The organism is Mycobacterium sp. 141, assembly GCF_000382405.1.
GTDB lineage: Bacteria > Actinomycetota > Actinomycetes > Mycobacteriales > Mycobacteriaceae > Mycobacterium.
Map to the genome: position 1 here is coordinate 55,543 of NZ_KB908255.1, position 55,311 is coordinate 110,853.

Consider the following 55,311-nt stretch of genomic DNA (forward strand, 5'->3'; position numbering starts at 1 on the left):
CTGTCCTTCAGATGCTCGGCCGCCAGCCGGATCGCGTGGCCCGCGTCGGAGAACCCTTCCAGTGCGTGGATCATCACCGGGCCACGTCCGTCGGACGCCGACAACTGCGGTGCCGGGAACTCCAGCTCGTACATCCCGCTCTGATCGGGCTGGTAGTGGTGCTCAGGGTGGTCGCTACTGTCGGCCATCTCTTCCGTCTCCTTGTCGCTGCAGACCCCGGTCCAGATCGGGTCCGGGGCCCCGTGCGGTGCCATATAGTGTCGCGCATTCCCATCGCGTAGGCGTGTCACGCCCCGCATGTGAAATTCGAACAGGCACCGCCAAGCCGGCATTCCGGCCTGAGCGATGGATATCGGGCAGGATCGGTGGTCATGGAGGCGGTCAGGGTTCGGATGCTGGCGGTCACGGCGGCCACGGTCGTCGTCGTCGCATCATGCGGCGTGCCGGCGGGGCGCGCCGGTTCCGTGGTAACACCTTCCGCGTCGACGCCGGCCGGCTCGGTTGCGGAGATCACTCCGGACGCCAATGTCGTCGGGGGCGCAGCTCCTGTCGCACCCGATCCACGCGTGGGTGCGGTGTTTCCGGGTGGTGGAGCCGCGGATTCGGTGCACACTTGCAGCGCCGCGGTACTCGACAGCAGTACCGGTGATCTGATCCTCACGGCCGCGCACTGCGTCGCCGACGGCATAGGCACGACGTTCATTCCGGGATTCCACGGTGGGACCGACGCCAGCTGGCGGATCACCGCGGTGTACCTGGATCCTCGGTGGGTCGCATCGCAAGACCCGCACGCCGATTTCGCCATCGCGCGGGTACGTCACGACGCCGCAGCCGATACCGGATCGGTGCAGTCCTCGGCCGGTGGCGGCCTGACCGTGGGGTCCACACCGCCCGTGGGTACGTCGGTCATGGTGACCGGTTATCCGATGGGGTCGGGCGGCAATCCACTCGGCTGCCGGGGAGTCACCGGGCTGTCGGACGCAGGTTATCCGTCGCTTCCGTGCATCGGCCTGACCGATGGTTTCAGCGGCGCACCATGGACGGTGGGGTCAACCGAGATCGGCTTGATCGGCGGCCCGGACGGTGGGGGCTGCGACGACAATCTATCTTTTTCGCCCCGGTTCGACGACTCGGTTTTGGAACTGCTGGCCCGCGCGGAGGCCGGCGGGGCAGGGGATTCTGCCCCATCGGCCTACGACAGCGGCTGTTAAGCGCGGAACTGGTTGAGCGCGCGCAGTTTGTTCATCACGTCGAGCGCGGCGACCTTGTAGGCCTCGGAGAACGTCGGGTAGTTGAACACCGCGTCAACGAGGTACTCCACGGTGCCACCGCAACCCATGACGGCTTGGCCGATGTGCACCATCTCAGTGGCGCTGGTGCCGAAGATGTGGACGCCCAGCAGACGTAGGTCCTCGGTGGACACCAGCAGTTTGAGCATGCCATAGGAGTCGCCGGCGATCTGTCCGCGGGCCAGCTCGCGGTAGCGGGAGACCCCGACCTCGTAGGGAATCGAGTCCCTGGTCAGGTCGATCTCGGTGGCACCGACGTAGGACACCTCGGGAATCGAGTAGATACCGATGGGTTGCAGCTGCATCATGCCCTTGGTGGGCTCGCCGAACGCGTGGTAGGCCGCGAGTCGGCCCTGCTCCATCGAAGTCGCGGCCAGGGCGGGGAAGCCGATGACATCCCCGACGGCATAGATGTGGTCGACTTTGGTACAGAAGTTGTCGTCGACGAAGATTCGGCCTCGGTTGTCGGACTCCAGACCGGCTTTGGACAGGTCGAGGTGATCGGTCTGGCCTTGGCGGCCCGCCGAGTACATCACCGTCTCGGCCGGGATCTGCTTGCCGCTGGCCAGGGTCGTGACGGTCCCGGCGGCCCCGACGTCGACAGCGGTCACCTCCTCACCAAACCGGAAGGTCACAGCCAGATCACGCAGGTGGAACTTGAGCGCTTCCACGATCTCCGGGTCGCAGAAATCCAGCATGGAGTCGCGTTTTTCGACCACGGTCACCTTGGTGCCCAGCGCGGCGAACATCGATGCGTACTCAATGCCGATGACACCGGCACCGACCACCACCATCGAGGTGGGCAGTGATTTGAGGTCGAGGATTCCGTCGGAATCCAGCACGCGCTGTTCGTCGAACTCGACGCCGGCCGGGCGGGCAGGCTTGGTGCCGGTGGCCAGGACGATGTAGCGGCCGCGGACCGACACCAGCTCGGCCCGGTTCGGATCCTCGACCAGGAGGGTGTGGTCGTCGGCGAAGCGGCCGTGCCCGGTGTAGAGCTCGATGCGGTTACGCATGAGCTGCGAACGCACCACGTCGATCTCCTTGCCGATGACGTGCTGAGTGCGCGCCAGCAGATCGGCTGGCGTGATCTTCTCCTTGACGCGGTAACTGGCGCCGTACAGCTCGCGCTGGCTCATCCCGGTCAGGTAGACGACCGCCTCCCGCAGCGTCTTGGACGGGATGGTGCCGGTGTTGACGCAGACCCCGCCGAGCATTCGTCCGCGCTCGATGACCGCAACGGTCTTACCGAGCTTTGCGGCGGCGATCGCGGCACGTTGACCGCCGGGACCTGAACCAATGACGACGAGGTCGTACTCCTGCATCGAACCCATGGGAAGTGTTTACGCCGATTGCCGTGATCTCGCACGTGGACCGCGCCAAATTGCGCATGAACAAATGCTCCGACCGTCATCCCCAAAGCGAGTTTCATCCACAGGGGGCGGTGATCGGGTACCGCGGCGGGCAAGTGCTGACGGTGGCTGCTGCGACGGTCTGACCATGACATTTTCATCGGATTCACCGGATACCGCGCAGTTCGGCCTCGACCGGCCCGGCACTCTGATCGCCGCGCTGCCCGCGGTCCTCGGCTTCGTGCCCGAGCAGTCGCTGGTTTTGGTCACCGTCGATGACGGTGTACTGGGATGCGTTTTGCGCGTCGATCTGTCGCCAGACATGACAGGCCGGATCGACCACCTGGTCTCGGTGGCTGCGGCAGCCGAGCCGCACTCGGCCATTGCGGTCTTCGTCGACGAGCACGCCGCGGACTGCCAGCAGTGCAACGACGAGTTTCGTGCGCTGGCCGGGATGCTGGCCGACCGGCTCGCGGCGTGCGGCATTGAACTACTCGCCGCACACGTGGTCGATCGAGTGGCCGCCGGCGGTCACTGGCACTGCGCCGACGGTTGCGGCAGCCACGGCACCGTCGAGGATCCGTCCGCGTCGCCGTTGGCTGTCGCTGCGGTGCTCGACGGACGCAGGCTCTACCGGCGGCGCGAGGAACTGCAGCAGATCATCGATGCCGACCCGGTCCGGGGCGGGCGGTTGGCTCGGGTGATCGATGATCTGCCGGAAACCTCGGCGCCGCGCAGCCGTGCCCGGATACGCGGCGATATTGAAGCGGCGATAGCTACGGCGACCCGGTTCGCCGACGGGAAGCCGCCCAGCGATGACGAGATCGCCCGAATCGCTGTGGCCTTGACCGACCCACGGGTACGCGACACGTTGTATGCGCTGGCGGTGGGGGACAGCGCCGGGGCAGCGGAGGCGCTGTGGGCCGAGCTAGCTCGCGCGTTGCCGCCGCCGTGGCGGGCCGAGGCGCTCGCGCTGCTCGCTTTCTCGGCCTACGTGAGGGGCGACGGCCCATTGACCGGAGTATCACTGGACGCCGCGTTGGATTGCCAACCGGATCATCGGATGGCGGGCATGCTCGACACCGCACTGCAGTCGGGTATGCGACCCGACCAGATCCGTGAGCTGGCCCTGAGCGGCTACCGGCAGGCCGATCGACTCGGCGTGCAATTGCCGTCGCGGCGGGCTTTCGGTGGACGCAATCGACGGGCCGGTGCGTGACCGGGCGGCCCGCTCGGGTGAGATCAGACCTTCTCCACCTTGACGGCGTGCGCCATGTGATGGGGCAGCTCGACCTGCTGGTGGCCGGGGATCAGGATCATGACTCCGCCGCGGTCGTTGGCCTCGACGGTGACCCGGGCGTTGGGCACGACGCCGGCGTCCTTGAGTCGGCCGATCAACTCGGTGTCACCCTGAACGTGCTCGGTCAGCTGGCGCACCACGACCGCCACCGGCAAGCCGACCGGAAGTTCAGTCAGACGGACCAGGCTTACGTCGCCAGAGTCGAATCCGGTGGCCCCGACCCCGAGCTCGGACAATCCCGGGATGGGGTTGCCGAACGGTGAGGTGGTGGGGTTGTTCAGTACCTGCATCAGCCGCCGCTCGACGTCTTCACTCATCACGTGTTCCCACCGGCACGCCTCGGCGTGCACGTCTTCCCAGGGGAGCCCGATGATGTCGACGAGAAGCCGCTCGGCCAGCCGGTGCTTACGCATCACCGCGACCGCGAGAGCACGGCCCTTGTCGGTGAGTTCCAGGTGCCGGTCACCGGCGACGTGCAACAGCCCGTCGCGCTCCATTCGTGACACCGTCTGGCTGACAGTGGGCCCACTCTGGTCAAGTCGCTCGGCAATGCGGGCCCGCAGAGGCACCACGCCTTCTTCTTCGAGGTCGTAGATGGTCCGCAGATACATCTCGGTGGTATCGATAAGATCGTTCATTCGCGCCTTCCCAGCCCAAACTTCATCGCTCAGTCTACCGTTCGGGTGGCTTGAAGAGGCGACCAACGTGGTCGTACTGCTTACCGTTGCGGCGGAGCCTTCCGGCGGACAAAGCGGGTGAAACGCGATGTGCCCGCCGGGCAATCCGACGGGCACATCCTGGGGGCACGCTTAGCTTGCATACGAGCGGAGCCGGTCGGCTCGCTCGCCGTTGCGGAGTTTGGACATGACCTCGCGTTCGATCTGGCGGACCCGCTCGCGGGACAGTCCGAACAGCTTGCCGATCTGGTCGAGCGTGCGCGGCTGGCCGTCGTCGAGGCCGAACCGCAGCCGGATCACCTGCTGCTCACGTTCGTCGAGCGTGGCCAGCACGTAGCGGATGTCGGTGTGCAGGAGTTCGGAGATCACCGCGTTCTCTGCCGACATGGCTTCGGAATCTTCGATGAAGTCGCCGAGCGGCGCTTCTTCGTCGGTGCCTACCGGCATATCCAGGCTTACCGGATCGCGACTGTGCTCCAGCAGATCGTTGATCTTCTCGACCGGGATGCCCGATTCTTCGGCCAGCTCCTCGTCGGTGGCCTCGCGTCCGAGGTTCTGATGCATTTCCCGCTTGATCCGGGCCAGCTTGTTGACCTGCTCGACCAAGTGGACGGGCAAGCGGATGGTGCGACTCTGGTCAGCCATACCGCGGGTGATGGCCTGCCGGATCCACCAGGTGGCGTAAGTGGAGAACTTGAAGCCCTTGGTGTAATCGAACTTCTCCATGGCCCGGATGAGCCCAAGGTTGCCCTCCTGGATCAGGTCCAGCAGCGGCATGCCGCGGCCCGTGTAACGCTTCGCCAACGACACAACCAGGCGCAGGTTGGCCTCCAGCAGATGTCGCCGGGCGGCCTCCCCGTCCCGGACGACGATTCCCAGCTCGCGTTTGCGGGTCTCGCCGAGGCGCTTCTTGGTGTCCAGCAGATGCTGGGCATACAACCCGGCCTCAATACGTTTTGCGAGCTCTACTTCATCGGCAGCATTGAGCAACGCCGTTTTGCCGATGCCGTTCAAGTACACGCGCACGAGGTCTGCAGCCGGGCTCTGGGCGTCCAGATCGGTGTCAACGCGGCTTGTGGTGGCATTTGCCATGACGGCCTCCTGATCGGCTCGAACTGTCACCACGTATAACGCGGCGAGCCCACCAAGAGTTCCCGTTGATTGCCGATTTCATGCCTGTTGACCTGCAGTTTTTCGGCGATGACCTGAGATTATCCTGAGAATAGCTAAAGAAGTGGCTCAGTCAGGAACGTTGCCCGGCGGCTGGTCCTCATCCGGTTGCGGTGAGACTGGTCCGTCGGGCTCCAGCGCAGGCCTTTGCGCGATCGGGAAGAGTGGCATGCGTTCCCCGCCATGTTTGTAGCGGCGGGGCTCCTCGGCGCGGCGAGGCGGACGGTCGTTGGCGATCAGCACAGCCATCCACGGCAGCGGTACTGAAACGAGGATGATCGCCAACGAGATCAGGCCGTTGCCCCACAGGTTGTAAGCGAGGGCGGCCAGGAGTAACGCGGGCACCCGAAACGCCATCAACGTCAGGTACTTGCGTACCCGGGCGCGGTGTTGTTCCTCATAGGCCGGTTCGGCGCGGGTGATGAGAACCGGGCGACCTTCACCGTCGAAATCGTCGTCGAAACTCAGCTCATGGCTTTGTTTCATACCTCTACTGTTCCACACCTTGGCGGCGCCGTCGCAGGCGGATTTCCTAGAGCGGCGGTGAAGGGCACAATAGGAGCCGCGGACGTGAGGAGCAGAACAGAAGCCGCGGACGTGAGGAGCAGAATAGAAGCCGACGACGTGAGGAGCACAATACAAAGATGCAGACCCAGACGATCGAGCGCACCGATGCAGATGAACGCGTCGACGACGGCACAGACAGCGACACCCCGAAGTATTTCCACTACGTCAAGAAGGACAAGATCGCCGAGAGTGCTGTGATGGGCACCCACGTCGTCGCGCTGTGCGGCGAGGTGTTTCCTGTGACCAAGGCCGCCAAGCCGGGTTCGCCCGTCTGTCCCGACTGCAAGCGTATCTACGAATCGCTCAAGAAGTAGTCGGCTCTTCGGGCTCGGCGGCTGACTCCCCGGCCGCCGAGCCGTTTCCGTTGAGCGCTTTGTCCCCCAGCCAGTCTCGCAGTCGCTGGGCGTGGGTGTCCGCCGCGGGCCATTCCTCCTGGATGGCGGCGTTGAGTTCGGCGCCCAGCATCACGGCGAAGCCCAGGAAGAACGCGAACAGCAGGAATGCGATCGGGGTGGCCAGTGCACCGTACGTGTAGCCGGTTTGGGTGATCCAGTTCAGGTAGAAGCGCAGCCCGACTGTCGCCACCATGAACACCACAGTGGCCAGCACCGAGCCGAGCACCAGTCGATGGGTCGGCAGCGGCTTGGGCAACGACACGCGGTACAGGAGCGTCACCCCGGCCACCACAGCCAGGAACAGTGCGGGGAAGTATCCATAGCGCAGCCCGTTGTCCCAGCTAGCGGGGATGTGCTCGCCTATTGTGCGCGGTCCCAGCGCGATGAACGGCGCCGTGGCGATCGCGCCGATCAACATCACCACGTAGAGGCCCAGGGCGTAGAACCGCTGGCGCACCGGGTGTCGCAGCGGCGTCTGGTCGTGGGCCTCCACGACCGAATCGACGAATGCCGAGACCGCTGAAGATCCCGCCCACAACGAGATCACGAACCCCAACGACACCACCTCGCCACGCGCGCTGGACGCGATGTCACGAATCGTCGGTTCGATGATCTCGTTGACGACGTTCTTCGAGAAGAAGCTGTTCGCTGTGTTGATCAGCTGATCCAGGATCGCAGGCAACGTATCGGGCCCGAACAGCGGCGCGATATAGGCCAGGCTGCCCAGCATCCCCAACAGCAACGGCGGCAATGACAACGCACACCAGAAAGCAGCCTGGGCCGATTCAGAGAAAATCGAGTCGTCCCAGCTCTTGGACAACGTGCGCCGTGCAATATGCCAGATGTGATGGCGTGACGGAGGTACTGGAAGCGGCTGGCCGGTCATGTCCAGACCAGCATTACGGACGAGGCGTGCTCCTGCCTAGGCGGGTGTGCTCAGCTGCGCTATGCCTCGACCGGGCTCACTTCGATGACGGCGGCCAGCTCTACCAGTTTGGCCTCATGCTCGTTGGCGTGATGCTGGCAGAAGAGAAGCTCGCTGCCCGACGGCAGGGTCGCGCGCACTCGTGCGGCAGCACCGCAACGGTCGCAACGATCGGCTCTGGTTAGCTCCGGGGTGGTCAGAGTTGCGTTCATGGCTCCTCCGTCTTCTGCTCTGCGCATCCCGGCAATGGCGCCGGGATGCGTATCTCTACTGTCTCAGACGTTTTCGGTTCCGGCGTTGTTCCCTAGGGGTTTACCGGTGTGTCGTGTCTCACTTGGCCGAGAATTGCTCGACCGGCAAGCTGGCAATATGCATCCGTTGCCGCCCGTGCTGGTCCACCTATGCAGTGCCCGGGAGTGGCAGAGCGCCCAAGCGTCCGGCGAGCATCGGCCGCCTTCTTTGGACGCCCAGGGCTTCGTCCATCTCTCAGCCCCTGAGCAGGTGCATCTGCCTGCCAACCGGCTCTACGCCGGCCGTACCGACCTGGTGCTGCTCTATATCGACTCCGCAGAGCTGACAGCGCCGGTGCGCTGGGAGCCTGGCGTTCCGTCCGACCCCGAAGCCATGCTGTTCCCACATCTGTATGGGCCACTGCCCGCTACGGCGGTGACGGCCACCACTGCCTACCTGCCGGCCTCCGACGGCAGGTTTTCGCCACTTTCGGCGACGTAGGCGTCGGTCTCGATCTCGACGAGTAGTTCCGGTGCGATTAGCGCCGAAACCTCGACCATCGTCGTGACGGGACGGATGTTTCCGAATACCTCGGCGTGGGCTGCCGCGACATCTCGCCATCGGCTGATGTCAGTGACGAACACCCGGGTGCGCACCACGTCGGCGAGGCTGGCTCCGGCGTCGCGCAGGGCCTGTTCGATGCGGGCCAGTGCGTCGCGGGTCTGGGCGGCGACGTCGTCCCCGGCGCCGGTGGTGCCGGAGACCGCGACGTGACCGCCGACCCGGACGGCGCGGGAGTATCCGACGACGTCCTCGAATTCGGATCCGGAGCTGATGTTGACACGCGGCTGCGACATGCCGTCAGCGTAGCCGGAACCCGCACCGGCAGATCACCCGCGGCGCCTGTGGGCCGGGCCGGCGCAGCCCGCTGGAGCACTTTGAAATCACTCGGTGCCGGGGAGGGCGGTGATATGTCGGGGTATCGCGACTCAGCCGCGCTACTCGAAAAGCATTGCGGCCGCTGCTATGTCGACGGTGATATTGGCGGATGTCATTGGCACATCACATATTTCACAGTCAGACCGATGGTTCAGCCGACGTCGGGGCGCGCACCGCAGCCCAGCAGATTTGACGCAACCTAGACGCTTCGGTGCCGAGCCGGTCGTCGGCGTTCATGGGACCCGGCCAGCCAGTCATCCCAGTACACCGACGGCATCGTGTCAATGAAAGGCTTTGGTGTGCACAGATTGTCGATTCCCGTCTCATCGGTCGGCCATCGGCGCTGAGGGCACCATCCGTGCGCGGGGCAGGAATTCAGATGAGCCCTTCGCGTACCGCATAGGCAACAGCATGCGATCGGTTGCGCAACTGCAGGTGAGTGGTGACGTCGTGCAGGACGTTCTTCACGGTGCGCTGGCTGTAGCACAACTGCCGGGCGATCTCGTTGGTGTCATGGCCGTCGGCGATCAACCGCAGCACCTGAACCTCCCGATCGGACAACCCGGTGAAGCTCAGCCCGCGCGGCGAAAGTACCTGGCGTTGTAGCTGGCCCACCTGCTCCAGCAGGTGGCCGAGCAGATCCGAGGGGATGACGCCGTCGCCGGCAGCCACCTTGTGGATGGTGCGGACCAGCAGGTCCGGTGTCGCCTCACCGCGCCGGAGCAGCCCGCTGACGCCGACCTCGGCGGCGCTCACGACGGTGCTGTCGTCGATGGCGCTCATCACCAGGACGGTGTGTACGACGCCGGCCTTCTTCAGCGAGCGCAGGATGCGGACGGTCTCGTCGTCTAGCGTGTCGGCCACCGCGATTCCGACGTCGACGCCGGCGAGATCACCGGATTCGACGACATCGATCTCCGGGCGCATCCGCAATTGACTGATCACGCCGGCCTGCAGGATCGGGTCGTCGGCGTATACGTAGGTGGACACTCGGCGCTGCATGGCTTTCCCCTTTGGGCGAGCGGACTGTTGCCAACGAGTATCCGGACGGGCATCAACGGCGGCTCAACAGTGCAGAAGCGTTGCTCAACAAACGCTAAACGCCCAGCTCAGAGCGCTGCCGGAAGGGCAGCGCGGTCAGCTCAACAGCGCCAGTCGCGGTACCACCTCGTCCCCGAGCCTGCTGACAAATCCGACCGGGTCGGGGTTGCCCGGGAACACCGGGATGTTCACCACCTTGACGCCCAACGCGGCGTAGGACTCCATGGCACGCATGAACTCGGCCGGGTCGGCGAACGGGTCGTTGTCCGGACCGAGGCCCAGGGTTTTGCGGATCTCGCGGTAATCGCGTCCGACGTCGTCACAATGTCGCTGCAACACTTCGGTTTTGTGCTTGAGCGATGCGCCGCTCGTGCTGTTCCAGATGTCGGCGTACTGCGCCACCAGGCGCAAGGTCTTCTTCTCACCGTCGCCGCCGATGAGTACCGGCGGGCGCCGGATCGGCTGCGGCTCACAGATCGTCTCGGCCAGGGTGTAGTGCTTCCCGCGGTACGGGCCGTCGTTGTCGCTCCACATCTGTGCGCAGATCTGCAGGGTCTCCTCGACCATCTCGAACCGCTCCCGCAGTGGCGGGTAGGGCACGCCAAGCGCGTGATGCTCCCGGTCGTACCAGGCGGCGCCGATCGACAGCGTTGTGCGGCCTTGGGAAAGTATGTCGAGAGTCGTGATGGTCTTCGCGAGAATGCCGGGATGCCGGTAGGTGACGCCCGTGACGAGCATGCTGAGCGTGATCGTCTTCGTATGCGCGGCAAGGAAACCCAGCGAGGTGTAGCCCTCCAGGAACGGGTCGTGGGCATCGCCCAGACGCTCCATCTGGAAGAAGTGGTCGGCCAGGGTGAACATGGTGGCGCCGGCCTGTTCGGCGGCGACGGCGGTCTGGGCCAGCGTCGGGCCCAACTTCTCGGGTGCGCCCGGCAGGAAGTCGATGTAGCGAATTCCCAACTCCATGTGGATCGTGTCCCTTCTGGTTTGGTGATCTACTGACGCCCGCGCAGCAGGCGTGGCCTCAGATGTGTTCGCCCAGTCGTTCGAGCAGCGGTATTGCTGCCGCGAGGGTCTGCAACTCGTCGGCGGAGAACTGCTCGGTGAGGATCTGGGCGAAATGGCGGACCCGGGCATCGCGCTTGTGCTGCAGGATTTCGGACCCCTGCGCGGTGAGCGACATGATCTGCCGACGGGCGTCGCGCGGATCGGGCGTGCGTCGCACGAAACCTCGGGACTGCAGCGCGCCGAGGGTGACGCCCATCGCCTGGGGGCTGATCTGCTCGATCCGGGCCAGATCGGCCGCCGACGTCGGACCGCCGCGATCCAGCCGCTCCAGCGCCGCCCGTTCGGGCAAGGTCAAATCACCGGGTGCTTGCAGTTGCCGGACCCGGCGGGTGATCAGCGCGATGCCACCGAACAGCGCGGCGGCGACGTGTTCAGGGGTCGGAGGCTCCACCATATGGCCAACCTAGGTTTATCAACCTGGATTGTCAATCTCGGTTGATGGTGATGCGAAGACCCCGGGCGGCAAGGTGATTGAGGAACCGGGCCGGAAACGACAACGGCGGACCGGATAGAGATCCGGTCCGCCGTGGGTGTCGACGCTCAGTCCAGGTAGTCGCGCACTAGGGATCGGTATGCGCTGTGCGCTTCATGGGTAAACGCTGGTCGCTCACGAGCGTCCTGCGGCCCAATATCTTGGACTGTCGGCTCAGCTCTCGATGTCGTATCTGTTGAGGAGAGTTGCCCCAAATATGACCACACACACCGCGTGCCGCCGGGCACGCCGCGGCGGTTGCTCGATGAACGCCACACTAGACAACACAGCGACCACCTGTCGCCCTGCCGACCAGGCCGCCTTCACCTCCATACTGGCCGGATGGCATGAGAAACCGCGGTGCGAGATCCGCACTCAGACCGGCGAACAATGCTCGCGACCGGCGAAGTACCACGCAACGTGTCACACCTGCGGCCGCGGCCTGATCTGCGTCGACCACCTCCAGAAATTCATGCAGCAACTCGGCATCACCGAGCAGGCACAGTGCAATCGGTGCGGTCGCACGTTCGCCAGCATCGACCAGGCGATCACGCTGGTGGAGCTGTGAAGACCACCAACACCGGACTGCCCAAACCGGTGCCCACGGCGTGGCAAGGACCGATCGGCGCCTACCTGGCGCAGCAGCGCGCAGCTGGCCGGCCCCGACAGACGATCGCCACACGCAAATACCACCTGGCCAGGTTCGCCCGCGCGATGCGGTGCGCACCCGCCGAGGTCTCCGGAGATCGCGTGGTGGCATGGTTCGAGCGCCAGCACCAGTGGGCGGCCGAAACCCGGCGCAGCTACCGCACCACGCTGCGTTCGTTCTTCGCATGGGCCCTCGAAGAGGGTGTGGTGGAGTTGAACCCGGCCGTAGCACTGCTACCGGTGCGTGCGGCGAAGAGGACGCCTCGCCCCACCCCGGATATGGCGTGGCGGGTGGCGTTGGCCGCCGCGGATCGTCGCACCACCCTGATGCTGCGGCTGGCCGGCGAAGCGGGGTTGCGTCGGGCAGAGATCGCGGTGGCACATACACGCGATCTCGCCGAGTCCGCGGACGGTCCAGAGCTGCTGGTGCACGGCAAGGGCAACAAGGAACGCATCGTGCCGCTCTCGGAGGAACTCGCCGCACTGGTGCGCGCGGGCGCAGCCGGACACACATGCGGATGCACGCAGCGAGGGTTCCTGTTCCCCGGCGAGGATAATGGCCACCTGTCGCCGCGGCGGGTGGGTGAACTGCTCCGGGATGCGCTACCCGACCATTGGACAGCGCACACGCTGCGCCACCGATTCGCTACCCGCGCCTACCGCGGCACCCGCAACATTCGTGCGGTGCAGCAGCTTCTCGGCCATCAGTCCGTCGCAACAACCGAGATATACACCGGCGTCGACGTTGGCGAAATGCGCGCAGCCGTGCTGGCGGCGTCAGAACCGTTGTCCGACTGAAACTTCTCACGTTGCCCATCGTCACCTGGCCAGGTTCGCCCGCGCGATGCGGTGCGCACCCGCCGAGGTCTCCGGAGATCGCGTGGTGGCATGGTTCGAGCGCCAAAATCGGTGGAGCGCCGAAACCCGGCGCAGCTACCGCACGATGACTGAAACCTTCGGAAGGACCAACTTTGAGAGCGCGATTAGGAAATATGACATTCCGCCATACGTATGACGGAACGTCATATTGCATTGTCTCACAACATAATTCGCCGGATATCTTTGCGCGCATGACGACAAACTCAGATCTCGACTCGATATTCACCGCAGCGATCGCGGGGTGGCATCGACGACTCACGTGTGAGTCCCGAACGTCGACCGGTGACCGTTGCCGCCGGCCCGCGGCGTGGCGGATCAACCTGCACGGATGCGAGGCGGCGAATCTATGTGGCCAGCACAAAGCCGCATGGCTTCGCCGCCACCAGTCCTTCACCGGCCAGCCGCGCTGCGTGCACTGCGGTGTCGTGTTCGCCACCCTGTCCGACGCCTGCACGGTGAGCGCGCTGTGAGCACGGAGAAATGCAGGAAGGGCCACGAGCTCACGGCCGACAACATTCGGCACCGCTCTGGGGACCGCGCGCACCACCGCGAGTGCCTCAAGTGCTACCGCGCCGCCGTCGCGCGACGCCTCAGCAACCCTGAACATCAGCTTGCGCGCAACGTCCGAAAACGGGCAGCACGGATCGGACTGGTCATGGCCAAGTGCGGCCCGGCTGTCACGTTGACCGATGCGGCCGGCGCTGAGGTATTCCGTGGCGATATCTCGGCAGTGGACGAGTGGGTATCCGCCCGAGCGGAGGCGGCACCGCCGGGCCCGGATCCACAGGAGGTCCCGCCATTGTGGTCACTATGGGTGCAGCTGTTCGTGACCGAACAGTTGGCAGCCAAGCGCGGCCGCGGCACGATCCAAACCCGAGTGAATCATCTGATGATGTTCGCGCGGCGTCGGCCGCATCTGGCGCCATTGACGGTCACCCGCGACGATCTGGTGCACTACCTCGGCGAGCACAATCACTGGTCGCCGAGAACCACGCACAGTTTCCGCTCGACATTCCGTGTGTTCTTCCGGCTGCTGTGCCAACTCGGCCACCGCGAAGATGACCCGGCGAGCACGTTGCCGGCTGTGATGATCCCGCGATCGCTTCCGCGGCCGTGCCCTGACTCGGCGGTCCGCCAGGCGTATGCCGAGGCCCTCGATGACCCTCGGCTACGTCTGGCGCTAAAGATCGCCGTGGAGACCGGCCTGCGCCCATTCGAGATCGCAAAGGTGCGCGGGAGCGACGTGGAGGGTTGGCAAGGTGCCTACACCCTGCGGGTAATCGGGAAGGGCGGGCACCAACGCAATGTCCCGATCACCGATGAGCTCGCTGCGCGGCTGGCCGTTGGGTCTGGTTATGTGTTCGCGAACGCCCGCAGTGGCGACCCGATCTCGCGCGACCGACTCGCCAAGCTGATTGCCGCCGCCCTGCCCGGTGAGTGGACGACGTACACACTCAGGCACAGGTTTGCCACGAAGGCCTACCAACAAGATCGCGATATCCGCGCTGTGCAAGAGATGCTCGGACATGCGAGTCCGACTACCACCGCGATCTATACCAAGGTCGCTGATGAGTCGATGCGCCGAGCCGCTTCAGCTGCTCTGATCGAGTGAGAAGATGCCGAGTTCAGCTGCGAGTGCCGCACGCTCTGCGCGGCACTTCTCGCGATGCGCGGCGGTGAATTCCCGCCACGCCTGCTCTTGCTCGGGCGTCCAATCGGCGTTGTCTACATCGACCTCAATGTCGGGATGCTGCGCAACGAACTGCGACATCAACTGACCAGCCTCGCGCGCATGCCGGCGACGTAGCGCTACCACGCGCTCGTCAACGGTCACTATGGCCTCGGCCACCACATCTCCCTTGCTCGCAGGGGGGCGCGCTCGCGTTCAATTCCATATGACAACGATCCCACAACGCCGCGCGGTGTACCGCAACGCTCGGCAAGCCGCAGCCGCCAGCAAGAGCGTCGGAGACATCCTCGGTGTGCCGAGCTAGGTGTTAGCTGGCGTTCGGTCGTTCGGTGAACTTCCAGATGTCGGCCTCGGTGAGGCCGGCGGCGCGCTCGACGGCCTGCAGCGGCAGGCGGTAGCCGTACTCCTGCAGGTAGGCGGCGCGGGATTTGGCGAGCTGGCCCAGGTCGGTGACGACTTCAGTGCCGAGCGTACCGCTGTCGAGTGCGCTCATCGTGTCCCACCTCCTGGTTGTATCAGCATCGTGGCGCGCCACATTCCTAGCTGACCATCGTACGTCGGATTTGACGACAATGTATTGCTGCCCACGGCCCAGCAGAAGGCGCCCGGCAGTGGGCAAAGTGATGCCGCAACGGGATCACAGGACGCTGCCGACGAGGCGAAACCCTCCTCGTCAGCGGTGCGCCCCGGTATTGCGTCGCCACGCCGAGTTCTGCCGGGCGTCGACCTTCTGCGTGAACTCTGTCGGCGACACCCCCAGCTGCGCGCCTCGGAAGTCGTAGGTTGGTCCGGCTGGCGCCGGCCCTGGCGGTGCACCGGACCCTTGGTGTACTGATCCGACTGTCGCGAGGTTGGGCGGCGTGGGCCGCAAGATGTCGGCCAGGTTGGGGAGGCCCAGCCCGCCGGCGAGACCTCCGCCGACACTGCCGTCGGACTGCTGGTCGTCATCTGGGTTGCTCCATGCCTTGAGTAGGCCGCCGCCCCAGTTGGCCAGCGCCAGAACAGATTTCAGGTTGGGCCAGTCCAGCGGGTTGGAGAATACCGACCCGTCGAGGCCCAGGCCTTGGAGCATGCCGGAGACGATGGACTGCCCGAGCGATGAGCCGTCGGTGCCGCGGCTCTGTTTGTCGGCCCGCTGGGCATCCTTGTCGATGGACTCGGACAGTCGGGTCTCGGCGGCGCTCTGGCGTTCCTGCGCAGCGGTCAGTTTCTGTTGGGCCACATCGCGTTTCTTCTCTGCAGCTGTGGTGTCCTTACCCTCGGCGGCCAGTTTGTTCACGTCAGCGTCGGCTTTGTCGAGCGCGTTCTGAGCCGCTTGGGTTGAAGCCTTCGCGCTCGTCACCCGTGCCTGTGCGGTCTTTGTCGCCACCGAGGGTGCCCCGCCGCTACTCGACTTGGTCGGGTCGTCGCCGTAGCCGGCCAGGGCGATCCAGGCGCGGTTGGGGAACTCTGATGCGCCGGCCGCGGAGCCGCCGTACTGGCCGTTGCCGCCGCGGCCGCCCATCTCCACGTTGACGTTGCCGCCGTCAGGGTCGATGATTGTGCCCGCGGTGTGCCCGCCCCCGGGGCCGCCGTTCTTCCAGCCGACCCAGTAGGCGGCGATACCGGCCGGGGGATCGCCCTGCTGGAAACCGCGCGCCAAAAGTGCTTGCGCTTCGTCAGCGGTGGAGAACCGGCCGGATGCGCCCGTGATCATGTTGGCAATCCATGATTGCGCGCCCGAGCAGTCCGAATCCGGGCTTGCCGGCCCACCACGGACGTACCCGCGGCCACTGATCCCCGACGCCGCAGCCTTCAACTCGTCGACCGTGATCGACCCGTCAGCATTCGAATTCAAGCCGAACAGTCGTGCGACTTCCATAAGGATCTGCAGGGAGCGTGGCCGTTTCGACGGGGCCAATGGAATGTAAGCCTCCCCGCCTGTCTCTTGCTCGGCGAAGATCGTGCCCGCGCCACGCCCCTGATAGATGTCCGCAGACTGTGGCTTGTCGATGAATCGGAAACCGCCGCCGGCCATCGGCACAACGGCACCGTCCGCGCGACTTTGACCCGAACCGATGAACGATGCACCTGACGGCGGGGGCGAGACAACGGGCGAGATATTGAGCGTTGAGAAATCTCCGAACAACTTATTCAGCGCGGTGCTGGCCTGCGAGGTGTCGGCCTTGACGAGGACCAGCTTGTTGTCCTGGATTTTCGCTTCGTAGCCAATGGTTTTGAGCAGCTGGAGGGTCTGTTCACCCAGGGGGGCATCGACGTTGATGGTCTTGTCGTTGTCCTTGTGGACTTTCTCGCCGAGGCCCTTGAGTAGGTCCAGGACCTCCTGACCGCCGTTGGTGGAGACGTTGATGGGGTGGTCGGTCGGAATTGACCCATCTTGGAACATCTTTGCGATGCCGGAGAGCTTGCCGCTGGCATCGGCAAGAGTTCCACCAAGGGTGTCGTAGGCGGCTTTGACCTTGGGCATGTCGGTCTGGTAGCGCCGGGCCAGATCGGTGAAGGCAGCGTCGTTCTGCTGCAGTGCGGCGGTCATGTCCCCGCCGGTCTGGCCGACGGCGGCGGTTTGGTCAGCGATGTTCTTCAAGGTGTCGCGCAGATCGGTGCCGTTGATCAGCGAGTTGTTGATCTCGCCGTTGGCCCTGAACAGTTCGTTGCCGATGCCGCCGGTGGTGGCGACCGGGGTTTCGGCCTGCTTGGCTGCCTCGACGGCACGGGTGTGCGCGGCCTCAGCGTCGCCGGCGGTACGCGCTGGATTCAGCGCGTCCATCGCGGCTTTGAGCGCGCTGGTCTTGTCCGCTGCGGTGGCGGTGTTGTCCGCCAACGTCCGCATCGCGGTGGCCAGTTCTAGGACACCAGGTGCGGTGTTCTGGGCTGCCTGCTGCTGCCGCATGAACTCGGTGCGCGCCTCCCGGAACTTGTCAGCGGCCTGGTGGTTACTCTCGCCGGCAGCATCCATCTTGGTGACCAACGCGTCGAAAGCGGCCTGTGATCCGTAAACAACGTCGGTGAGTTCTTGGTCGGACAGTTTCAGATCATCGATCGCCTTGAGCGCGCCTCGCGCCGCGTCGGCCTGGTCATCGATGACTGCCGCGTAGTTCTTGCCCGTGAATCCCTTGAAGCTGAACATTTCGTGGTCGGCGTTGCGGAGTCCGTCCCAGAACGTTGCCTGGCGGCCGGCCGCGGCCTCCAACTGGGCGCTGATCGCACTGATGCGCTCGACGGCAGAGCCCTTGACCGTGTCATCGAACGCACCTCGCGACTTCGCCAGGGCCGCATTGAGATTGACCTGGGACTTCTCGGTGCGCCGCACAGCCTCCTGATAGGTCTGTATCGACTGATGCGCCTTTTGGTTCTGCGACGAGATAATCGCGAACGCGGCGCCGCCGGCAATCAGTGCCGCCGAGAACGGCCCACCGAGTGCACCGATAAGTCCTGATGCCGCGTTGCGTACTCCGCTGATCGCCGGCTGCGCGCCGGCGCGTAACGCCCCAGTGAAGGCCCCTACGTTGGTGGACGCGCCCATGAAAGCGTCACCCACCCTGCGGATGGTGGGCGAATTGTTGGACACCGATGTCATGAACCGCGAGAACGTCGACAGGTGCTGACCGTTGTTCTGCGCGGCGACACCGATGTTGCGGAAGTCGCCGACGATCGCGGTAAGCCGGGATCGCATCGGCACCAGCGGGCCAGAGGCGCCGGTGATTGTGCGGCCGAGGGTGCCCACGGCGGTCGTCATCGGTCTCACCGCGCCGGTTACACGCCCGAGCAGCGCAGGGACGGTGCGGAACAGCAGCCACGCGCCGACTGCTGTGGTAACGACGGCCTGGTGGTTGCTCATGAATCCGGCGATGCCCCCAACGAGCGGCATGATCGAATTCAGCACGCCCACTCCGGCTTCCAACGTGGTGACGAGGACCTTCCAGGACGACACCCCGAGCGCCGCAGAGGCCTTCCCGAGTGACTGCCCGACCTGCAGCAGTGGGGGCCATAGTTCGCGGGCCGTCGCGCCGAGGGAGGACAGCAACGCCAGCGATTCACGGCCCGTCGCTTGGACTGTGGGGTTCGCGGCGATCTGCTGCCATGCGGCCGCGATCCGGGGTCCGGCCCCGACCGCGGCGTCTTCGGCGGTCCCGAGGGCGGCGGACATCTGGTCGAGGAACCGGCCGACCGGAGCTTCGGCGACATCGTATGCCTTGAGTTGCAGAGACTCGACGGCGTTCTTTACCCGTTCCCACGCGCCGGGGAGTCCCTGGGTTTTGGCTGCGGCAACGTCGGCCGCATTTCCGGTCCGAGTGACCGCGGCTTCCAACTGCTGAAACCCAGCGGCGCCCGTCTCGGCCGCCAGTCCCATGATGCGAGCGGCGTCTGAACCGAACGCCGTCGAAATGCTGTTGGCGAAGTCTTCCTGCGACATGGACTTCGCGGCCTGATGGATCTGGTCCAGCAGTTTGGGCAGACCTTCGAATTTTCCATCCACGAACGGAGTAACGGCCAACTCTTGCAACGCTTTTGCTGCCTGATCCGATGGCGAGGCCAGCGCCAACAGTGTCGATTTGAGCAGCGTGCCGGCATCGGAACCCTTGATGCCGTTGTTGGCAAATAGGGCCATCATGGTGGCTGTGTCTTCCATCGAGACACCGAACCCGTGTGCGACGGACCCTGTCGCCTGTAGTGCGTACGCCACGTCGGTGATCTCGGCCGAGGACGCGTTGGCTGCGCCCGCCAGAATGTCAGCTGTCTTGCCGGCCGCCTCTGCGCCCAGCCCGAACGATTGCAGAGCCGACGACTGGATGGTCGCAGCCTCAGTTGCCGAGATCCCGGCCGCGGCAGCGAGTTGTAGCGACCCCTTTGCCGCAGCCATGGCCTTTTCGACGGAGAATCCGCCCTTGGCCAGCTCGGTCATCGCCGCCGCTGCGTCGTTGGCCGACGTAGCGGGCAAGCTGATGTCGTTGCCGAGTGCGCGGGCGGCGTCGCCGGCCTTCTCCAGCTGGTCTGCTGTCGCACCTGACACCGCTTGCAGGGTGTTCATGTTGCTGGTCCAGTCCATGCCCACGGACATGACGTGCTTGAACTGGCTGACCAGCCCGGCGAACCCGGCAGCGACGCCACCGGCGGCGATCGCGGTTTTCGCTGCGGCACCGAACTTGCTGCCGAAGTCCCGCCCTGCGCTCGTGGCCTGCGACGCCATCCCCGAGGTGTTGAGGTGCGGGGTGATGCTGGCGTTGCGGGTGGCGTTGGTCATCACCCGGCGGATATCGCGCTCAAGTCCTTGAGCGCCGACAGCGAGGGTGACCCAGGCGGTGGCTAATTCGGACATGTCAGGCTCCTTTCAGCATGTTGCGCACCTGCGGCGGCATGATGTCGTCGATGGATGTCACGGTGTCCCAGCTCGGTCCGGGGTCGTCGTCGGCCGGCTCCACGCCGGGCAAGGTGATCAGTTCGGGGTAGTCCGGTTCACCCTCGAAGTGCGCGCGCCGCACGTACCAGGTGAGCTTTTCGACCTCGTAGATCAGGCGCGTTGTGAGGTGATCGGTGACCGTCACACCGGCGTTGAAGGCGTCCCGGAGCGCGGTCCCTGTTGGTGCGTAGTCGAGGTAGTCGGCCAGCCCGTGCCACCCGAGATCGTCGAAGCTGAGCCGATCGCGGATCAGATCCCGTCGCAGCGGACCGGCGTACCGATCGTCGGTGACGATGCGGGCCAGCCGCCTTATTCCCCCGCCGTGACACCTTCGTCGCCAGCCGTTTCACCGGCAATCCACGCGGAATAGAAGTCACGGATCGGATCACCCGCCGAGTCGTCCAGGCCGAGCAACACCGCTTTGGCCTCCGGGCAAGCCCCCCGGTCGATGGCCGAGAACTCGATATCGACATCGGTCGTCAACTCGCGGACCTTGTACAGCCAAGTCTTCGAGTAGATCGCCCCGAACGACTTCAGCGCCACCACCGTCCCGTCTGGGAACCGGTGCACATAGAGCGGCGTGTTGTCGGGGTAGTGCTGCGCCCAGTCGTAGTCGGCGTCGCCTGGCTTCGGCTTGGGCTTATCGTCGGAGGCATTGTCAGCAGCGGGAAACGGGACCAGTGCGCTGGTGTCCGGCAATTCAACGCCGGCCGCGCCACTGTCGTGGTGGTAGTTCGATTTCTTCGACATGAAAATCGTTCCTCTCGATAAGTGTCCAGATTCTGGGCGAAACAGATGTGAACTGGGCCCCAGTGGCCAGACCCACGAAAAGACAGCCCGCCTAGAAGTCGCTCAACGGCGGGACATGCTCACCAAAGTCAATGAAGCCATTCGATGCGATTCCCGTGTCCACACCCCGCACAAGGGCGTACGCCAGAGTTATCTGGAGTTTCCTGGTGCCGTCACTGTCGTATGCCTGGATGCCTGCGAGATCGTCGAGCTCTTCACGCCAAATGGGATGCCGCCGGGCATAGTCGTCGATGATCTCGCGATAGCCATATGCGACAGCCTTGGCGAGGATTGCCTTGGCAAGGCTGTCGTCGCTGGAGATCTGCGCGGAGTTGTAGACCCGAAGTGCGCCGGCTCTGTCTTGGACTCGGGCGGCTCTGTCCTGGGCATCGCGCCAGGCGATGATCTTGTTTGGGTCAGATCCGACGAGCCCGAACAGTGCTCGTTCGAGCGATTCTTTCTTGTCCCGAACGAGACCTTTTTCTTTCTCGCGGAGGACCACGATTTCTTTCTTTAGCTCGGCGAACTCTCTGTCGAGTTCGTCTCGCTTGCCTTCATCGGTCAGTTTGCTGTCGCCGCCGACTGCTTTAAGCCTGCGGGACCATTCTTCCTGAATACCGGCTGCCTGCTTGCGGAGCTTGGCGATTTGTGAGGCGATTTGGTCCAGTGACATGCTTCGCTGTTCCCTTTCTGTCAGTCGTTGGCACGCGGTATGCGTTCATGCCCCCGCATGCCGGCGTACTCAACGACGGCCTGCCGTCTGAAGACCCAACGCCCGCTGACGTTCATGCCGTCGAGATCGCTGCGGATCTCTCTGACCCAGCGGGTCGAGCGGTTCAGGATCTCTGCCGCTTCGGCGGTATCGATGAGGTCTTCATCCGTCGATTGTGCTTGGGCTGCGGCGTTTCCACTTCCGCGTACGGAAGTGTCGAGCTGTTCGCGGAAGCGATAGAACCCCGCCGGGATTGGTTGGCCACCGAGATGACGCCGAACGATCAGGTCACTGACGGCGTAGAGCGCCAGGCGGGTCTGCTCCTCGGTAAGGTTCACGACTCACCTCGCTCGATGGCCGCCTGGACGGCCGCCAGCGACATCTCGTAGCCCATGCGCGAGTCCGGGTTGTGTTCAAGGGCGATCGCGGCTGCCACGCCAGAGATGTTGATGGCGAACAGAGTTCGACATTTCTGGCATGTGTCGATCTCGCTGATCACTTCGGGCAGCTGGCCATTCATGCAGTCGACGATTGTGCGGATCACCCTCGATAGGGTGAGCAGCCCGCCGCGTGGATCGGCAGACGAGTCACAGCGGTGCTCGACGGTCGCGCTCATCTTGACAGCTCCCCCGATCGAGCTGCTGTTACCCCCGCCGCGGGTTGTGCGAGGTGACGCAGATGCTGATTTGATGTGGTCCGCAATAGCCTTCCGTTGGCGCTCTGCTGACCCGGCGACGTTCGGATGAGGTCGAAATCCGTGCTGCGCAGTTGTCTCGCTAGGACCGATGTGAGGCTGAGTTGCGTTGTGTCCCTTGGAAAGAAAAGCCTGGGGAGAGAAAGCCGCCTATGCCCCGAGGGGCGGCGACCGACCCCCTCGGGTCGACCCGCCCAGGGGGGAGGCGCGCTCATGGCTTCCCGTTCACGACAAGGCCAGCAGTGACGCCTAGTGGTCGCTGGTCGGCAGGCAGACTGTCGAACCAGTCGCGGCACAATCGCCACGCTGGACATTGCGCGCACAACCGCAGGGCAGCGTTGCGTGCGTACTCCCGATCGTGCTGGTGTCCGCGCTGGCCGTTGTCGATGGCAGCGTCGAACAGCTCGTGTCGGCCATGGCAGCGTGCGCCTGGCAGCGACGGGGTGGCCAGCTCGGCGACGAGGAGGTCCCAGTTCATTTGCACGTCCGGCCCGGAATCGCAGTGCGGGCAGTGAGGGCAGGGCCATTGCCCCGTTTCTGGGCTTTCACAGGACGGCTCGGCTTGGTTCGTTGATCCAGTCGACAACGTTGTCGCGGCGGCACCAGCGGTCGAGTGCTACTCCACAAGCGGTGTGGTTCCACGGTGCGACGTGTGGCCATCCGCAGATGTCGCAGAACCAGAACAGCGGCTCCTGGCCCGGGTGACGACGGTTGGTGCTCATGCCGCCCTCCGGTGATCGCATCGGATTGCCGGCTCGATCGGTACACCGGTCTCGTCGAGCAGCCAGCCGTCGCCCTTGCAGTCAAGGCAACGCTGTTGCCGGTCGGCCAACTCGGCTCGCTGCGCTTCGCGGCCTGCATCCTCGCTAGCCTGTGCGGCCTTCGCGTCATCGGCTGCCCATTGGCATGGTCGGCACTTCGGCGGCCGCGGATCAAACCTGTGCTCATGGCAGCGCGGCCCGAACGGTCCCACGACAAACGTCGACCCCCGCGGTTGGCCACCGTTAGCCAGTTCGCTATTCGCCTGATCATGGCCCGGGGGATCGTCGCCCAACGGATTCTGCGCTGGCAGTGCTGTACCCGACTTACGTAACCCCCTCCCCCCAGGGATAGGTCTAGGGATAGGTGGCGTCTGCCGCCCCAGACTTTTAACGCTGCCGCCCCAGACTTTTAACGCGCAGTAAGAGTCTGCGGCCCCAGACTTTTGGTCGTCCGGTTCTGCCGGGTAAGAGTCTGCGGCCCCAGACTTTTGGTCGTGCGGTTCTGCCGGGTGAATCATGCGCCAAACGGCGGAGCGGCCTTTCCCATGGTTTGCTGAGAGTGCAATCAGGCCGAGCTCTTTTGCATCCACAAGCGCATCAACGACCGTCTGCCTGCTCACGCCGCACACCTTCGTTAGGTTGTCGATCCCGGGGTGTGCTTTGGTGCCGTCGGTGTAGTCGGCATAGGTGCTAAGCGCGATGATGACGCGCTGGCGATCAGCGGTGAGTGTGGACTGCAGTACCGCTCTGTACCAATCACGTTGCCATGTGGTCATAGGCCGACACGCCGCAGGTGCGCGTGGCGACGGCAGGTCCCGCCAGGGTTCTTGACGCGTTGACGGCATGGCCGGCCCGTGCTGGTAGGTCGGCCACACCGCAGCTCGTCACCCCAGATCCGGTCCCGCACAACGGCTGGAAGTCGACCGATGAGTTCGTGCGCCGGCGGGGGTGGTCGGTGATTGTTGTCGGCCAGGCAGGCCGTGTCGACGATCCAGATCTGATCGATGCCGTCTGTAGCGACGCATGGCGCCAGCAGGTAGCCGGGCATGCCGACATCACAGAGGTGCACTGCGCGGGCGACGTCGACTATTGGGCGCGGGTCGTCGGCCGCGCTCATGAGTTGGCCGCCGAGCGCCGTCGTCGGGCCTGTACCGATTTGAGCGCTAGCCGCGCGAAATACGCCTTGCGCGCGTGCTCGGCACGACGCGCCCGCTCAGCTGCCGGTAGCTCGTTGTGGGGGTCTACCTGCTTTTCGAATCGATCGAGCGCGGCCTTGCGTGCTTTGGCCGTTCGCCCCGCGCGGTCGGTTGTCTTGGCCCACGATTCGTGAGCGGCTATTGATGCTGCGAGGCGTCTGACGCTATCAGGCATGGTGGACGAACCCCTCTCGGGCTCCGCCGGACTGCCATCTCCGGGTTCGTCATTCCATGCCTGGCACTTATCGGCGCCGCCACGGTGGGCGGCACACATCGTGCTCGACGCTAACGCACAGTGTTGTTCGACAGCTGGATTTCACTGGGCTGGCGTGTCGCTGCCGCGATATCGGCTGCGATCGAGTCGACATGAACTTTGGCCCGGCAGTGGTCACACTCCAGAGACAGCTGCCCAGCGGCCTCAGTCAACAGGAACGTCGCCGGCTTCCATCGACGATTGCCGTCGATGGTGTGTCCCGCACGCGCTGCCTCGACTGTCTCGCGCTGATTGACTGCATCGGACAGCTTGTAGGCGGGCTGGTGCACGAACGGACCGCCCTCGGCAACGAACACGTAAAGCATCGCGCACCGCCGAGTTGCGCACCGGTAGACAACAGTTGCTCGCTTGTCGAGAGTGCCCGTTTTCCTGAGGGCCGCAACGAGTTCCGCAGCCGAGTGATGGCCGCCGATCACAGGTCCCCCAGGTTCAGGGAGCGGGCCTCGGTGGCCGCCCGCTCGGCGGCGGTCGAACGGGTGTAGCGGTCGATCATGTCGCGGGTCGCCCAGCCGGCCACCGCCATCAGCCCACCCTCAGATCCGCCGGCAGCCAGCCAACGCGACGCCGCGGTGTGTCGCAGCAGGTGCGGGTGAAAGTTGTCCAGCTTCGCCAGCTCTGCACGGTACTTCAGTGCCGAGTGCAGCCCGTAGTACTCGATGCGCTTGCCGCGGTCGCCCAACCACAGCGCTGCGGTGTCGGCCAGCCGGTGAGTGCGGCGCATCCGTAGGTAGCGGTCGATCGCCCGGGCGGTCTGCGGACCGAACGGCGCAATGCGACCCTTGCCACCCTTGCCGCGCCGCACGGTCACCAGGCCGCGGTCCAGGTCGATATCGGCCACCGTGAGACCGGTGACCTCCCCGGCGCGCATCCCGGTCTCCGCCATGAGCCGCACGATCGCCTCATCGCGCCGGTCCCGGAACTCCTTGCCGCTGCACACCTTGATGAGCCGGCGAAGCTCGTCCTCGGTCAGCGAGTCGGTCACCTTGCTGTCGAGCTTGGGCGCCTTGAGCCCGAGCAGCGGGTCCGAATCGGTCTCGCCTTCTTCTTCGAGCCAGGCCGAGAAGCGGCGCATGCCGAGCTGGCGGGCCCGCGCGGTCGCTGGCTCGGCGCCGGCCTCGAGCAGATCGGCGACGAACCCCTTCATAAGGTCGCGGTCGAGCGTGGGGGAGTGACCCGTCTCGGCGCACCACCGCAGGAAGGCGCGAACGCCGTCGCCGTAGGACTTGATGGTCTGCGGCGACTTGCGCTCAGCACGTAGCGCCAGCTCCCACGAGGGCAGCAGTGAAGCCAGATCGAGGGCTGGAGTATCGCGACGCGCCACCCCGATATCTTGACTGGTAGCGCTGTGCGTGTCTACTATTCCTGCACTGACCTACAAATCTGCAGGTCAGTGCAGGAATAGAGGGTGTCGCTCAGTCCAGGTAGTCGCGCAGTACCTGGGAACGGCTGGGGTGGCGCAACTTGCTCATGGTCTTGGACTCGATCTGGCGGATGCGCTCGCGCGTCACGCCGTAGACCTGGCCGATCTCGTCGAGCGTGCGCGGCTGGCCGTCGGTGAGGCCGAACCGCAGCCGGACCACGCCGGCCTCACGCTCGGAGAGCGTCTCCAGTACGGACTGCAGCTGATCCTGCAGCAGGGTGAACGAGACGGCGTCGACGGCCACCACGGCCTCGGAGTCCTCGATGAAATCGCCGAGCTGCGAATCACCTTCGTCACCGATGGTCTGGTCCAGCGAGATCGGCTCACGCGCGTACTGCTGGATCTCCAGCACCTTCTCCGGCGTGATGTCCATTTCCTTGGCCAGCTCTTCGGGCGTGGGTTCGCGGCCCAGGTCCTGCAGCAGCTCGCGCTGGATCCGGCCGAGCTTGTTGATCACCTCGACCATGTGCACCGGGATACGGATGGTGCGGGCTTGGTCGGCCATGGCGCGGGTGATGGCCTGGCGGATCCACCACGTGGCGTAGGTGGAGAACTTGTAGCCCTTGGTGTAGTCGAACTTTTCGACCGCACGGATCAGGCCGAGGTTGCCCTCTTGGATCAGGTCGAGGAAAGCCATGCCGCGGCCGGTGTAGCGCTTGGCCAGCGATACCACCAGACGCAGGTTCGCCTCCAGCAGGTGGTTCTTGGCGCGGTCGCCGTCGCGACAGATCCACTGGTAGTCGCGCCGCACCTGGGTGGTGAGCTTCTCGCCCTTCTCGGCGAACTCGGCCATCTTCTGGGTGGCAAACAGGCCGGCTTCGATGCGCTTGGCCAGCTCGACTTCTTCTTCGGCATTGAGCAGTGCCACCTTGCCGATCTGCTTGAGGTAGGCACGCACCGAGTCGGCCGAGGCTGTCAGCTCGGCATCCTTACGGGCCTGCCGCAGTGCCTCGGACTCCTCCTCGTCCCAGACGAAGTCCCCGGATGCCTTGTCCTTCTCCGAGGGCTCTTCCACCTCGTCTTCGGTGGCGACGGTCTGAGCGGGCTTGGCTGCAGGCGCCGCGGCGGCGGCGCCCTCTCCCTCGTCGGCCTCGTCGGAGTCCTCGTCGTCTTCGTCCTCGACCGTATCCTCGTCAGTATCAAGGTCGTCGAGTTCTAGATCCGTGTCCTCGACGTCGAGGTCGTCGCCGGGCTCGGCTTCGAGATCCTCGGTGGTCTCGAGATCGTCGGTGATGTCCTCGGGCTTGGTCGCAGCACCCTTCGCTGCCTGCTTGGCCGGGGCCTTCTTGGCGGCGGCCTTGGACGCAGGAGCTTTTGCCGCCCGCTTGGCCGGGGCCTTCTTGGCCGGGGTCTTGGTAGCGGTGCGCTTCACCGGCTCGTCGGTTGCCGGGCTTGCCTTTGTCGCTGCCACGTACACCCTTTCGGTCATGCGTAATCCGGTGGGCATGGGCATACACCACCGAAAGCGTCGGCTGTCGAATGTTGGCGTTGGTATCGTCTGGGGATATTCGCCGCTATTCGGTAGGCGGCCGCCGACGACCATTGTAACGACAGTGTGTGGGTACACCGTGCCGAGCGGCAAATTTTGGCATGATGAACTGCCGGTAACCGACCGCGGATGTCACAGCTACCGATCGGTAGCTGTGACATCCGTGATTGCGGCCATCGCTGCGCCGACGATGCCGGCGCTGTTCTGCAGTGTCGCAGCAACCACCGGGGTGCGGTTTTTCAGCAGCGGTATCCACTTGTCGGCCTTGCGGCTGATGCCGCCGCCAGCGATGAACAAATCCGGCCAGATGGCGTTTTCGATGACGGTCAGCACCTTGGTGACCTCTTCGGTCCAGCGCTCGTAGCTCCAGTCCTTGCGCTCCTTGACCGATGAGGCGGCCCGGTGTTCGGCTTCCTTGCCACCGACTTCCAGGTGGCCAAACTCGGTGTTGGGCAACAGCACACCGTTGTGGATCACCGCAGAGCCGATACCGGTGCCGAAGGTCAGCAGCACGATCACGCCGGTCTTGTCCTTGCCCGCACCGAACTGTTCCTCGGCGAGGCCGGCCGCGTCGGCGTCATTGAGCACCGTGACGTGCTGGCCGCCCAGCTCGGCGCTGATGACCTCTGCGGCATTGACCCCGATCCAGCCCTTGTCGACGTTGGCCGCGGTGCGAACGACGCCGTTGGTGACCACGCCGGGGTAGGTGACCCCGAGGCTGCCGGTCCAGCCGAATTCCCGGACCACCGCGGCGACGGTCTTGGCGACCGCTTCCGGTGTCGAGGGCTGCGGGGTGTCGAGCTTGAACCGCTCGCCGATCAATTGGCCGGTGTCGAGATCTACGACGCCGCCCTTGACTCCGCTACCGCCCACGTCGACGCCGAAACCGCGGCGCTGCGGCGTGTCGATGGCCGGTTCGACAGTGGGGATATCGGATGCGGTCATGAGTGCTCCTCTGCGGGACATACGTTGCAGGCCGATGTGCAGCAGGACGGGCCGGCAAAAGGCGACGCGCCTCACCCTAGTTGTTCACCAGCGCTCACGCGGGCGGTCTGCCATCCCGCGAGCGACTTTTTCGCCGAAAGATGTTGCGATAGGTGTGTGACCGACAACAACATCGATCCGGCCGTCCTTCGGGGCGTAGCCGAACAGCTGGCGACCGAGGCCGCCGAATTCGTCCGACGCCGTCGTATCGAGGTGTTCGGAGAGGGCGGCCCGAACGGCTCCGGCCAAGCGGACGGCGATGTGCGCACCGTGCGCTCCAAGAGCTCGCCGACCGACCCCGTGACGATCGTCGACACCGAGACCGAACGGTGGTTGCGCGAGCGACTTGCCGTGCTTCGACCCGGGGACGAAGTGCTCGGTGAAGAAGAGGGCGGCCGCGGCGGCAGCGACGGGCTGCGCTGGGTGATCGACCCGATCGACGGCACGGTGAACTTCGTCTATGGCATCGCGGCTTACGCCGTGTCCGTCGCGGTCCAGCTGGACGGGCGATCGGTGGCGGGTGCTGTGGCCAACGTCGCTGCCGGAACGGTGTACTCGGCAGCGCTCGGCGGAGGTGCCACACTTCTGCAGGACGGGGTCAGCACGCCGCTTCGGTGCACTGCCGTCGACGATCTGGGCATGGCATTGGTGGGTACCGGCTTCGCCTACGTTCCGGAGCGGCGGCGCCGGCAGGCCGCGGTGCTGGCGCAGCTTCTGCCCGCGGTGCGGGACATACGTCGACTCGGCTCCTGCGCACTGGACCTGTGCATGGTGGCCGCCGGTCAGCTCGACGCCTACTACGAAGAAGGCGTGCACGTGTGGGATTGGGCGGCTGGGGCGTTGATCGCCGCGGAGGCCGGTGCCACGGTGTGGTTGCCGACCACTTCGGGTGCGGGTCGAGTGGGTGCCGCGGCGCCAGGTGTTGCCACGGCGCTGCGCGACGCCCTAGCAGGCGCCGGTATGGATTTTTGACAGCAATGTCGGATCGGCTGGCCCGGTGGCGTCGGGACGCAGGCTGGCCAGGACCGCGTTGATGTCGTCGCTGCTGGCCAGTTCGCCGAACTCGGTGCCCAACGCCAGATCGACTGTGGCATCCTGCCTTTCGTCCTGGAACAGCTCGGTGCACGGCGCCACCAGCCAGACCGCAGCAGCCGCCGTCCGGCCCGACTGGCCGAACCGGATCTGGCCCTGGCATTCCAGGCGGGTGTGGTTGTAGATCGGATCGTTGGCGGCGTCTGGCTGGGCGAAGCCCAGATCGCGTAGCTCTCCGGCAATCTCACCCGCCTGGCCGCCCTGGCCGCTGGCGTTGAGCACCCGGATCTTGGTGTCGGCGAGGGGCGCGGGGGCGATGTCGATCATTGCCGATCTGGCCACCTGCTCGCCCAGCTTGGGCGTTGCAGGATCGGTGGCCGGCGGTGGGGGATTGCACGCCGTGGCTTCGTGCACGTCGCCGGGCTGATTGAGCGCGATGATCCAGACGACCAGCGACACCACCGCCAGGATGGCGAACAGCACGATGGCGGGGAGGGTGTTACGCCGACGGAAGGGGCGGCCGTGTCGATCGAACGCGGTGCCGTCGGTGATTTGTGCAACCACCCCTGCACTCTAAAGCCAAGGTCGTCCTGCGCAGGGGCGGAGGCAAGGCTTTGGTGTGATGTAAATCACAGTGGAACATGTGGCAATAAGGGCACGAATCGTTTGGGTAAAGCGTTCGACGCTGGTACAAACCTCTGCTGCAAGGTTTAGGGAGGGGATGGGGCTATGGCTACCGATTACGACGCACCGCGGCGTACCGAGACCGACGAGGTTTCCGAGGACTCACTTGAGGAGCTGAAAGCCCGGCGTAACGAGGCGCAATCGGCCGTCGTCGATGTCGACGAATCAGAGTCCGCCGAATCGTTCGAACTGCCGGGTGCGGATCTGTCTGGCGAAGAGCTGTCCGTGCGTGTGATCCCGAAGCAGGCCGACGAGTTCACCTGTTCGAGCTGCTTCCTGGTGCACCACCGCAGCCGTCTCGCGAGCGAGAAGGACGGTGTGATGATCTGTACGGACTGCGCCGCCTGATCGGCGCGTTCAGTCCTGCAGAGCAGCCAGCACGCGGTCTGGATGACGGGTACTGATCAGCCAGTACGGGGTGGGGTCGTCCGGGTCGTCGAGTACCACCAGCACCATCGGGCCGACCCATACGCGGTGCACGACGAAGGCCGCCGGGTCCAGTTGGCGGCCCAACGCGGCTGATTTGGCCGAGCGCGGCACTTCGGCCGTCCTGGCTATGACATTCGTCGGCAGGTGTGCGCCACCGATCCACAGTTCTGTGGCGCCGCCCGGCCGGCCCATCACGCGCAGTTCGACCTTGCTGAACCAGCTGAGTACCGCGCCTGCCACGCCGAAGAGCACCACGAACGACACCCAGTTGGGAAGTGCGGAAACCGCCTGGTTGACCTCAAGGGCGACGAGCACTACCAGCACTGCTGCCGGCAGAGTCCACCACCACGGCACCCACAACCGTTCGTGGTAGCGCACGGTTTGGGTGGTTGCGCGCGTGTCTGACACGCGGCTCAGAGTAATCTGTGACGTCGTGTCCAACTCTCTGGCGGTGGTCCGCTTGGACCGCGATCTCCCGATGCCCGCCCGGGCGCACGACGGTGACGCGGGCGTCGATCTCTACAGCGCACAGGATGTCCAACTGGCTCCCGGGCAGCGGGCACTGGTGCCCACCGGTGTTGCCGTCGCCATCCCGCACGGCATGGTGGGGTTGGTTCATCCCCGTTCGGGTTTGGCTGCGCGCGTGGGACTTTCGATCGTGAACACTCCGGGCACCATCGATGCCGGCTACCGCGGTGAGATCAAGGTTTCGCTGATCAACCTCGACCCTGACACGCCTATCGTGGTCAATCGCGGCGACCGGATTGCTCAGCTGCTGGTGCAGCGGGTAGAACTTCCCGAACTGGTCGAGGTCACCTCGTTCGACGAGGCTGGCCTGGCTGACACTTCCCGTGGCGCGGGTGGCCACGGTTCCTCCGGCGGACATGCGAGCTTGTGATGGCATTCGGAAAACGTGACAAACACCAGACTGAGGGCGATGCGGCGCTGGATTCGGCTGCCGATGCGGTGATCGAGGCCGACGGCGACGACGACTTCGTGGGTCCATTCGACGTCGAGGACTTCGATGACGCCTCGGTGGCGGCCCAGGGCCGTCTCGATCTGGGGTCGGTGCTCATCCCGATGCCCGACGGTGGCCAGGTCCAGGTCGAACTCAACGAGGCCGGGGCGCCGAGCGCAGTGTGGGTGGTGACACCCAACGGCAGGTTCACCATTGCGGCGTACGCGGCTCCCAAGAGTCCCGGGCTGTGGCGCGAAGTGGCCACCGAACTGACCGACTCGTTGCGCAAGGACGCCGCATCGGTCGCCGTCGAGGACGGGCCGTGGGGTCGCGAGGTGGTCGGCGTGGGCAACGGCGGTGTAGTGCGCTTCATCGGCATCGACGGCTACCGGTGGATGGTGCGGTGCGTGGTCAACGGCGCTCCGGACACCATCGGCGCACTCGCCGAGGAGGCCCGGACGTCATTGGCGGACACCGTGATTCGCCGCGGCGAGACACCGCTGCCGGTGCGCACCCCTCTTGCGGTCGAATTGCCCGAGCCGATGGCGGCCCAACTGCGAGCCGCTGCTCAGGCTGCGGCTGGACAGCAGGAGCTTCCGCCGCAGGAACAGGTGCCGGAGCCGGTGGCGCGGCGCAGCGCTCAAGGATCGGCCATGCAGCAGTTCCGCACCATCACGGGCGGGTAGGTCTGGGTGGGAATTGTCACAGCCGGGTAGGTCTGGGTGGGAATTGTCACAGCCGGGTAGGTCTGGGCGAACTGTCGCAGCCGGATAGGTCGCCTCCTCACGCCTCTTGCAGGGCGGCCAAGCATGCCGCACCCAGGATGCCCGTATCGGCACCGATCGCTTCCAGGGTGACCGTGCGCAGCGCCGCCCGCGGCGCCGCCGAAATCCACTCGAATCCCACCTCCGCCGGGTGCACGGGATCGTCGGTGGCGACCACCACGCCTAGCGGCGCGGTCAGGCGCTCCAGGTCGGAGCATGTGGGTGCAGGGTGGCCCGCGGCCTCGTCCATCGCATCGGGCAGCGTCGGCCACTGTCCGACCCAGGACCGAGTCAGCTCGTCGGCCAGCCAGGGCGGGCTGGACGCACGCATCCGAGCCACCGTGGCGGCAAGTCCGTCCCGGCGCAGCAGTTGAGCTGACTGGCGCGCCAGTAGTGCGGCAGGGGCGTTGTCGGGGGATCCTGTCCAGGGCGGCAGTGCGGCCAGCACGGCCACGGTGCGGGCGGGATTGGCCAGTGCCCACGAGGCGGCCACCACTGCGCCGATCGATACCCCGCCGACGGCGATCGGACCGGGCCGGGCGGCGTCGTCGAGCGCGTCGCGATAGCCGTCCACGAGCCGGTCGGGTTGCGGAACTGGTGTCGACACCACGGCGCCGACCTCGTGCAACGCGGCGGAAAACGCCCGGTAGACATAGTCGTCATCGGACCCGGTTCCGGGTAGCAGAACCGTGGTGACACCTCGCAGAATGACGCTCATCACATGATCCTGCCTGGCGTTTCGGAGAACCGGCGCGCCGCCCCGCGCCTCGCGTGGCATTCGCGCAATAAGAGGTCTACGGTGGCGTTGGTTGGGTGGATTCACAGAGGATTCACGAAAGGTCAGGAGAGGCCATGGCTACGGCCGAAGGGTATCTGCGCCGGCTCACACGACGCCTGACGGAGGACCCAGAGCAACTCGACGTTCAAGAGCTCAGTGAGGAAGCGGTCAATACCGGCGCGATGAAGGCAATCGACTACCACCGCGGGCAGGAGGTGACCATGGTCGGGACTCTCCGCACTGTCGAATGTAACGGCAAGGGTTGTCCCGGTGGCGTGAGAGCCGAGTTGTTCGACGGCTCGGACACGGTGACGCTGGTTTGGCTGGGTCAGCGCCGCATTCCCGGTATCGAACCAGGCCGGACCCTGCGGGTGCAGGGCCGCGTCGGCCAGCTGGAGAACGGCACCAAGGCGATCTACAACCCGCGCTACGAAATTCAGAAGTGAGCTTGAGCGACGACAGCGCTTCCGCACCATCCACGAGTGAGCCTGAGCTGACGGTTGCCCGGGGCCGCGCAGTTCTGGACCAGATGGGCGGAATCAGCGGCCTGATCTACTCGTCGCTGCCGGTGGTGGTGTTCGTCCCGGTCTCCACGTTGTTCGGCCTGATGCCCGCGATCGCCGCGGCGCTCGTCGTGGCCACCCTGATTCTCATCTGGCGACTGATCCGGCGTGACTCGGTTCAACCAGCGGTCTCCGGATTCTTCGGCGTTGGCATCAGTGCGCTGATCGCCTATGTGGTGGGCGAGGCGAAAGGCTTTTTCCTGCTTGGCATCTGGACGTCGTTGCTCTGGGCCGTCGTGTTCGGCGTATCAGTGCTCATCCGGCGGCCGATGGTCGGTTACATCTGGGGCTGGGTCAATACCCACGACCGCGCCTGGCGTGAGGTACGTAAGGCCGTCATGGCCTTCGACATCGCCACCGTCATCTGGGTGCTGGTGTTTGCGTCGCGGTTCCTGGTGCAGCAGCACCTGTATCAGGCCGACCAGACGGGCTGGCTGGGTATCGCCCGAATCGCCATGGGCTGGCCGCTGACGGCTGTCGCTGCGCTTGTGACCTATCTGGCCATCCGCGTCGCGCGCAATGCTCTCCATGCGTACCAGGGCGCCGAACGCGTCAACTGAGCGGTTTGCCGCCTAGCGGACGGTCGGATCCAGTAGCAGTGCCCGCAGCTCATCCTCGACCTCGCTGACGGTCACGAATAACAGCTCGTCGCCGCCCTCCAGAGGTTCGTCGGATTGGGGCACGATCACTCGTGGGCCACGCAGAATGGTGACCAGCGAGGCGTCGCGCGGGAGGTTGAGCCGCTTCACGGGCTTTCCGCCCCATGGGGTATCGGCGGGCAGCGTGATCTCCACCAAGTTGGCGTGGCCCTTGCGGAATTCCATGAGCCGCACCAGATCGCCGACGGCGACCGCTTCTTCGACCAGTGAGGCCAGCATCCGCGGAGTCGACACCGCAACGTCGACGCCCCAGTTCTCGTCGAACAGCCATTCGTTGCGGGGGTCGTTGACCCGGGCCACCACGCGCGGTACCGCGAACTCGGTCTTGGCCAGCAGGCTGACCACCACATTGACCTTGTCGTCGCCGGTGGCCGCGATCATCACGTCGAACTGTTCCAGCTGCACCGACTCCAGCAGAGTGATCTCACAGGCATCACCCACACACCAGTTTGCCGCCGGAATGGCGTCGACGTCGATGTGGTCGAGGTTGCGCTCCAGCAACGTCACCTCATGGTTGTTCTCCAGCAGTTCGCGGGCGATGGAGCGGCCGACGGCACCGGCACCGGCGATGGCGACCTTCATTGGCGCCCCTCCTTACGATTGTGGGTGGCTCGTTTCATTCCGAGTCCGCGTCCGCACTGGGTGGCAGCGCCGCGATGGCCAACGCTTCTGCGATGCGGCCGGACACTGCGGCGAGATACACCTGATCGCCGGCCTGGATGACAGTTTTCGCGTCAGGCAGGTAGCCGGTGCCGAACCGCAGAATAAACGCCACCCGGCCGCCCGTTGCGGTCTCCAGTGCGGTGACCTTCTGCCCCGCCCAGCCCTCGTGCAGTGCCAGTTCGGCGACTCCGACGCTGCCGGAGGGATCGCGCCACTTGGTGGTCTCGGTCTCGCGCGTGACCAGATCGAGCAGGCGGTCGGTGGTCCACGGCACGGTGGCCACGGTCGGGATTCCGAGCCGCTCGTAGACCGCGGCGCGCTTGGCGTCGTAGATACGGGCGACGACGCGTTCGACGCCGAAGGTCTCGCGGGCCAGTCGGGCCGCGATGATGTTGGAGTTGTCGCCGGAAGACACCGCCGCGAAGGCACCGGCCGTCTCTATCCCGGCCCGCAACAGCACATCGCGGTCGAAGCCCATACCGAGCACCTGCTCGCCGGGGAACTCCGGAGACAACCGTTGGAATGCGGTGCTGTCTTGGTCGATGACGGCGACTTCGTGCCCGATCCTGGCCAGGCTGTCCGCGAGAGATGAACCTACCCGGCCGCATCCCATGACCACTACACGCACGCGACGGTCCTCTCGTTGGCTGAAAAGCAAGCTGTAACTAAACCCGTGCAGTGGGAACGCTACCGCTCTCGGGTCGTGGGCCTACCCTTGGCACTCGTGTCCAAGGTTTCGACCGCAGCGCGTCGGCTCGTTCTCGGGCGGCCGTTCCGCAGCGACAAGCTCTCCCACACCCTGTTGCCTAAGCGGATCGCGCTGCCGGTGTTCGCATCTGACGCGTTGTCATCGGTGGCCTACGCACCCGAGGAAGTATTTCTGGTGCTGTCGGTGGCCGGGCTCGGCGCGTATTCACTGACGCCGTGGATCGGCCTGGCCGTGGGCGGCGTCATGCTCATCGTGATCGCCAGTTACCGCCAGAACGTGCACGCCTACCCGTCCGGTGGTGGTGACTACGAGGTGGTCACCACCAACCTGGGTCACACCGCGGGACTGACGGTCGCCAGTGCGCTCATGGTCGATTACGTGCTGACGGTGGCCGTGTCGATGTCGTCGGCGATGTCGAACATCGGCTCGGCGGTACCGTTTGTCGCACAGCACAAGGTGATCATCGCCGTCATCGCGATCCTCCTGCTGGCATCGATGAATCTGCGCGGTATCCGGGAATCGGGGATCGCGTTTGCCATCCCGACCTACGCATTCATGATCGGCATGTACATCATGTTGGGCTGGGGGCTGTTTCAGATCTATGTACTGGACCACCCCCTGCGAGCCGAATCGGCCGGCTTCGAGATGAATCCAGAGCACGGTGAAGTACTCGGGTTCGCGCTCATTTTTCTGGTGGCGCGGGCGTTCTCGTCGGGTTCGGCGGCGCTGACCGGTGTCGAAGCCATCAGCAACGGTGTACCTGCGTTCCGGAAACCCAAGTCGCGCAACGCGGCCACCACGCTGCTGCTCCTCGGTGTCATCTCGGTGAGCCTGCTCATGGGCATTATCGTGCTGGCCAAGGCTACCGGGGTGAAGATCGCCGAACGTCCCGCAGAGCAGCTGATCGGCGCGCCCACCAACTATCATCAGAAGACTCTCGTCGCGCAGTTGGCCGAAGCGGTCTTCCACAACTTCCCGATCGGCCTGTATCTGATTGCAGGTGTGACCGCGCTGATCCTGATGCTCGCGGCCAACACCGCATTCAACGGTTTCCCGGTGCTCGGCTCGATCCTGGCCCAGGATTCCTTCCTACCCCGCCAGCTGCACACCCGCGGTGACCGGCTTGCCTTTTCGAACGGCATCCTGTTCCTGGCCTTCGCCGCGATAGCGTTCGTGGTGGCGTTCCGGGCCGAGGTGACCGCGCTGATCCAGCTTTACATCGTCGGTGTATTCGTGTCGTTCACGTTCAGCCAGATCGGCATGGTGCGGCACTGGACCCGGTTGTTGCGCACCGAGACCGATCGACCGACGCGCCTGCACATGATGCGCTCGCGAGTGATCAACGCAATCGGACTCACCGCTACCGGCACGGTGTTGGTGATCGTCGTGCTGACCAAATTCCTGGCCGGTGCGTGGATCGCGATCCTGGCCATGAGCGCGCTGTTCGTGGTCATGAAACTGATCCACAAGCACTACGACACGGTGGCCCGTGAACTCGAGGTGCAAGACGCGGCCGAGGCAGGCGACATCGTGCTGCCGAGCCGCAACCACACCGTGGTCCTGGTGTCCAAACTGCATCTGCCGACCAAGCGGGCGCTGGCCTATGCGAGGGCCACCCGTCCTGACGTGCTCGAAGCGATCACCGTCAGCGTCGACGACGCCGAGACGCGTGCACTGGTCCACCAATGGGAGGACAGCGATATCAGCGTGCCGCTCAAGGTCATCGCGTCGCCATACCGTGAGATCACCCGGCCTGTACTGGACTACGTCAGGCGGGTCACCAACGAGTCGCCGCGCACGGTCGTCACGGTGTTCATACCCGAGTACGTCGTCGGCCACTGGTGGGAGCAGGTGCTGCACAACCAGAGTGCGCTGCGGCTCAAGGGTCGGCTGCTGTTCATGCCGAACGTGATGGTGACATCGGTTCCCTGGCAACTCAATTCATCCGAACGGGTGAAGATCACGCTGACTCCGGGTAGTGCTCCCGGCGATGCCCGCAGAGGATTCCTGGAGTGACTGAGCTGATCCTGACCACGGGTGCGGCGGCCAACGGCGGCAGCTGCGTGGCGCGTCACGAGGGCCGGGTGGTTTTCGTACGTTACGCGCTGCCGGGTGAGACGGTGCGGGCGCGGGTTACCGATGAGCGTGGATCCTATTGGCACGCTGAGGCTTCCGAGGTCATCGAAGCCTCACCCGACCGGGTCGACTCGTTGTGTCCGATTGCCGGTGTCGGCGGTGCGGGCTGTTGTGATCTGGCATTCGTCGAACCTGAGGCGGCGAAGCGGCTCAAGGGCGCCGTGGTGGCCAATCAGCTGGCGCGACTGGGCGGATACGATTGGCCCGACGATGCCTCGGCCAGTGCCGAACCCGTCGGAGTGGTCGGCGCGACCGGGTGGCGTACCAGGGTGCGGCTGGACACTGCGGCCGACGGCACCGCCGGATTCCACCGTTACCACAGCACTGAGCTGGTCGCCGATCTGAACTGTGCCCAGTTGCCGGCCGGGCTGCTCGACGGTTTGGCCGGATCGCATTGGCCCACGGGATCACAACTGCACGTGGCACTTGATTCGGACGACGTCCGCCATGTGGTCGTCTCGCGCGCCTCCGCGGAGCAGCCCAAGGTCGCCAAGGCCAAGGATGGACGCAAGCACACGACCCGGGTGATCGAAGGCAATTACGACGCCACGCAGCGCGTCGGGGGCCGGGTGTGGCGGGTGCCGGTGACGGCGTTCTGGCAAGCCCATCGTGACGCCTCGGCGCTCTATAGCGAGTTGGTCGCCGGTTGGGCGCAGCTGCAACCCGGTATGACGGCGTGGGATCTGTACGGCGGCGCAGGGGTTTTCGCTGCCGCTCTGGCCGAGCAGGTCGGCGAGGGCGGACACGTCGTCACCGTGGACACGTCGCGCGGTTCGTCGCGATCGGCCCGGGCCGCTCTGGCCGACCTGCCCTGGGTGTCGGTGGTTACCGACTCGGTGCGGCGCGCGTTGTCGACACAGCGAGCCCGTGCCGACGTGGCAGTGCTCGACCCGCCGCGTACCGGCGCAGGCCGCGAGGTGATCGATCAGGTGGTGGCCGCGGAGGTGCCGCGTGTCATCCATATCGGCTGTGAAGCAGCGTCATTCGCACGCGATGTGGGTCTGTACCGCAAGCATGGCTATGCGGTGGAGGAGTTGCGGGTGTTCGACTCGTTCCCGCTCACTCACCATGTCGAGTGCGTTGCCATCCTGACCCGCTGACCGTGCCAACTGACCACGCCGAGCAGACATGGGTGTACCGGAACTGCGGCGTGTCGGGGACTTGCGTGTCTGCTCGGCGGAGAACGTTGCCCACGGAGTCATGGTGAGCAACCGTGATGGCCGGTTCGGCCGGCGGCTGCTGACCCGCAGCGGATCCTGGGCCGAGGCCGGCCGGATATCCGAGATCCTGCGCAAGGAGACCGTCGGCGGCATCCTGCTGCTCGTGGCCGCGAGTGCCGCGCTGATCTGGGCCAATTCGCCGTGGGCGCAGACGTATCACCGGTTGTCGGCGCTGGTGATCGGGCCGGGATCCCTGCACCTCAACCTCAGCGTGGCCGCGTGGGCGGCAGATGGTCTGCTTGCGATCTTCTTCTTCGTCGTCGGGGTGGAACTCAAACGCGAGTTCGTCGCCGGCGACCTGCGCGACCCGGCCCGCGCCGCACTGCCGATCGCCGCCGCCGTGGGTGGCATGGTCACGCCTGCGGCGATCTTCGTCGCGATCAACCTGGCCACCGGACACTCGGAAAACCTCGGCGGCTGGGCGGTCCCGATCGCGACCGACATCGCCTTCGCACTTGCGGTGCTCGCGGTGCTGTCCAGCCATCTGCCGTCGGCGCTGCGGATCTTCCTGCTGACCCTGGCAGTGGTCGACGATTTGCTGGCCATCATCGTCATCGCCGTTTTCTACACCGATCACCTGGCGCCCGGTCCACTGGCGGCCGCGCTCATCCCGATCAGCCTGTTCGGCCTGGCGGTGCAGCGCGGTGTCCGGCGGTGGTGGATTCTGCTGCCCTTGGCGCTGGCCGCCTGGATGCTGGTACACGCCAGCGGGGTGCATGCCACCGTGGCCGGGGTGCTGCTCGGGTTCACCGTTCCGGTCCTGGGCAGCCACGCCGCCGCCGAGCAGTTCGAGCACCGCATGCGGCCGCTGTCGGCCGGTATCGCGGTACCGCTGTTCGCTTTCTTCGCCGCGGGTGTGACGGTCGGCGGGTGGTCTGGCCTCGGCCTGGCGCTGACGCATCCGGTGACATTGGGCGTCATCGCCGGGTTGGTCCTCGGCAAACCCATCGGGGTGTTCGGCACCACATATCTGCTGGCCCGATTCACCCATGCCAGCCTGGGCGAAGGCCTGGCCTGGCGGGATGTTCTCGGTGTGGCGTTACTGGCAGGCATCGGCTTCACCGTGTCGCTACTCATCGGGGAACTCGCGTTCGGCCACGGTGACGTCGCCGACGACGACGTCAAGATCGCGGTGCTGACGGGATCGGTTATCGCAGGTCTGCTGGCCGCGCTGGTGCTGGTCGCGCGTAACGCGGCATACCGGCGGATCGAGCAACTGGAGACCGTCGATACCGACCACGACGATGTGCCCGACATCTACCCGCCACGCGAGGGCTGAACCAGGTTCCGTGCGTACACTGAACGAATGCTTGAACAGGTCCGCGGTCCCGCTGATCTGCAACACCTGTCGCAGTCACAGCTAACTGACCTCGCGCAGGAGATCCGGCAATTCCTGATTCACAAGGTCGCTGCAACCGGCGGGCATCTTGGCCCCAACCTGGGTGTGGTCGAACTGACGCTGGCGCTGCACCGGGTGTTCGATTCACCATACGATCCGATCGTCTTCGACACCGGCCATCAGGCCTACGTGCACAAGGTGTTGACCGGGCGCAGCCAGGACTTCGACTCGCTGCGGATGAAGGGCGGCCTCTCGGGCTATCCGGCCCGCAGTGAGAGTGAGCATGACTGGGTGGAGTCCAGTCATGCCAGCTCGGCGCTGTCCTACGCCGACGGCCTGGCCAAGGCGTTCGAACTGAACGGGCACCGCAACCGTCACGTCGTGGCCGTCGTGGGGGATGGCGCGCTGACCGGCGGCATGTGCTGGGAGGCCTTGAACAACATCGCCACCGCGGGGCGCCCGGTGGTCATCGTCGTCAACGACAACGGCCGCAGCTATGCACCGACCATCGGCGGATTCGCCGACCACTTGGCCGGCCTGCGGCTGCAGCCCGGCTACGAGCGGATCCTCGAAGAGGGCCGCAAGGCTGTCCGGGGACTGCCCGTCGTCGGCGAGTTCTGCTATCAGTGCATGCACAGCATCAAGGCGGGCATCAAGGATGCAATCTCCCCGCAGGTGATGTTCACCGATCTGGGTATCAAGTACATCGGCCCCATCGACGGTCACGACGAACACGCTGTGGAGAACGCGCTGCGGTATGCCAGGGGCTTCAACGCACCGGTGATCGTGCACGTGGTCACTCGCAAGGGCATGGGCTATCCACCGGCGGAGAACGACGAGGCCGATCAGATGCACTCGTGCGGTGTGATCGACCCCGAGACCGGGCTGGCCACCAAGGCCTCTGGAATTGGCTGGACCTCGGTGTTCTCCGAGGAGCTGATCAAGATTGCCGCCAAGCGCCGCGACATCGTGGCGATCACGGCGGCAATGCCCGGGCCGACGGGGCTGAGTGCGTTCCGTGAGCGCTACCCGGACCGTTTCTTCGACGTGGGTATCGCCGAACAGCACGCGATGACCTCGGCCGCCGGGCTGGCGATGGGCGGTCTGCATCCCGTGGTGGCGATCTACTCGACCTTCCTCAATCGGGCATTCGACCAGCTGCTCATGGATGTCGCGCTGCACAAGCTGCCTGTGACCTTGGTGCTGGACCGCGCTGGTGTCACCGGTCCCGACGGCGCCAGCCACAACGGGATGTGGGACCTGTCGGTCCTCGGTATCGTGCCCGGTATCCGGGTGGCCGCTCCCCGTGACGAGTCACGGCTGCGTGAGGAACTCGCCGAGGCCCTCGCCGTCACCGACGGGCCGACCGCCATCCGCTTCCCCAAAGGCGATGTGGACGAAGACATCTCGGCGATCGAGCGGCGCGGTGATATCGATGTACTGGCGGTCCCGACGCCCGGCCTTACCGATGACGTCCTGTTGGTGGCCGTCGGCTCGTTCGCGCCGATGGCGCTCGCGGTGGCCGAACGGCTGCGCAACCAGGGTATCGGCGTGACAGTGGTCGACCCCCGGTGGGTGCTGCCGGTGCCCGACGCGCTCCGCGACCTGGCGCGCACGCACAAGCTGGTGGTCACCGTCGAGGACAACGGTGTGCACGGCGGCGTCGGTTCGTCGGTCTCGGCGGCATTGCGGCACAACGAGATCGACGTACCGTGCCGCGACGTCGGGGTGCCGCAGGAGTTTCTGGCGCACGCTTCGCGCGACGAGGTGCTCTCCGACGTGGGACTGACGGATCAGCACATCGCTCGGCAGATCACCGGTTGGGTGGCAGCCATCGGCACCTCGGCCGCCGAACGCGAAGTGTCCGAACAAGTCGACTGATCCCGTGCGGGTCACCGTCTTGCGGCCCACTGTCAGACCAGGTTTCGACGACGCCACGGGCGCTCGACAGTAGCAACCGACTCGCGAGAGATGTTGCCCGGATTCAGCTTTCGATGGTCAGGGCGGTGGTGAGGATCGGCACCGTCAGCTCTCGCTGCCAGGGCCGCACCTGAGCCTCGATCAGGAATTCCTCGACCGCCGTCGCGACGTCGGGCACCGGTTGCCAATCCCAGCACAGCCGGCGCACCACCTCGGGCGTGATGAGGTTCTCTGCAGGTACCGAAACCCGTGCGGACAGTTCGGCCAGGCCGGCCCGCGCGGCCTCCAACCGGGCCGCGGCCTCTGGTTTGCGCCTGCCCCAGCGGACGGCCGGTGGCGGGCCGTTCTGCGGCTCGGCTGCCGTCGGCGGGTCAGGATTCTGCCGGGCGCGCTCCAGTGCGTCGAGCCAGACCTGCGCGCTGCGGCGTTGTTTGGATCCGCCGAAGATCGGCAGCACAGTCAGCTCGTCGACGGTCTTGGGATCGGCAGTGGCGGCATTGACGATCGCCGAGTCGGGCAGGATGCGGCCGGGAGCGATATCGCGGCCGCGGGCGATGTTGTCGCGCGTGGTCCACAGTTCCCGGACAGCGGCCAGGGCCCGCGGATTGCGTACCTTGTGGATTCCTGACGTGCGTCGCCAGCGCTCGCGGCGGGTGGGCTGCCCGACGTAGGTTCGCAGGTGCTCGAATTCCTGTGTGGCCCAGTCTGTCTTGCCCTGCTCCTCGAGCACTGCCGCGATCGCGTCCCGCAGCTCCAACAGCACCTCAACGTCCAGTGCGGCGTAGTTCAGCCAGTCGTCGGGAAGTGGCCGCTTCGACCAGTCGGCCGCACCGTGGCCCTTCATCAACTGCAGGCCCAGCAGTCGCTGCACCATGGCCGCCAGATTGACCCGCTCGAACCCAGCAAGCCGGCCCGCCAGTTCGGTGTCGTAGAGCTGGGCCGGGCGTAACCCGATCTCGGCGAGGCACGGCAGATCCTGGTCGGCGGCGTGCAACACCCATTCGTCGGCTTCGAGCGTGTGCGCCACGGGGGCCAGCGCGTCGATCGGGGAGCCACCGTGGTTCACCGGATCGATCAGCACCGTGCCCGCCCCGGCCCGGCGAATCTGCACCAGGTAGGCGCGGTTGGAATAGCGAAATCCCGAGGCGCGCTCGGCGTCGATGGCGAACCGACCTGCGCCGCGCGCGAGAAGCGTTGCCGCCGAGGAAATCTCCTGGGAGGTGACGCACACTTCGGGTACGCCGGCAGCCGGTGCGAGCAGAGGAGTGGCCTCGGGCTCGGCCGCCTCGCTAAGGTCTGATTCTCCGTCTGTCATCTCACGCGCGCGTGGGAACTCAGGTCCGTGACGCCGGCCGGGGGTAGCCCAGCCGCGTGCTCGAGGACTTCACAGAACGCCTCCACGTGCGGTCCCAGCTCCAGGTTGGTGGCCGTCCACGAGGCCCGCAGCTCCAGCTGATGGGCACGCGGGGGGCCGGAGATGTCGCCGTACCGCACTGAAGTGGTGGCGGTGACGGTGCCGCCGAGCGCCGTGACATGCTCGGCGCGGGTATCCAGGGCGTCGACCAGCCAACTCCACGCCACTTCAGGCAGCAGCGGGTCGACGGCCTCGCTGGAATCCAGATCGGCCTGGATGTACGCCACGAGCCGCATGGTGCCGTCCCACGCCTCGGCGCCCTCGGGGTCGTGCAGCAGGATCAGCCGGCCGAAGGCATCGCCTTCGGACCGCTCCGGGACGATCGCGGTTTCGGGGTGCTTGACCTCGGCGCCCAGCGCGTAGCTGTAGGGCGCCAGCCGCTGCGGCGGGCGGATCGGGCCCAGCTCAATTTCCGGGCGTACGGAGGTGGCATTCATAGCCGCCACCGCCGTCCGGAACTGTGCCGGTTCGGCAGACGTCACATCATTTGACGCTAGCCCATCGGGCCAGGACAGTGGGCAGGCGCGCCGTATTGATGCCGGCGCGGCGGTGTGGGAATCATGTGACCGGCTCCGTGGCACCATAGGAGCCGATGAATACCCGTCGCGAGCTGCCCAAGTCGCCCTACCTGGCTGCCGCCAGCGGCCGCACCCCGCACCGTGTGCCGGTGTGGTTCATGCGGCAGGCCGGCCGGTCCCTGCCTGAGTATCGGGCGTTGCGCGCCCAGCACCGCATGCTGGAGGCCTGCTTCGACCCCGAACTGGTCTGTGAGATCACCCTGCAGCCCGTCCGGCGCCACGGCGTCGACGCTGCCATTTTGTTCTCCGACATCGTGGTGCCGCTCAAGGCGTCCGGCGTCGGTCTGGACATCGTGCCCGACGTGGGGCCGGTGATAGAGCACCCGATCCGCACGATCGCCGACGTGCAGGGATTGAAGCCGCTTGAGCCACAGCAGGTCTCACCGGTCGCCGAGGCGGTGTCACTGCTGGTGTCGGCGCTGGGCGAGGTGCCTTTGATCGGGTTCGCGGGCGCCCCGTTCACGCTGGCGTCCTACCTCGTGGAGGGTGGCCCGAGCCGCCATCACGAGCGCACCAAAGCGATGATGCACGGCGAGCCGGAGACCTGGCACGCGCTGATGACGGTGTTGACCGATCTGACCATCGCATTCCTGCAAACACAGGTGGAAGCCGGGGTGGACGCCCTGCAGGTGTTCGACTCCTGGGCCGGGACGCTGTCACTGGCCGACTACCGCAGCCACGTGCTGCCGCACAGCGCCCGGGTGTTCGCAACCCTGGCCGCGGCCGGAGTATCGATGACTCACTTCGGTGTGGGCACGGCCGAACTGCTCGGCGCCATGTCCGAGGCGGTGGAACCGGCCACGGCTGCCGTGGTGGGGGTCGACTGGCGTACGTCACTCGTCGACGCGGCCGCCAGGGTCAGGCCGAGCACCGCTCTGCAGGGCAACCTCGATCCCGTGGTGTTGCTGGCCGGTTGGCCGGTAGCCGAAGCCGCGGTGCGCCGGGTGGTGGAGGACGGGCGTCAGGCGGTCGCCGCCGGTGCCGCCGGACATATCTTCAATCTGGGCCACGGGGTGTTGCCTGCGACCGATCCTGGCATCATCACCGAGGCAGTGGCGCTGGTCCACGCGCTGTGAGAGCAGCGTACTGCATTGTTGGCGGCGGGATTTCGGGCCTGGTCGCGGCTTACCGCTTGCGGCTGGCCGCCGGTCCCGACGCCGACATCACACTGCTGGACCCGGCCGACCGGCTGGGTGGAATCTTGCGCACCGAGCGTGTCGGCGGGCAACCACTCGATGTCGGCGCCGAGGCGTTCGTGGTCCGCCGGCCCGAGATGCCGGCTTTGCTGGCCGAGCTGGGGCTGACACGGCGCCAGATCGCCACCACCGGAGTGCGTCCCCTGATCTACAGCGGCGGGCGGCTACATCCGATGCCGCTGGGCACGCTGCAGGGCATTCCCGCTGAGGCATCGTCGCTGCGGGGGCTCGTCGACGACGCAACCGTGGCGCAAATCCTGGACGAGCGGACGCGACCGTTTCGCTGGCGCCGCGGCGCCGATCCCACAGTGGCTGAGCTTGTCGGAGACCGGTTCGGAGCGCAGGTGGTGACTCGCTCGGTCGACCCGCTGCTGGCCGGTGTGTACGCGGGGTCGGCGGCCACCATCGGGTTGCGGTCGGCCGTCCCGCCGCTGGCCACGGCACTTGACCGGGGTGCGCCGAGCCTGACCGATGCCGTGCGCGCGGCGCTGCCACCCCCGACCGGTGACTCCGTGTTCGGGGCGTTGGATGGCGGTTACTCCGTGCTGCTGGACGAACTGCACCGCCGGTCGGCGGCCCGCTGGGTTCAGGTGGGCGCCGAGCGTGTCGACCGGGGCGAGCAGGGCTGGGAGGTGCTCGACGACGAGGGCACCCGGTGGCATGCCGACGCGGTGATCCTGGCCGTCCCGGCGCCGCGGCTGCCGAAGCTTATCGAGCACATCGCACCTGGGACCGCGGCTGCGGCTCGTCGCATCCGCGTCGCCTCGGCGGCGGTCGTGGCCCTGGCGCTGCCGGGCGGGACACCGCTGCCGCAGCAGTCCGGGGTACTGGTGGCCGGTACCGATCAGGGCGACGAGCCCAGGAACCCCGTCAACGCAAAGGCCGTCACCTTGTCGTCTCGCAAATGGGGACGCCGTGGCAACGTCGAACTCGTGCGGCTCTCGTTCGGCCGCTACGGCGACACCCTGGCCCGCGACACCGGCGACGAGGACCTGCTGGCGTGGGCCGCGCGCGACCTCAACACCCTGTTCGGGGTGACCGTTGACCCGGTCGACAGCCACGTGCAGCGGTGGATCGACGCGATGCCGCAGTACGGCCCGGGACACCCAGAACTGGTGGCCGAGCTTCGTGCCGGGTTACCGCCGACACTGTCGGTGGCCGGTGGCTATCTCGACGGCATCGGGGTGCCGGCATGTGTGGCGTCGGCCACCCGTGCTGCCGACACATTGCTGAAACCCGGCGTGGCACGATAGGCCTATGGCCAAGCTTGATTTCGACGCACTGAACTCCACCCTGCGCTACCTGATGTTCTCCGTGTTTTCGGTGAACCCAGGTGAACTGGGGGAGGATCGCGCCGATGTCATCGACGAGGCTGCGTCGTTCTTCAAGGCCCAGGAGGATCGCGGTGTCGTGGTCCGCGGCCTGTACGACGTGGCCGGGTTGCGCGCCGACGCCGACTTCATGATCTGGACCCATGCCGAGAAGATCGAAGCGTTGCAGGCCACCTATGCCGACTTCCGCCGCACCACGGCGCTGGGCCGGGTCAGTGACCCCGTGTGGAGCAGTGCCGCGCTGCACCGGCCTGCCGAGTTCAACAAGAGCCATGTTCCGTCGTTCATCGCGGGTGAGGATCCCGGCGCCTACATCTGCGTGTACCCGTTCGTGAGGTCCTACGAGTGGTACCTGCTGCCCGACGAGGAGCGCCGCCGGATGCTCTCCGAACACGGCATGGCCGCCCGCGGGTACAAGGACGTGCGCGCGAACACCGTTCCGGCTTTCGCCCTGGGCGATTACGAGTGGATCCTGGCGTTCGAGGCGCCCGAGTTGGACCGCATCGTGGACCTGATGCGGGATCTGCGCGCCACCGACGCCCGGCGGCACACCCGTGAGGAGACCCCGTTCTTCACCGGGCCACGGGTCGCTGTCGAGGAACTCGTCGCCAAGCTGCCGTAGCGACACCCGCCTGGCGGGTCGTCTGGCTCGGTTTGTCACGCTGGAGTGACTGTCGAGCCCGACAGTCACTCCAGCGTGACAGATGGTGCCGTGCAGTAACACCCGACCGGCGGCCTGACCTGGGTATTTCGGGGGCAGGCCTACCCTCGCGGATATGACTGCTCCAGAAGACACCACGCGTCATTTCGAAGAGATGTATCGCGACGAGCGGACATCGCATGGATTACCGGCCGCGACCCCGTGGGACATCGGTGGTCCGCAACCGGTCGTGCAGCAGCTCGTCGCGGTCGGCGCCGTCAAGGGTGAAGTGCTCGATCCCGGTACCGGTCCCGGCCACCACGCCATCCACTATGCGTCAAAAGGCTTGTCTGCCACAGGTATCGACGCGTCGCCCAGTGCGATTGAACGGGCGAGGGAGAACGCCGCGAAGGCCGGGGTAACGGTCGACTTCCAGGTTGCCGATGCCACCAAACTCGACGGCCTGGAGGGCCGGTTCGACACCGTCGTCGACTCCGCGTTCTTCCATGTGTTCACCGGCCAGCGGGAACTGCAGAAGTCCTATGTCCGCGCGCTGCATCGCGCCACCAAACCCGGGGCTCGGCTGTTCATGTTCGAGTTCGGTGACCACAACGTCAACGGTTTCCGTATGCCGCGGTCCCTCACGATCGACGATTTCCGGGCGGTACTGCCGGACGCGGGCTGGGACATCACTTACCTCGGCCCCACCACCTACCAGGGCAACGTCAGCGTCGAGACCTTCGAGATGATGGCCGCTCGTAACCCCGACATGGCCGAGGGCATGGAACCCTTACTGGAACGGCTGCGGGTCATCGAACCGTGGCTGACCGACGGCCGCGTGCACATGCCGTTCTGGGAAGTGCACGCCACCAGGATGGGCTGACCGAGCTGGACGCCTGGATCGTCGGCCGGGCGATCAACCCGCCGCAGCACCGAACAACAGGCCCAGCAGATAAGTGACGCTGGCGGCGCCGTAGCCGATCAGCAGTTGGCGCATCGCACGTCGCAGCGGCGGACCGCCGGAGAGCAGGCCCACGGTCATGCCCGTCGTCAGCAACGCCAACCCGACCAGGACCGCTGACACCACCACGGCGACGATGCCGGCAAGTCCGAACAGGTAGGGCAGCACCGGGATCAGTGCCCCGGACGCGAAGAACAAGAAGCTCGACGTCGCCGCCCGCAATCCGGTTCCCACGGCTTCGCGCTTCTCGGTGGACACCTCGCCGAACGGTGAGTCACCCAGCGCGCCGGACCGCAGGCTCGCGAAGACCTCGGCGGCGCGGTCGGCGGCCTCCCGCTGGCTCATGCCGCGGGCCCGGTACACCAGCTCCAGCTCGTTGGCGTCGACATCGAGCGCCCGCACCGCGGTACCGGCGGTGGCACTGGGCGTGGAGGCCTCCAGCAGTTCGAGTTGTGAGTTGACCGATACGTACTCACCGGCGCCCATGGACAGCGCTCCCGCGATCAACCCGGCCAGACCTGTCGCCAGAATCGTTTGATTGGACACCCCGGTGGCGCTGATGCCCAGCACCAGCGCCAGATTGCTGACGAGCCCGTCATTGGCGCCGAATACCGCGGCGCGGAAGCTCCCCGACAGTTGGTCACGGCCCCGGCTGGCGAGTGCGCGTACGACCTCCATGTGGATGCGTTCGTCTGCGGCCATCGTCGGCGTGGCATCGGTGTCGGTCTCGTAGGCCGAACGTGCCTCGGCGCGTTGCGCGAGCGCCAGAGTGAAGACCGAACCGAGGTGCCGGGCCAGGAAGCCCAGTGCGCGGGTCCGCACGTCGGGCCGGCGAGGGTGGCCCACCTGGTCGCCGAGCAAAGTCAACCAATACCGCTCGTGCCTGCCCTCTGCGGCGGCCAGCTCCAGCAGGATGTCCGGTTCGGCACCCTCGCGGCGCTGTGCCAGATCCCGGTACACAGCGGCCTCGGCGCGTTCATTGGCCAGGTATTGTCGCCACCGTCGCAACTGCGAGTCGGTGGGCTGCGAAGCAGCCATGCTCGACGGCGCCTCTCAGCTCTCAGCCGGTACCAGGCGAAGCGAGATCGAGTTTATGCAGTACCGCTGGTCGGTAGGGGTGGGATAACCCTCGCCTTTGAAGACATGACCGAGGTGGCTGTGGCAGTGGGCGCACAGCACTTCGACCCGGCGCATACCGAGGGAATCGTCGGACCGCAGGATCACCGCGTCTGAATTGGTCGGGTCGAAGAAAGATGGCCAACCGCAATGGGATTCGAACTTCTCGGTGCTGCGGAACAGCTCGGCGCCGCAGGCCCGGCACTCGTAGACCCCTTCGGTCTTCGTGTCGGTGTACTCCCCGGTGAAGGGGCGTTCGGTACCTGCCCGTCGCAGCACCGCGAACTCTGCCGGAGTGAGCTTCTCGCGCCACTGGTCATCGGTCAGTTCCAGCTTGGGACCCGGGTTCGTCATATCCCCAAATTACGTGGTGTGCATCAACACGCGCCAGATCCGCCGATGTCCGGGATACACCGCGGTCATGCTGTGGGGCTCACGCCGAGACGGCTTCTCGCGGCCGGTTCAGCCACACCGGGTCAATGCCGTCGTCGAGCCGATCGTCAGCCTTGGCGTCCAGGTAGCGGAAGTACAGCACGCAGAACACCACGATCAGGATCAGCGACCAGCCGTAGGTGATCTTCATGTACTCCAGGAAGCGGCCGGTCGTCGGCCAGCGCCACATCAACCAGCGATCCATCGTCATGAACCCGTAGACCCCAAGCCACGCAGGCCAGTTCCGGATCACCGAGTTCGGCAGCACCACCGTCATCAGGAACGGGAACAGCGTCATCGAGTAATAGCCCTGGGCGAGCGAGAGCACCAGCCACGAGGTGATCAACAGCACGCCCGAGGAGGTCAGCATCCAGAACAGTTGGTCGCGTTCGCGGTAGTAGCGGTACAGCAGCCACAGGCTGACTACGGCGAGTACCACGAACGCGAGGCGCAGCGCGACGATCAGCCACATCGGCAGCCCGTAGTAGATGCCGTTGCCCACGATGGCGGAGTTGAAGTAGTCGCGGGTCTGCATGATGTAGGGCAGCGTGTTGTGCACGAAGCCCATCGGGTCCGCCGACAGGGGCCAGGCCACCGCGTTGAACACGATCGGCACTGCGAATGCCGTGACCAACGCACGCCACTGACGGTTCAGTAGCGGTAGCAACAGCAGGACGCCGAGCAGTGGTTTGACCACCAGCGTCATCCCGATTGCTGCGCCCGCCAACCACTGATGGTTCTGCTTGCCGTCGAGCAGCCAGCGGAAGAACAGCACCTCGGCCAGCAGGATACAGCCGTTGATATTGGTGAAAACCAGTGTGTTGGTTACTGATTCGGTGCAGAACATGGCCAGCAGGAGGGCCGGCAGTGCCACCGAGGTCAGAGAGAATTTGAACAGCCGCACCAGAAGACAGGCCGCGATGATGACGGCTATCGAATTGAACGCGACGAACCAGAAGCGGGATGCGAACTCCGGCAGGAATCCGAACGGGGCCAGCAACAGGGTGCCGCCCGGTGGATACAGGTAGTGCGGGTCGACGAAGTTGAAATGTTCGTTGTAGATGGCCCAGTGCCGCCGAAAATTCGACACCGCGCGGTACACCGGACCGAAGTCGTCGGTGATGTAGCCGTTGGTGGACAGCACGTAGCTGCGGTGGATGATCGACATGATCGCCAGCGGCCACAAGACCGAGCGCAGCACCGTCGCAGTGCTGGGCGGGGAGGTGCGGGGACCGAATGCCCCCAAAAGGCCGTTACGGATGGAATCGACTGCCGTCACGCCCGAACCGTACACCGGTGACCGGAGGGCGAGCTGTCAGGCAGGACAGAACGTGTCGGTGTCCGGCACCTTGCCGGTGTCGAGATATAGCGTGATCGGTTGCAGCGCACAGGGGGTGTAGATGCTGGCGCCGTGGCCGATGCCCTGCCACATGACCCGCCGGTTGATGGCGCCGGCGTTGATGATGCTGGCGGCAACGGCCGACACGCCGTCACTACCGACGATGGGGTCGTTCTGCACACCGAGGATCAGTACCGGGATGCTGAGGTCCTTGGGATCCGCGGGTGCCGAACTGCTAGGCCAGTTCAGGCATTTCACCAAATCCAGGGCACCGACAGTGCCGAACTCGGGGTAGAGCTTGCCCCACTGCACGACGAGTTCGCGTACCCGGTCAGGTGTCGGCCGGTTGAGGGCATCGCCGCAACTGTTGATGAACTGACCGTCGGTCTGCCGCAGCGACTGTGCTTGCGTGATCAGATCGTTGAGCAGAGTCGGGTCGCCGGACCGGGCGGCGGCCAGCGCGGCTGCCAGATCGTTGGTGGAGCCGACGCGGTCACCGCGCGGGAACCCCAGCGCGGTGCTGATGGCGTCGACCACGGCGGCCACCGATGCCCCGCCGGGCCCGCGGCCCGCGCGGGCATCGGCCAGCACCGCGTCGACCGCCCCTTTGGGGTCTGCTCCGAGCGGGCAGTTGGTGGCGACACACTGCGCGGCGAATGCGTCGAGCGCCGCCTGCTGGCCCTTGACCCGCTGTTCGGCGGCGGCCTCGGCGCCGATGGCCAACGGCAGGGGTGAATCGAGGAGCAGCCGTGACACCTTGTTCGGGTGCGAGCCGGCGTAGGCCAGCGCGACCTGTGCACCGTTGCCGATGCCGAGCAGCGCCAGGGCCGGAACGTCCCAGGTGCTGCGCAACCGTTCGAGATCCTCGGCGGCGTGGGCGTTGTTGTACGCCGAGTCGCCTGGGGCGATGGTGTCGGTGCAGTTCGTGGTGGCGGTCTGGGTCACCGCACCCAGATTGGCGACCGGGTCGTTGCCGGACTCGAACTGGGCCTGGTCGTGCATTTCCTGACGGTCGTACGCATCGCGGCAGTCCACCGCCTCAGACAAGCCCATGCCGCGGCGGTCGACGGCGACGATCGGATGGGCCGCCAGGACGTCGGCTCCCGACCGCGACAACCACGCCGGCAGCTGGACCGAGGACGGGATGTCGGACCCCGTGGTCATCACCAACGGGGCCGCGTCGGCCGGTGTCTGCGCCGAGGTCGCCCGCACCACACCGATGTTCAGCGATCCACTGGCGCCTTCGATCGGGTCGAGGTCGGCATCGTAGGTGGCGCAGTCCAGCTTGACCCCGGGTACCGGCGGTGTCGCGGCGTTGCCGAACAGGCGTGCGGTGCAGTCCCGCCATTGCAGCGGATCGTTTTTCGGAGCTTCCATCGGCGGTGGGCCCGCCGGTTGGGGTGCGGTGGTCTCGGGTTGTCCCTGCGGGTGGGCGCCGGTGCCGGTGGCGTACTTCGGGTCCGCGGCAAGGATGGGGGCGCACCCGGAAAGCAGTGCCGACACCGCGATGGTCGACACACTCAGGGCCCTCACCAGCTGATGACGCATGGTGACCACAGTAGCGATAGGTCTGTCATCGGCTGCGGACGTAACGGGTGTACAGGTAGCCCTCATGGTCGGTGAGCAGATGGGCCGGACGCATCTGGGCGTGCACCTGGCCGGGCCCGGTGGCGATACGGCGCGCGACCCCACCGACGAGCAGCGGCGCGACCGTCAGACACAGTTCGTCCAGCAGATGGTCCTCGATCAGTGTGCTCAGCACCTGCGGCCCGCCTTCGGTCAGCACCCGAAACAGTTTTCGCTCGGCAAGGATCCGCAGCGCCACCGCGAAGTCGACCCGGCCCGGGTCGGAGCCTGACGCGTCGATCACCTCCGCGATCGCGCCGAGCCGATGGCGTGCATCGGCGACTGTGTTGGCGCACGTGAGGATCAGGGGGGCAACTTCGGTGCGGGTGAAGAATTTCGAATCGTGGTCGAGGTTGGCCGACGCGGTGACGACGGCGATCGGCGGTATCTCCGCCTGGCCGCGCCGCCGTCGGGCCTCGCGTTGCGCGGCGGAGAGCTGGGCGCCCGAATAGTTCTCGATGCGTACCGTGGCCGCGCCCATCAGAATGACGTCGGCGGCCTCGCGCATGATGTTGAACAGGGCGCGGTCACCCGGTCCGGCCAGCCCGCCCGATTTCCCGTCCGACGTGGCGCCGCCGTCCAGACTCGAGATCATGTTGCCGCGCACCCAGCAACGCTGCAGGTCATCGGGGTAGGCGTAGAGCTCACGCACCTGGCGGTCGTCGGCGGTGTCGATAGGGCCGAGCACTGTGAGCTGTGTCCCAGCGGTGTCATCGGGCATGAGCAGAATTGGAGCACGTCGCTACGCTGCTTGCATGCAGGGGTCTAGCGTCATCGCCCACCTTGCCGATCGGCATCCCACGGTCACCCCGGAGCGGTTGGTTGCGCAGTTGATCCCACCGCCGACGTTCTCCGACGTCAGCTTCGACAGTTACCGGCCCGATCCGGCGGAACCGTCACAGGCCGCGGCCGTGCAGTCGTGCCGGCAGTTCTGCGAGCAGGCGGCGGTGCGGCGGGCCGGGAAGAAGAAGCTGTTCGGCAAGCGTGCGGTGCTGCCAGGCGTGGGGTTGTATTTGGACGGTGGGTTCGGTGTCGGTAAGACCCACCTGCTGGCGTCGACGTACTACACGTTGTCAGCCGCGGGGGATGCGCCGACGGCGTTCGCCACATTCGGCGAGCTCACCCAGATGGCCGGCGTGTTCGGCTACAACGAGTGCATCGACCTGCTGGCCGACTATGTGGTGGTGTGCATCGACGAGTTCGAGCTCGACGATCCGGGCAACACCACACTGATCTCGCGGCTGTTGTCGGCACTCGTCGAACGCGGTGTGTCGATCGCGGCGACCTCCAACACACTGCCCGAGCAGCTCGGTGAGGGCCGGTTCGCGGCGCAGGACTTCCTGCGGGAGATCAACACGCTGGCTCAGATCTTCACCACAGTGCGCATCGAGGGGCCCGACTACCGTCACCGGGACCTGCCACCGGCCCCCGAGCCGCTGACCGACGACCAGGTGGAGGACCGCGCCACGGTGACGTCCGGGGCCACACTCGACGGCTTCGACGCCCTGTGCGCACACCTGGCCACCATGCATCCGTCGCGCTACCAGGCGCTGATCGAAGGCGTCACCGAGGTGTTCATCACCGGTGTGCACCCGATCGACGATCAGAGCGTGGCGCTGCGTCTGGTGGCGCTGACCGACAGGCTCTACGACGCCGGCATTCCGGTGCTGGCTTCGGGAACCAAGCTGGACACCATCTTCAGCGCGGAGATGCTCGCCGGCGGGTTTCGCAAGAAGTACCTGCGAGCCACCTCCCGCCTGCTGGCGCTGACCGCCGCCGCCCAAGCTTCCCTCGGCGAGCAGTCATAGAATCGCGCTATTTCACGGGGTTCAGGGCGATTCCGCGACTGCTCGGCATCAGGAAACGAGCCGTACCATCACGTAATCGTTCTCGATGCCGGCGCCCAACCGAAACGTCTTGGTACCGCTGACGGTAAAGCCGTATTTGGCGTAGAAGCGTTGGGCACGTTGATTTTTCTGGTTGACACCCAGCCACACCGAGCTGAACCCGAGCGTGGCTGCCCGCTGCAATGCCTCGGTCATGAGTGTGGCGGCTGCACCAGCACCGTGCCGGTCGGGCAGCACATAAATCTTGGACAGTTCGATTGCCGGACGCACCGCAACGGCTCGTTGCACATCCTCGTCATCGGGTACGCCGCGAATCAGCATGACGTACCCGACAATTGCCCCGGTGTTTCCACTCCTGGCGTGCGCGGAATCATCCCGGGCGACGAGCAGTATCCGTTCCGGATCGCCCAGGTATTCGCCGAACCGTTGTTCGGAGAGGTGCTCGGCAATAAACGCGGCGATGTTGTCCGGTGTCGACGACGGGGGACACGCCAACGGGAATGTGGCGGCCGCGACGGCTGCCAGCTCGGGTAGATCGGCGCGGCGTGCCTGCTCGACGACGACGGTGGCGGGTGTCATCTCGTTACGGTAGCGGCGCGCGCGTCGTAGTTGACCCG

General features: G+C 65.8%; 62 protein-coding genes (1 of these 62 only partly in view). 23 read left to right on the forward strand and 39 right to left on the reverse strand.

What is annotated here, in order from left to right; genetic code table 11:
• On the reverse strand, positions 1-188 hold the 5' portion of the coding sequence (locus H276_RS22350) for a proteasome assembly chaperone family protein (protein WP_036460433.1). 850 nt of this gene lie to the left of the window's left edge; the window shows 188 of its 1,038 coding nt (coding positions 1-188); its start codon is at positions 186-188; the stop codon falls past the left edge of the window.
• 183 nt (positions 189-371) lie between these two features.
• Here H276_RS22350 and H276_RS0100310 point away from each other — a divergent pair, with 183 nt between their 5' ends.
• A complete protein-coding gene (locus H276_RS0100310; RefSeq protein ID WP_019969316.1) occupies positions 372-1,211 on the forward strand; it encodes a trypsin-like peptidase domain-containing protein in 840 nt (279 codons plus the stop codon).
• Here the strand turns inward: H276_RS0100310 and sthA are convergent.
• Positions 1,208-2,614, reverse strand: a complete 1,407-nt coding sequence (gene sthA / locus H276_RS0100315) for a Si-specific NAD(P)(+) transhydrogenase (protein WP_196807813.1) — start codon at positions 2,612-2,614, stop codon at positions 1,208-1,210. The genes H276_RS0100310 and sthA overlap by 4 nt on opposite strands.
• Before the next feature lie 175 nt (positions 2,615-2,789).
• Here sthA and H276_RS0100325 point away from each other — a divergent pair, with 175 nt between their 5' ends.
• A complete protein-coding gene (locus H276_RS0100325; protein WP_019969319.1) occupies positions 2,790-3,860 on the forward strand; it encodes a DUF4192 domain-containing protein in 1,071 nt (356 codons plus the stop codon).
• A gap of 23 nt (positions 3,861-3,883) precedes the next feature.
• Here the strand turns inward: H276_RS0100325 and H276_RS0100330 are convergent, their stop codons facing one another.
• From H276_RS0100330 to H276_RS0100340, 3 genes are all read right to left on the reverse strand, one after another.
• Entirely contained in the window at positions 3,884-4,579 is a 696-nt protein-coding gene (locus H276_RS0100330) for an iron dependent repressor, metal binding and dimerization domain protein (RefSeq protein WP_019969320.1), read from the reverse strand.
• Between the two features lie 171 nt (positions 4,580-4,750).
• Positions 4,751-5,740 carry a sigma-70 family RNA polymerase sigma factor gene (locus H276_RS0100335; protein WP_255327448.1) on the reverse strand — a complete coding sequence of 330 codons (990 nt, stop codon included), beginning with the start codon at positions 5,738-5,740 and terminating at the stop codon, positions 4,751-4,753.
• Positions 5,741-5,857: 117 nt separating this feature from the next.
• Positions 5,858-6,274 carry a DUF3099 domain-containing protein gene (locus H276_RS0100340; RefSeq protein ID WP_019969321.1) on the reverse strand — a complete coding sequence of 139 codons (417 nt, stop codon included), beginning with the start codon at positions 6,272-6,274 and terminating at the stop codon, positions 5,858-5,860.
• A 158-nt stretch (positions 6,275-6,432) separates the two neighbouring features.
• Here H276_RS0100340 and H276_RS0100345 point away from each other — a divergent pair, with 158 nt between their 5' ends.
• On the forward strand, positions 6,433-6,669 hold the full coding sequence (locus tag H276_RS0100345) for a DUF3039 domain-containing protein (RefSeq protein ID WP_018600547.1): 237 nt from the start codon (positions 6,433-6,435) through the stop codon (positions 6,667-6,669).
• On the opposite strand, the gene H276_RS0100350 is transcribed toward H276_RS0100345, so the two are convergent.
• Both H276_RS0100350 and H276_RS0100355 read right to left on the reverse strand, forming a co-directional pair.
• Positions 6,659-7,636, reverse strand: a complete 978-nt coding sequence (locus H276_RS0100350) for a YihY/virulence factor BrkB family protein (RefSeq protein WP_019969322.1) — start codon at positions 7,634-7,636, stop codon at positions 6,659-6,661. The two genes, H276_RS0100345 and H276_RS0100350, sit on opposite strands and share 11 nt — an antisense overlap.
• A 59-nt stretch (positions 7,637-7,695) precedes the next feature.
• Positions 7,696-7,887: a hypothetical protein gene (locus H276_RS0100355; protein WP_026356416.1), complete on the reverse strand. Its 192-nt coding sequence runs from the start codon at positions 7,885-7,887 to the stop codon at positions 7,696-7,698.
• Between the two features lie 157 nt (positions 7,888-8,044).
• Here H276_RS0100355 and H276_RS23750 point away from each other — a divergent pair, with 157 nt between their 5' ends.
• Complete coding sequence (locus H276_RS23750) at positions 8,045-8,407, forward strand: DUF952 domain-containing protein (protein ID WP_081625366.1); 363 nt, start codon at positions 8,045-8,047, stop codon at positions 8,405-8,407.
• Here the strand turns inward: H276_RS23750 and H276_RS0100365 are convergent.
• The 4 genes from H276_RS0100365 to H276_RS0100380 all read right to left on the reverse strand — a co-directional run bounded on the left by H276_RS0100365 (position 8,359) and on the right by H276_RS0100380 (position 11,348).
• On the reverse strand, positions 8,359-8,763 hold the full coding sequence (locus tag H276_RS0100365; RefSeq protein WP_019969323.1) for a RidA family protein: 405 nt from the start codon (positions 8,761-8,763) through the stop codon (positions 8,359-8,361). The two genes, H276_RS23750 and H276_RS0100365, sit on opposite strands and share 49 nt — an antisense overlap.
• Before the next feature lie 457 nt (positions 8,764-9,220).
• A complete protein-coding gene (locus H276_RS0100370) occupies positions 9,221-9,847 on the reverse strand; it encodes a response regulator transcription factor (protein ID WP_019969324.1) in 627 nt (208 codons plus the stop codon).
• A 135-nt stretch (positions 9,848-9,982) separates the two neighbouring features.
• Complete coding sequence (locus H276_RS0100375) at positions 9,983-10,852, reverse strand: LLM class F420-dependent oxidoreductase (protein WP_019969325.1); 870 nt, start codon at positions 10,850-10,852, stop codon at positions 9,983-9,985.
• Between the two features lie 58 nt (positions 10,853-10,910).
• Positions 10,911-11,348 (reverse strand): MarR family winged helix-turn-helix transcriptional regulator, encoded by a 438-nt coding sequence (locus H276_RS0100380; protein WP_019969326.1) that lies wholly within the window; start codon positions 11,346-11,348, stop codon positions 10,911-10,913.
• A 343-nt stretch (positions 11,349-11,691) separates the two neighbouring features.
• Here H276_RS0100380 and H276_RS25100 point away from each other — a divergent pair, with 343 nt between their 5' ends.
• The 4 genes from H276_RS25100 (at position 11,692) to H276_RS0100400 (ending at position 14,565) form a co-directional block, all read left to right on the forward strand.
• Positions 11,692-11,994: a hypothetical protein gene (locus H276_RS25100; RefSeq protein ID WP_231376573.1), complete on the forward strand. Its 303-nt coding sequence runs from the start codon at positions 11,692-11,694 to the stop codon at positions 11,992-11,994.
• On the forward strand, positions 11,991-12,872 hold the full coding sequence (locus H276_RS0100390) for a tyrosine-type recombinase/integrase (RefSeq protein WP_019969328.1): 882 nt from the start codon (positions 11,991-11,993) through the stop codon (positions 12,870-12,872). The genes H276_RS25100 and H276_RS0100390 overlap by 4 nt, the downstream gene beginning before the upstream one ends.
• Before the next feature lie 272 nt (positions 12,873-13,144).
• The gene (locus tag H276_RS24400; RefSeq protein ID WP_019969329.1) at positions 13,145-13,423 is read left to right on the forward strand and encodes a hypothetical protein; all 279 of its coding nucleotides are present in this window, start codon (positions 13,145-13,147) and stop codon (positions 13,421-13,423) included.
• A gap of 185 nt (positions 13,424-13,608) precedes the next feature.
• Positions 13,609-14,565: a tyrosine-type recombinase/integrase gene (locus H276_RS0100400; RefSeq protein WP_231376574.1), complete on the forward strand. Its 957-nt coding sequence runs from the start codon at positions 13,609-13,611 to the stop codon at positions 14,563-14,565.
• On the opposite strand, the gene H276_RS0100405 is transcribed toward H276_RS0100400, so the two are convergent.
• The 15 genes from H276_RS0100405 to ppgK all read right to left on the reverse strand — a co-directional run bounded on the left by H276_RS0100405 (position 14,545) and on the right by ppgK (position 28,321).
• Entirely contained in the window at positions 14,545-14,802 is a 258-nt protein-coding gene (locus tag H276_RS0100405; RefSeq protein WP_155942905.1) for a hypothetical protein, read from the reverse strand. The genes H276_RS0100400 and H276_RS0100405 overlap by 21 nt on opposite strands.
• Before the next feature lie 148 nt (positions 14,803-14,950).
• The gene (locus tag H276_RS0100410) at positions 14,951-15,136 is read right to left on the reverse strand and encodes a hypothetical protein (protein WP_019969332.1); all 186 of its coding nucleotides are present in this window, start codon (positions 15,134-15,136) and stop codon (positions 14,951-14,953) included.
• A 180-nt stretch (positions 15,137-15,316) separates the two neighbouring features.
• Positions 15,317-19,960, reverse strand: a complete 4,644-nt coding sequence (locus tag H276_RS0100415) for a phage tail tape measure protein (RefSeq protein ID WP_020657102.1) — start codon at positions 19,958-19,960, stop codon at positions 15,317-15,319.
• A 1-nt stretch (position 19,961) separates the two neighbouring features.
• The gene (locus H276_RS0100420; protein WP_019969333.1) at positions 19,962-20,186 is read right to left on the reverse strand and encodes a hypothetical protein; all 225 of its coding nucleotides are present in this window, start codon (positions 20,184-20,186) and stop codon (positions 19,962-19,964) included.
• Positions 20,187-20,350: 164 nt separating this feature from the next.
• On the reverse strand, positions 20,351-20,791 hold the full coding sequence (locus tag H276_RS0100425; protein ID WP_019969334.1) for a hypothetical protein: 441 nt from the start codon (positions 20,789-20,791) through the stop codon (positions 20,351-20,353).
• 91 nt (positions 20,792-20,882) lie between these two features.
• Entirely contained in the window at positions 20,883-21,503 is a 621-nt protein-coding gene (locus H276_RS0100430; protein WP_019969335.1) for a hypothetical protein, read from the reverse strand.
• Positions 21,504-21,523: 20 nt separating this feature from the next.
• Entirely contained in the window at positions 21,524-21,880 is a 357-nt protein-coding gene (locus tag H276_RS0100435; protein WP_019969336.1) for a helix-turn-helix domain-containing protein, read from the reverse strand.
• Entirely contained in the window at positions 21,877-22,158 is a 282-nt protein-coding gene (locus H276_RS0100440; RefSeq protein ID WP_019969337.1) for a hypothetical protein, read from the reverse strand. The genes H276_RS0100435 and H276_RS0100440 overlap by 4 nt, the downstream gene beginning before the upstream one ends.
• 289 nt (positions 22,159-22,447) lie before the next feature.
• Positions 22,448-22,714, reverse strand: a complete 267-nt coding sequence (locus H276_RS0100445) for a hypothetical protein (protein ID WP_019969338.1) — start codon at positions 22,712-22,714, stop codon at positions 22,448-22,450.
• Positions 22,715-22,781: 67 nt separating this feature from the next.
• Entirely contained in the window at positions 22,782-22,958 is a 177-nt protein-coding gene (locus H276_RS24945; RefSeq protein WP_019969339.1) for a hypothetical protein, read from the reverse strand.
• Positions 22,959-23,769: 811 nt separating this feature from the next.
• On the reverse strand, positions 23,770-24,114 hold the full coding sequence (locus H276_RS0100460) for a hypothetical protein (RefSeq protein WP_019969341.1): 345 nt from the start codon (positions 24,112-24,114) through the stop codon (positions 23,770-23,772).
• A 364-nt stretch (positions 24,115-24,478) separates the two neighbouring features.
• Positions 24,479-24,772 carry a hypothetical protein gene (locus H276_RS0100465; RefSeq protein WP_019969342.1) on the reverse strand — a complete coding sequence of 98 codons (294 nt, stop codon included), beginning with the start codon at positions 24,770-24,772 and terminating at the stop codon, positions 24,479-24,481.
• Between the two features lie 107 nt (positions 24,773-24,879).
• Entirely contained in the window at positions 24,880-25,788 is a 909-nt protein-coding gene (locus tag H276_RS0100470; protein ID WP_019969343.1) for a tyrosine-type recombinase/integrase, read from the reverse strand.
• 91 nt (positions 25,789-25,879) lie between these two features.
• Positions 25,880-27,298 (reverse strand): RNA polymerase sigma factor, encoded by a 1,419-nt coding sequence (locus tag H276_RS0100475; protein ID WP_155942919.1) that lies wholly within the window; start codon positions 27,296-27,298, stop codon positions 25,880-25,882.
• A gap of 216 nt (positions 27,299-27,514) precedes the next feature.
• On the reverse strand, positions 27,515-28,321 hold the full coding sequence (ppgK, locus tag H276_RS0100480; RefSeq protein ID WP_019969345.1) for a polyphosphate--glucose phosphotransferase: 807 nt from the start codon (positions 28,319-28,321) through the stop codon (positions 27,515-27,517).
• Positions 28,322-28,477: 156 nt separating this feature from the next.
• On the opposite strand from ppgK, the gene H276_RS0100485 reads away from it, so the two are divergent.
• Entirely contained in the window at positions 28,478-29,332 is an 855-nt protein-coding gene (locus H276_RS0100485; protein ID WP_019969346.1) for an inositol monophosphatase family protein, read from the forward strand.
• On the opposite strand, the gene cei is transcribed toward H276_RS0100485, so the two are convergent.
• The gene (gene cei / locus H276_RS0100490; RefSeq protein WP_019969347.1) at positions 29,306-29,956 is read right to left on the reverse strand and encodes an envelope integrity protein Cei; all 651 of its coding nucleotides are present in this window, start codon (positions 29,954-29,956) and stop codon (positions 29,306-29,308) included. The genes H276_RS0100485 and cei overlap by 27 nt on opposite strands.
• A 165-nt stretch (positions 29,957-30,121) precedes the next feature.
• Here cei and H276_RS0100495 point away from each other — a divergent pair, with 165 nt between their 5' ends.
• A complete protein-coding gene (locus H276_RS0100495; protein ID WP_019969348.1) occupies positions 30,122-30,424 on the forward strand; it encodes a DUF4193 domain-containing protein in 303 nt (100 codons plus the stop codon).
• Positions 30,425-30,433: 9 nt separating this feature from the next.
• Here the strand turns inward: H276_RS0100495 and H276_RS0100500 are convergent, their stop codons facing one another.
• Entirely contained in the window at positions 30,434-30,913 is a 480-nt protein-coding gene (locus H276_RS0100500; protein ID WP_019969349.1) for a DUF3093 domain-containing protein, read from the reverse strand.
• A gap of 25 nt (positions 30,914-30,938) precedes the next feature.
• Between H276_RS0100500 and dut the strand changes: the two genes are divergently transcribed.
• Both dut and H276_RS0100510 read left to right on the forward strand, forming a co-directional pair.
• On the forward strand, positions 30,939-31,403 hold the full coding sequence (gene dut, locus H276_RS0100505; RefSeq protein ID WP_019969350.1) for a dUTP diphosphatase: 465 nt from the start codon (positions 30,939-30,941) through the stop codon (positions 31,401-31,403).
• Positions 31,403-32,149 carry a DUF3710 domain-containing protein gene (locus H276_RS0100510; RefSeq protein WP_019969351.1) on the forward strand — a complete coding sequence of 249 codons (747 nt, stop codon included), beginning with the start codon at positions 31,403-31,405 and terminating at the stop codon, positions 32,147-32,149. Before dut ends, H276_RS0100510 begins: the two co-directional genes overlap by 1 nt.
• Positions 32,150-32,246: 97 nt before the next feature.
• On the opposite strand, the gene H276_RS0100515 is transcribed toward H276_RS0100510, so the two are convergent.
• Entirely contained in the window at positions 32,247-32,945 is a 699-nt protein-coding gene (locus H276_RS0100515) for an alpha/beta fold hydrolase (RefSeq protein ID WP_019969352.1), read from the reverse strand.
• A 134-nt stretch (positions 32,946-33,079) separates the two neighbouring features.
• Here H276_RS0100515 and H276_RS0100520 point away from each other — a divergent pair, with 134 nt between their 5' ends.
• Both H276_RS0100520 and H276_RS0100525 read left to right on the forward strand, forming a co-directional pair.
• Positions 33,080-33,451 carry an OB-fold nucleic acid binding domain-containing protein gene (locus H276_RS0100520; RefSeq protein WP_019969353.1) on the forward strand — a complete coding sequence of 124 codons (372 nt, stop codon included), beginning with the start codon at positions 33,080-33,082 and terminating at the stop codon, positions 33,449-33,451.
• An 83-nt stretch (positions 33,452-33,534) separates the two neighbouring features.
• Positions 33,535-34,128, forward strand: coding sequence for a DUF3159 domain-containing protein (locus H276_RS0100525; RefSeq protein WP_019969354.1), 594 nt, complete (start codon positions 33,535-33,537; stop codon positions 34,126-34,128).
• A gap of 12 nt (positions 34,129-34,140) precedes the next feature.
• On the opposite strand, the gene H276_RS0100530 is transcribed toward H276_RS0100525, so the two are convergent.
• Entirely contained in the window at positions 34,141-34,809 is a 669-nt protein-coding gene (locus H276_RS0100530) for a TrkA family potassium uptake protein (RefSeq protein WP_019969355.1), read from the reverse strand.
• Between the two features lie 34 nt (positions 34,810-34,843).
• Positions 34,844-35,518 carry a TrkA family potassium uptake protein gene (locus H276_RS0100535; RefSeq protein WP_026356422.1) on the reverse strand — a complete coding sequence of 225 codons (675 nt, stop codon included), beginning with the start codon at positions 35,516-35,518 and terminating at the stop codon, positions 34,844-34,846.
• Positions 35,519-35,614: 96 nt separating this feature from the next.
• Between H276_RS0100535 and H276_RS0100540 the strand changes: the two genes are divergently transcribed.
• The 4 genes from H276_RS0100540 to dxs all read left to right on the forward strand — a co-directional run bounded on the left by H276_RS0100540 (position 35,615) and on the right by dxs (position 42,175).
• Complete coding sequence (locus H276_RS0100540) at positions 35,615-37,615, forward strand: APC family permease (protein WP_019969357.1); 2,001 nt, start codon at positions 35,615-35,617, stop codon at positions 37,613-37,615.
• A complete protein-coding gene (locus H276_RS0100545) occupies positions 37,612-38,835 on the forward strand; it encodes a class I SAM-dependent RNA methyltransferase (RefSeq protein ID WP_019969358.1) in 1,224 nt (407 codons plus the stop codon). The genes H276_RS0100540 and H276_RS0100545 overlap by 4 nt, the downstream gene beginning before the upstream one ends.
• Before the next feature lie 100 nt (positions 38,836-38,935).
• Positions 38,936-40,234 (forward strand): Na+/H+ antiporter NhaA, encoded by a 1,299-nt coding sequence (nhaA, locus tag H276_RS0100550; protein ID WP_036460437.1) that lies wholly within the window; start codon positions 38,936-38,938, stop codon positions 40,232-40,234.
• 27 nt (positions 40,235-40,261) lie between these two features.
• On the forward strand, positions 40,262-42,175 hold the full coding sequence (gene dxs, locus H276_RS0100555; protein ID WP_019969360.1) for a 1-deoxy-D-xylulose-5-phosphate synthase: 1,914 nt from the start codon (positions 40,262-40,264) through the stop codon (positions 42,173-42,175).
• Between the two features lie 103 nt (positions 42,176-42,278).
• On the opposite strand, the gene H276_RS0100560 is transcribed toward dxs, so the two are convergent.
• A complete protein-coding gene (locus H276_RS0100560; RefSeq protein ID WP_019969361.1) occupies positions 42,279-43,529 on the reverse strand; it encodes a ribonuclease D in 1,251 nt (416 codons plus the stop codon).
• Positions 43,526-44,065 carry a DUF3000 domain-containing protein gene (locus H276_RS0100565; protein WP_231376584.1) on the reverse strand — a complete coding sequence of 180 codons (540 nt, stop codon included), beginning with the start codon at positions 44,063-44,065 and terminating at the stop codon, positions 43,526-43,528. The genes H276_RS0100560 and H276_RS0100565 overlap by 4 nt, the downstream gene beginning before the upstream one ends.
• Positions 44,066-44,220: 155 nt before the next feature.
• Between H276_RS0100565 and hemE the strand changes: the two genes are divergently transcribed.
• The 4 genes from hemE (at position 44,221) to H276_RS0100585 (ending at position 48,256) form a co-directional block, all read left to right on the forward strand.
• Positions 44,221-45,282: a uroporphyrinogen decarboxylase gene (gene hemE, locus H276_RS0100570; protein ID WP_019969363.1), complete on the forward strand. Its 1,062-nt coding sequence runs from the start codon at positions 44,221-44,223 to the stop codon at positions 45,280-45,282.
• Positions 45,279-46,655, forward strand: coding sequence for a protoporphyrinogen oxidase (locus H276_RS0100575; RefSeq protein ID WP_026356424.1), 1,377 nt, complete (start codon positions 45,279-45,281; stop codon positions 46,653-46,655). Before hemE ends, H276_RS0100575 begins: the two co-directional genes overlap by 4 nt.
• A 4-nt stretch (positions 46,656-46,659) precedes the next feature.
• Positions 46,660-47,355, forward strand: a complete 696-nt coding sequence (gene hemQ, locus H276_RS0100580) for a hydrogen peroxide-dependent heme synthase (protein WP_018600500.1) — start codon at positions 46,660-46,662, stop codon at positions 47,353-47,355.
• Positions 47,356-47,509: 154 nt separating this feature from the next.
• Positions 47,510-48,256: a class I SAM-dependent methyltransferase gene (locus tag H276_RS0100585; protein WP_026356425.1), complete on the forward strand. Its 747-nt coding sequence runs from the start codon at positions 47,510-47,512 to the stop codon at positions 48,254-48,256.
• Positions 48,257-48,289: 33 nt separating this feature from the next.
• Here H276_RS0100585 and H276_RS0100590 read toward each other — a convergent pair whose 3' ends face one another.
• The 5 genes from H276_RS0100590 to H276_RS0100610 all read right to left on the reverse strand — a co-directional run bounded on the left by H276_RS0100590 (position 48,290) and on the right by H276_RS0100610 (position 53,568).
• A complete protein-coding gene (locus tag H276_RS0100590; RefSeq protein ID WP_019969366.1) occupies positions 48,290-49,372 on the reverse strand; it encodes a VIT1/CCC1 family protein in 1,083 nt (360 codons plus the stop codon).
• Between the two features lie 15 nt (positions 49,373-49,387).
• On the reverse strand, positions 49,388-49,804 hold the full coding sequence (gene msrB, locus H276_RS0100595) for a peptide-methionine (R)-S-oxide reductase MsrB (protein ID WP_019969367.1): 417 nt from the start codon (positions 49,802-49,804) through the stop codon (positions 49,388-49,390).
• 79 nt (positions 49,805-49,883) lie between these two features.
• Positions 49,884-51,176, reverse strand: a complete 1,293-nt coding sequence (aftC, locus tag H276_RS0100600; protein ID WP_026356426.1) for an arabinofuranan 3-O-arabinosyltransferase — start codon at positions 51,174-51,176, stop codon at positions 49,884-49,886.
• 21 nt (positions 51,177-51,197) lie between these two features.
• A complete protein-coding gene (locus H276_RS0100605) occupies positions 51,198-52,769 on the reverse strand; it encodes an alpha/beta hydrolase (protein WP_196807806.1) in 1,572 nt (523 codons plus the stop codon).
• Between the two features lie 25 nt (positions 52,770-52,794).
• Complete coding sequence (locus H276_RS0100610; RefSeq protein WP_019969370.1) at positions 52,795-53,568, reverse strand: pyrimidine reductase family protein; 774 nt, start codon at positions 53,566-53,568, stop codon at positions 52,795-52,797.
• Between H276_RS0100610 and zapE the strand changes: the two genes are divergently transcribed.
• Positions 53,567-54,655 (forward strand): cell division protein ZapE, encoded by a 1,089-nt coding sequence (gene zapE / locus H276_RS0100615; RefSeq protein ID WP_196807807.1) that lies wholly within the window; start codon positions 53,567-53,569, stop codon positions 54,653-54,655. The two genes, H276_RS0100610 and zapE, sit on opposite strands and share 2 nt — an antisense overlap.
• Before the next feature lie 48 nt (positions 54,656-54,703).
• Here the strand turns inward: zapE and H276_RS0100620 are convergent, their stop codons facing one another.
• Entirely contained in the window at positions 54,704-55,273 is a 570-nt protein-coding gene (locus H276_RS0100620) for a GNAT family N-acetyltransferase (RefSeq protein ID WP_019969372.1), read from the reverse strand.
• Positions 55,274-55,311: the final 38 nt, after the last annotated feature.

Bases quoted from the DNA above. Each gene is read 5' to 3' on its own strand.
- H276_RS0100310 (WP_019969316.1), top strand. From the start codon at position 372: ATGGAGGCGGTCAGGGTTCGGATGCTGGCGGTCACGGCGGCCACGGTC.
- sthA (WP_196807813.1), bottom strand. From the start codon at position 2,614: ATGCAGGAGTACGACCTCGTCGTCATTGGTTCAGGTCCCGGCGGTCAA.
- H276_RS0100325 (WP_019969319.1), top strand. From the start codon at position 2,790: ATGACATTTTCATCGGATTCACCGGATACCGCGCAGTTCGGCCTCGAC.
- H276_RS0100330 (WP_019969320.1), bottom strand. From the start codon at position 4,579: ATGAACGATCTTATCGATACCACCGAGATGTATCTGCGGACCATCTAC.
- H276_RS0100340 (WP_019969321.1), bottom strand. From the start codon at position 6,274: ATGAAACAAAGCCATGAGCTGAGTTTCGACGACGATTTCGACGGTGAA.
- H276_RS0100345 (WP_018600547.1), top strand. From the start codon at position 6,433: ATGCAGACCCAGACGATCGAGCGCACCGATGCAGATGAACGCGTCGAC.
- H276_RS0100350 (WP_019969322.1), bottom strand. From the start codon at position 7,636: ATGACCGGCCAGCCGCTTCCAGTACCTCCGTCACGCCATCACATCTGG.
- H276_RS0100355 (WP_026356416.1), bottom strand. From the start codon at position 7,887: ATGAACGCAACTCTGACCACCCCGGAGCTAACCAGAGCCGATCGTTGC.
- H276_RS23750 (WP_081625366.1), top strand. From the start codon at position 8,045: ATGCATCCGTTGCCGCCCGTGCTGGTCCACCTATGCAGTGCCCGGGAG.
- H276_RS0100365 (WP_019969323.1), bottom strand. From the start codon at position 8,763: ATGTCGCAGCCGCGTGTCAACATCAGCTCCGGATCCGAATTCGAGGAC.
- H276_RS0100370 (WP_019969324.1), bottom strand. From the start codon at position 9,847: ATGCAGCGCCGAGTGTCCACCTACGTATACGCCGACGACCCGATCCTG.
- H276_RS0100375 (WP_019969325.1), bottom strand. From the start codon at position 10,852: ATGGAGTTGGGAATTCGCTACATCGACTTCCTGCCGGGCGCACCCGAG.
- H276_RS0100380 (WP_019969326.1), bottom strand. From the start codon at position 11,348: ATGGTGGAGCCTCCGACCCCTGAACACGTCGCCGCCGCGCTGTTCGGT.
- H276_RS25100 (WP_231376573.1), top strand. From the start codon at position 11,692: ATGAACGCCACACTAGACAACACAGCGACCACCTGTCGCCCTGCCGAC.
- H276_RS24400 (WP_019969329.1), top strand. From the start codon at position 13,145: ATGACGACAAACTCAGATCTCGACTCGATATTCACCGCAGCGATCGCG.
- H276_RS0100400 (WP_231376574.1), top strand. From the start codon at position 13,609: ATGGCCAAGTGCGGCCCGGCTGTCACGTTGACCGATGCGGCCGGCGCT.
- H276_RS0100410 (WP_019969332.1), bottom strand. From the start codon at position 15,136: ATGAGCGCACTCGACAGCGGTACGCTCGGCACTGAAGTCGTCACCGAC.
- H276_RS0100415 (WP_020657102.1), bottom strand. From the start codon at position 19,960: ATGTCCGAATTAGCCACCGCCTGGGTCACCCTCGCTGTCGGCGCTCAA.
- H276_RS0100425 (WP_019969334.1), bottom strand. From the start codon at position 20,791: ATGTCGAAGAAATCGAACTACCACCACGACAGTGGCGCGGCCGGCGTT.
- H276_RS0100430 (WP_019969335.1), bottom strand. From the start codon at position 21,503: ATGTCACTGGACCAAATCGCCTCACAAATCGCCAAGCTCCGCAAGCAG.
- H276_RS0100440 (WP_019969337.1), bottom strand. From the start codon at position 22,158: ATGAGCGCGACCGTCGAGCACCGCTGTGACTCGTCTGCCGATCCACGC.
- H276_RS0100445 (WP_019969338.1), bottom strand. From the start codon at position 22,714: ATGAACTGGGACCTCCTCGTCGCCGAGCTGGCCACCCCGTCGCTGCCA.
- H276_RS24945 (WP_019969339.1), bottom strand. From the start codon at position 22,958: ATGAGCACCAACCGTCGTCACCCGGGCCAGGAGCCGCTGTTCTGGTTC.
- H276_RS0100460 (WP_019969341.1), bottom strand. From the start codon at position 24,114: ATGAGCGCGGCCGACGACCCGCGCCCAATAGTCGACGTCGCCCGCGCA.
- H276_RS0100465 (WP_019969342.1), bottom strand. From the start codon at position 24,772: ATGCTTTACGTGTTCGTTGCCGAGGGCGGTCCGTTCGTGCACCAGCCC.
- ppgK (WP_019969345.1), bottom strand. From the start codon at position 28,321: ATGACCGCATCCGATATCCCCACTGTCGAACCGGCCATCGACACGCCG.
- H276_RS0100495 (WP_019969348.1), top strand. From the start codon at position 30,122: ATGGCTACCGATTACGACGCACCGCGGCGTACCGAGACCGACGAGGTT.
- H276_RS0100510 (WP_019969351.1), top strand. From the start codon at position 31,403: ATGGCATTCGGAAAACGTGACAAACACCAGACTGAGGGCGATGCGGCG.
- H276_RS0100515 (WP_019969352.1), bottom strand. From the start codon at position 32,945: ATGAGCGTCATTCTGCGAGGTGTCACCACGGTTCTGCTACCCGGAACC.
- H276_RS0100520 (WP_019969353.1), top strand. From the start codon at position 33,080: ATGGCTACGGCCGAAGGGTATCTGCGCCGGCTCACACGACGCCTGACG.
- H276_RS0100525 (WP_019969354.1), top strand. From the start codon at position 33,535: ATGGGCGGAATCAGCGGCCTGATCTACTCGTCGCTGCCGGTGGTGGTG.
- H276_RS0100530 (WP_019969355.1), bottom strand. From the start codon at position 34,809: ATGAAGGTCGCCATCGCCGGTGCCGGTGCCGTCGGCCGCTCCATCGCC.
- nhaA (WP_036460437.1), top strand. From the start codon at position 38,936: ATGGTGAGCAACCGTGATGGCCGGTTCGGCCGGCGGCTGCTGACCCGC.
- dxs (WP_019969360.1), top strand. From the start codon at position 40,262: ATGCTTGAACAGGTCCGCGGTCCCGCTGATCTGCAACACCTGTCGCAG.
- H276_RS0100560 (WP_019969361.1), bottom strand. From the start codon at position 43,529: ATGACAGACGGAGAATCAGACCTTAGCGAGGCGGCCGAGCCCGAGGCC.
- H276_RS0100565 (WP_231376584.1), bottom strand. From the start codon at position 44,065: ATGAATGCCACCTCCGTACGCCCGGAAATTGAGCTGGGCCCGATCCGC.
- hemE (WP_019969363.1), top strand. From the start codon at position 44,221: ATGAATACCCGTCGCGAGCTGCCCAAGTCGCCCTACCTGGCTGCCGCC.
- hemQ (WP_018600500.1), top strand. From the start codon at position 46,660: ATGGCCAAGCTTGATTTCGACGCACTGAACTCCACCCTGCGCTACCTG.
- H276_RS0100585 (WP_026356425.1), top strand. From the start codon at position 47,510: ATGACTGCTCCAGAAGACACCACGCGTCATTTCGAAGAGATGTATCGC.
- H276_RS0100590 (WP_019969366.1), bottom strand. From the start codon at position 49,372: ATGGCTGCTTCGCAGCCCACCGACTCGCAGTTGCGACGGTGGCGACAA.
- msrB (WP_019969367.1), bottom strand. From the start codon at position 49,804: ATGACGAACCCGGGTCCCAAGCTGGAACTGACCGATGACCAGTGGCGC.
- H276_RS0100605 (WP_196807806.1), bottom strand. From the start codon at position 52,769: ATGCGTCATCAGCTGGTGAGGGCCCTGAGTGTGTCGACCATCGCGGTG.
- zapE (WP_196807807.1), top strand. From the start codon at position 53,567: ATGAGCAGAATTGGAGCACGTCGCTACGCTGCTTGCATGCAGGGGTCT.
- H276_RS0100610 (WP_019969370.1), bottom strand. From the start codon at position 53,568: ATGCCCGATGACACCGCTGGGACACAGCTCACAGTGCTCGGCCCTATC.
- H276_RS0100620 (WP_019969372.1), bottom strand. From the start codon at position 55,273: ATGACACCCGCCACCGTCGTCGTCGAGCAGGCACGCCGCGCCGATCTA.